At 35.6% G+C, this 57,671-nt stretch carries 49 protein-coding genes, 1 tRNA gene and 1 pseudogene; 32 read left to right on the top strand and 19 right to left on the bottom strand.

Translation table 11 applies throughout. The annotated features are described in order from the left end of the window. Positions 1 to 174: 174 nt before the first annotated feature. Both CY0110_RS16510 and CY0110_RS16505 read right to left on the bottom strand, forming a co-directional pair. A complete protein-coding gene (locus tag CY0110_RS16510) occupies positions 175 to 549 on the bottom strand; it encodes a DUF1257 domain-containing protein (RefSeq protein ID WP_008276633.1) in 375 nt (124 codons plus the stop codon). An 83-nt stretch (positions 550 to 632) separates the two neighbouring features. Beyond that, entirely contained in the window at positions 633 to 2,225 is a 1,593-nt protein-coding gene (locus tag CY0110_RS16505) for an AAA family ATPase (RefSeq protein ID WP_008276632.1), read from the bottom strand. Between the two features lie 85 nt (positions 2,226 to 2,310). Here CY0110_RS16505 and CY0110_RS16500 point away from each other — a divergent pair, with 85 nt between their 5' ends. The 10 genes from CY0110_RS16500 (at position 2,311) to CY0110_RS16455 (ending at position 12,603) form a co-directional block, all read left to right on the top strand. Continuing rightward, positions 2,311 to 2,529, top strand: a complete 219-nt coding sequence (locus CY0110_RS16500) for a DUF2997 domain-containing protein (protein WP_008276631.1) — start codon at positions 2,311 to 2,313, stop codon at positions 2,527 to 2,529. Positions 2,530 to 2,537: 8 nt separating this feature from the next. Beyond that, on the top strand, positions 2,538 to 3,062 hold the full coding sequence (locus tag CY0110_RS16495; RefSeq protein ID WP_008276630.1) for a nucleotide exchange factor GrpE: 525 nt from the start codon (positions 2,538 to 2,540) through the stop codon (positions 3,060 to 3,062). After that, positions 3,055 to 4,239: a pentapeptide repeat-containing protein gene (locus tag CY0110_RS16490; protein WP_008276629.1), complete on the top strand. Its 1,185-nt coding sequence runs from the start codon at positions 3,055 to 3,057 to the stop codon at positions 4,237 to 4,239. The genes CY0110_RS16495 and CY0110_RS16490 overlap by 8 nt, the downstream gene beginning before the upstream one ends. Before the next feature lie 133 nt (positions 4,240 to 4,372). After that, positions 4,373 to 5,725, top strand: coding sequence for a hypothetical protein (locus CY0110_RS16485; protein WP_008276628.1), 1,353 nt, complete (start codon positions 4,373 to 4,375; stop codon positions 5,723 to 5,725). 64 nt (positions 5,726 to 5,789) lie between these two features. After that, on the top strand, positions 5,790 to 7,349 hold the full coding sequence (locus tag CY0110_RS16480; RefSeq protein WP_008276627.1) for an Hsp70 family protein: 1,560 nt from the start codon (positions 5,790 to 5,792) through the stop codon (positions 7,347 to 7,349). Between the two features lie 41 nt (positions 7,350 to 7,390). Next, positions 7,391 to 8,296: a pentapeptide repeat-containing protein gene (locus CY0110_RS28000; protein ID WP_008276626.1), complete on the top strand. Its 906-nt coding sequence runs from the start codon at positions 7,391 to 7,393 to the stop codon at positions 8,294 to 8,296. A gap of 53 nt (positions 8,297 to 8,349) precedes the next feature. Next, positions 8,350 to 9,630 (top strand): hypothetical protein, encoded by a 1,281-nt coding sequence (locus CY0110_RS16470; RefSeq protein ID WP_008276625.1) that lies wholly within the window; start codon positions 8,350 to 8,352, stop codon positions 9,628 to 9,630. Positions 9,631 to 9,689: 59 nt separating this feature from the next. Beyond that, positions 9,690 to 10,547 (top strand): STM4011 family radical SAM protein, encoded by an 858-nt coding sequence (locus CY0110_RS16465; protein WP_008276624.1) that lies wholly within the window; start codon positions 9,690 to 9,692, stop codon positions 10,545 to 10,547. An 89-nt stretch (positions 10,548 to 10,636) separates the two neighbouring features. Beyond that, a complete protein-coding gene (locus tag CY0110_RS31415) occupies positions 10,637 to 12,235 on the top strand; it encodes a calcium-binding protein (RefSeq protein WP_008276623.1) in 1,599 nt (532 codons plus the stop codon). A gap of 140 nt (positions 12,236 to 12,375) precedes the next feature. Then, a complete protein-coding gene (locus CY0110_RS16455; RefSeq protein WP_008276622.1) occupies positions 12,376 to 12,603 on the top strand; it encodes a DUF4926 domain-containing protein in 228 nt (75 codons plus the stop codon). A gap of 118 nt (positions 12,604 to 12,721) precedes the next feature. Here CY0110_RS16455 and CY0110_RS16450 read toward each other — a convergent pair whose 3' ends face one another. Genes CY0110_RS16450 through CY0110_RS16440 form a run of 3 tightly spaced genes read right to left on the bottom strand, consistent with a single transcriptional unit; the run spans position 12,722 to position 15,817 of the window. After that, positions 12,722 to 14,002: a D-alanyl-D-alanine carboxypeptidase gene (locus tag CY0110_RS16450; protein ID WP_008276621.1), complete on the bottom strand. Its 1,281-nt coding sequence runs from the start codon at positions 14,000 to 14,002 to the stop codon at positions 12,722 to 12,724. A gap of 55 nt (positions 14,003 to 14,057) precedes the next feature. Then, positions 14,058 to 14,885: a carbohydrate ABC transporter permease gene (locus CY0110_RS16445; protein ID WP_008276620.1), complete on the bottom strand. Its 828-nt coding sequence runs from the start codon at positions 14,883 to 14,885 to the stop codon at positions 14,058 to 14,060. A gap of 38 nt (positions 14,886 to 14,923) precedes the next feature. Further along, positions 14,924 to 15,817, bottom strand: coding sequence for a carbohydrate ABC transporter permease (locus tag CY0110_RS16440; protein ID WP_008276619.1), 894 nt, complete (start codon positions 15,815 to 15,817; stop codon positions 14,924 to 14,926). A gap of 145 nt (positions 15,818 to 15,962) precedes the next feature. Here CY0110_RS16440 and panD point away from each other — a divergent pair, with 145 nt between their 5' ends. The 6 genes from panD to CY0110_RS16410 all read left to right on the top strand — a co-directional run bounded on the left by panD (position 15,963) and on the right by CY0110_RS16410 (position 22,660). After that, entirely contained in the window at positions 15,963 to 16,418 is a 456-nt protein-coding gene (panD, locus tag CY0110_RS16435; protein WP_008276618.1) for an aspartate 1-decarboxylase, read from the top strand. A 23-nt stretch (positions 16,419 to 16,441) separates the two neighbouring features. Next, the gene (locus CY0110_RS16430) at positions 16,442 to 17,137 is read left to right on the top strand and encodes an HAD family hydrolase (protein WP_008276617.1); all 696 of its coding nucleotides are present in this window, start codon (positions 16,442 to 16,444) and stop codon (positions 17,135 to 17,137) included. A 412-nt stretch (positions 17,138 to 17,549) separates the two neighbouring features. Then, complete coding sequence (gene cysK / locus CY0110_RS16425; protein WP_008276616.1) at positions 17,550 to 18,512, top strand: cysteine synthase A; 963 nt, start codon at positions 17,550 to 17,552, stop codon at positions 18,510 to 18,512. 40 nt (positions 18,513 to 18,552) lie between these two features. Next, a complete protein-coding gene (locus tag CY0110_RS16420) occupies positions 18,553 to 19,251 on the top strand; it encodes a J domain-containing protein (protein ID WP_008276615.1) in 699 nt (232 codons plus the stop codon). Positions 19,252 to 19,440: 189 nt separating this feature from the next. Next, a complete protein-coding gene (locus tag CY0110_RS16415; RefSeq protein WP_008276614.1) occupies positions 19,441 to 21,735 on the top strand; it encodes an alkaline phosphatase D family protein in 2,295 nt (764 codons plus the stop codon). A gap of 394 nt (positions 21,736 to 22,129) precedes the next feature. Next, a complete protein-coding gene (locus CY0110_RS16410) occupies positions 22,130 to 22,660 on the top strand; it encodes a type IV pilin-like G/H family protein (protein WP_269719987.1) in 531 nt (176 codons plus the stop codon). Positions 22,661 to 22,673: 13 nt separating this feature from the next. Here the strand turns inward: CY0110_RS16410 and CY0110_RS16405 are convergent, their stop codons facing one another. Continuing rightward, positions 22,674 to 26,345, bottom strand: coding sequence for a CHAT domain-containing protein (locus CY0110_RS16405; RefSeq protein WP_008276612.1), 3,672 nt, complete (start codon positions 26,343 to 26,345; stop codon positions 22,674 to 22,676). Between the two features lie 394 nt (positions 26,346 to 26,739). On the opposite strand from CY0110_RS16405, the gene CY0110_RS28675 reads away from it, so the two are divergent. After that, positions 26,740 to 26,934 (top strand): helix-turn-helix domain-containing protein, encoded by a 195-nt coding sequence (locus tag CY0110_RS28675; RefSeq protein ID WP_232285742.1) that lies wholly within the window; start codon positions 26,740 to 26,742, stop codon positions 26,932 to 26,934. A gap of 4 nt (positions 26,935 to 26,938) precedes the next feature. Here CY0110_RS28675 and CY0110_RS16400 read toward each other — a convergent pair whose 3' ends face one another. The 4 genes from CY0110_RS16400 to CY0110_RS16385 form a co-directional block, all read right to left on the bottom strand. Further along, positions 26,939 to 27,586, bottom strand: coding sequence for a Uma2 family endonuclease (locus tag CY0110_RS16400; protein WP_008276610.1), 648 nt, complete (start codon positions 27,584 to 27,586; stop codon positions 26,939 to 26,941). A 72-nt stretch (positions 27,587 to 27,658) separates the two neighbouring features. Then, positions 27,659 to 28,261 (bottom strand): Uma2 family endonuclease, encoded by a 603-nt coding sequence (locus tag CY0110_RS16395; RefSeq protein WP_008276609.1) that lies wholly within the window; start codon positions 28,259 to 28,261, stop codon positions 27,659 to 27,661. 60 nt (positions 28,262 to 28,321) lie between these two features. Beyond that, on the bottom strand, positions 28,322 to 28,924 hold the full coding sequence (locus CY0110_RS16390) for a Uma2 family endonuclease (RefSeq protein ID WP_008276608.1): 603 nt from the start codon (positions 28,922 to 28,924) through the stop codon (positions 28,322 to 28,324). A 288-nt stretch (positions 28,925 to 29,212) separates the two neighbouring features. Next, positions 29,213 to 29,608 (bottom strand): hypothetical protein, encoded by a 396-nt coding sequence (locus CY0110_RS16385; protein WP_157464590.1) that lies wholly within the window; start codon positions 29,606 to 29,608, stop codon positions 29,213 to 29,215. Between the two features lie 312 nt (positions 29,609 to 29,920). Between CY0110_RS16385 and CY0110_RS16380 the strand changes: the two genes are divergently transcribed. Next, the gene (locus tag CY0110_RS16380) at positions 29,921 to 30,775 is read left to right on the top strand and encodes a transposase family protein (RefSeq protein ID WP_008276605.1); all 855 of its coding nucleotides are present in this window, start codon (positions 29,921 to 29,923) and stop codon (positions 30,773 to 30,775) included. Positions 30,776 to 30,981: 206 nt separating this feature from the next. Here the strand turns inward: CY0110_RS16380 and CY0110_RS16375 are convergent, their stop codons facing one another. After that, positions 30,982 to 34,158 carry an NACHT domain-containing protein gene (locus tag CY0110_RS16375; RefSeq protein WP_157464589.1) on the bottom strand — a complete coding sequence of 1,059 codons (3,177 nt, stop codon included), beginning with the start codon at positions 34,156 to 34,158 and terminating at the stop codon, positions 30,982 to 30,984. A gap of 246 nt (positions 34,159 to 34,404) precedes the next feature. Between CY0110_RS16375 and CY0110_RS16370 the strand changes: the two genes are divergently transcribed. Genes CY0110_RS16370 through CY0110_RS16360 form a run of 3 tightly spaced genes read left to right on the top strand, consistent with a single transcriptional unit; the run spans position 34,405 to position 37,364 of the window. Beyond that, positions 34,405 to 36,123, top strand: a complete 1,719-nt coding sequence (locus CY0110_RS16370) for a Mu transposase C-terminal domain-containing protein (RefSeq protein ID WP_008276603.1) — start codon at positions 34,405 to 34,407, stop codon at positions 36,121 to 36,123. Between the two features lie 3 nt (positions 36,124 to 36,126). Continuing rightward, positions 36,127 to 36,963: a TniB family NTP-binding protein gene (locus CY0110_RS16365; RefSeq protein ID WP_008276602.1), complete on the top strand. Its 837-nt coding sequence runs from the start codon at positions 36,127 to 36,129 to the stop codon at positions 36,961 to 36,963. Then, on the top strand, positions 36,963 to 37,364 hold the full coding sequence (locus CY0110_RS16360) for a hypothetical protein (RefSeq protein ID WP_008276601.1): 402 nt from the start codon (positions 36,963 to 36,965) through the stop codon (positions 37,362 to 37,364). Before CY0110_RS16365 ends, CY0110_RS16360 begins: the two co-directional genes overlap by 1 nt. Before the next feature lie 131 nt (positions 37,365 to 37,495). Here CY0110_RS16360 and CY0110_RS16355 read toward each other — a convergent pair whose 3' ends face one another. Further along, on the bottom strand, positions 37,496 to 38,014 hold the full coding sequence (locus CY0110_RS16355) for a MerR family transcriptional regulator (RefSeq protein WP_008276600.1): 519 nt from the start codon (positions 38,012 to 38,014) through the stop codon (positions 37,496 to 37,498). 145 nt (positions 38,015 to 38,159) lie between these two features. Here CY0110_RS16355 and CY0110_RS16350 point away from each other — a divergent pair, with 145 nt between their 5' ends. Continuing rightward, positions 38,160 to 41,261 carry an HsdM family class I SAM-dependent methyltransferase gene (locus CY0110_RS16350; RefSeq protein ID WP_008276599.1) on the top strand — a complete coding sequence of 1,034 codons (3,102 nt, stop codon included), beginning with the start codon at positions 38,160 to 38,162 and terminating at the stop codon, positions 41,259 to 41,261. A 10-nt stretch (positions 41,262 to 41,271) separates the two neighbouring features. Further along, the gene (locus tag CY0110_RS16345) at positions 41,272 to 41,955 is read left to right on the top strand and encodes a hypothetical protein (RefSeq protein ID WP_008276598.1); all 684 of its coding nucleotides are present in this window, start codon (positions 41,272 to 41,274) and stop codon (positions 41,953 to 41,955) included. A gap of 24 nt (positions 41,956 to 41,979) precedes the next feature. Here CY0110_RS16345 and CY0110_RS16340 read toward each other — a convergent pair whose 3' ends face one another. Further along, entirely contained in the window at positions 41,980 to 42,399 is a 420-nt protein-coding gene (locus CY0110_RS16340) for a MerR family transcriptional regulator (RefSeq protein ID WP_008276597.1), read from the bottom strand. 68 nt (positions 42,400 to 42,467) lie between these two features. Here CY0110_RS16340 and cas12k point away from each other — a divergent pair, with 68 nt between their 5' ends. Further along, positions 42,468 to 44,306: a type V CRISPR-associated protein Cas12k gene (gene cas12k, locus CY0110_RS16335; protein ID WP_008276596.1), complete on the top strand. Its 1,839-nt coding sequence runs from the start codon at positions 42,468 to 42,470 to the stop codon at positions 44,304 to 44,306. Between the two features lie 1,194 nt (positions 44,307 to 45,500). Here the strand turns inward: cas12k and CY0110_RS16330 are convergent. After that, positions 45,501 to 45,574 (bottom strand) — tRNA-Val (locus CY0110_RS16330). 140 nt (positions 45,575 to 45,714) lie between these two features. On the opposite strand from CY0110_RS16330, the gene CY0110_RS16325 reads away from it, so the two are divergent. From CY0110_RS16325 to CY0110_RS16315, 3 genes are all read left to right on the top strand, one after another. Then, positions 45,715 to 47,142 (top strand): NADP-dependent isocitrate dehydrogenase, encoded by a 1,428-nt coding sequence (locus CY0110_RS16325; RefSeq protein ID WP_008276595.1) that lies wholly within the window; start codon positions 45,715 to 45,717, stop codon positions 47,140 to 47,142. A 157-nt stretch (positions 47,143 to 47,299) separates the two neighbouring features. Continuing rightward, entirely contained in the window at positions 47,300 to 48,976 is a 1,677-nt protein-coding gene (locus CY0110_RS16320) for an alpha/beta hydrolase (RefSeq protein ID WP_232285741.1), read from the top strand. Between the two features lie 65 nt (positions 48,977 to 49,041). After that, the gene (locus CY0110_RS16315; RefSeq protein WP_083794087.1) at positions 49,042 to 49,689 is read left to right on the top strand and encodes a Uma2 family endonuclease; all 648 of its coding nucleotides are present in this window, start codon (positions 49,042 to 49,044) and stop codon (positions 49,687 to 49,689) included. On the opposite strand, the gene dtd is transcribed toward CY0110_RS16315, so the two are convergent. Beyond that, the gene (gene dtd / locus CY0110_RS16310) at positions 49,686 to 50,141 is read right to left on the bottom strand and encodes a D-aminoacyl-tRNA deacylase (protein ID WP_008276592.1); all 456 of its coding nucleotides are present in this window, start codon (positions 50,139 to 50,141) and stop codon (positions 49,686 to 49,688) included. The two genes, CY0110_RS16315 and dtd, sit on opposite strands and share 4 nt — an antisense overlap. 301 nt (positions 50,142 to 50,442) lie before the next feature. Between dtd and CY0110_RS16305 the strand changes: the two genes are divergently transcribed. The 5 genes from CY0110_RS16305 (at position 50,443) to CY0110_RS16285 (ending at position 54,347) form a co-directional block, all read left to right on the top strand. Beyond that, on the top strand, positions 50,443 to 50,898 hold the full coding sequence (locus CY0110_RS16305; protein ID WP_008276591.1) for a DUF1816 domain-containing protein: 456 nt from the start codon (positions 50,443 to 50,445) through the stop codon (positions 50,896 to 50,898). A gap of 13 nt (positions 50,899 to 50,911) precedes the next feature. Beyond that, complete coding sequence (locus CY0110_RS16300) at positions 50,912 to 51,505, top strand: phycobiliprotein lyase (protein WP_008276590.1); 594 nt, start codon at positions 50,912 to 50,914, stop codon at positions 51,503 to 51,505. Positions 51,506 to 51,714: 209 nt separating this feature from the next. Then, positions 51,715 to 52,803, top strand: a complete 1,089-nt coding sequence (locus tag CY0110_RS16295) for a DNA cytosine methyltransferase (RefSeq protein WP_035799692.1) — start codon at positions 51,715 to 51,717, stop codon at positions 52,801 to 52,803. 98 nt (positions 52,804 to 52,901) lie between these two features. Beyond that, positions 52,902 to 53,330: a hypothetical protein gene (locus tag CY0110_RS16290; RefSeq protein ID WP_008276588.1), complete on the top strand. Its 429-nt coding sequence runs from the start codon at positions 52,902 to 52,904 to the stop codon at positions 53,328 to 53,330. A gap of 264 nt (positions 53,331 to 53,594) precedes the next feature. Beyond that, positions 53,595 to 54,347 (top strand): phycobilisome rod-core linker polypeptide, encoded by a 753-nt coding sequence (locus CY0110_RS16285; RefSeq protein WP_035799690.1) that lies wholly within the window; start codon positions 53,595 to 53,597, stop codon positions 54,345 to 54,347. A 126-nt stretch (positions 54,348 to 54,473) separates the two neighbouring features. Here the strand turns inward: CY0110_RS16285 and CY0110_RS16280 are convergent, their stop codons facing one another. From CY0110_RS16280 to CY0110_RS16265, 4 genes and pseudogenes are all read right to left on the bottom strand, one after another. After that, positions 54,474 to 55,157: a hypothetical protein gene (locus tag CY0110_RS16280; RefSeq protein ID WP_008276586.1), complete on the bottom strand. Its 684-nt coding sequence runs from the start codon at positions 55,155 to 55,157 to the stop codon at positions 54,474 to 54,476. Between the two features lie 5 nt (positions 55,158 to 55,162). Then, complete coding sequence (locus CY0110_RS16275; protein ID WP_008276585.1) at positions 55,163 to 55,789, bottom strand: hypothetical protein; 627 nt, start codon at positions 55,787 to 55,789, stop codon at positions 55,163 to 55,165. Between the two features lie 47 nt (positions 55,790 to 55,836). Beyond that, positions 55,837 to 56,397, bottom strand: coding sequence for a CHAT domain-containing protein (locus CY0110_RS28670; RefSeq protein WP_071943857.1), 561 nt, complete (start codon positions 56,395 to 56,397; stop codon positions 55,837 to 55,839). Positions 56,398 to 56,403: 6 nt separating this feature from the next. After that, positions 56,404 to 57,671: pseudogene (locus CY0110_RS16265) on the bottom strand (hypothetical protein); the annotation flags it as partial.

Below are 57,671 nucleotides of genomic sequence, written 5' to 3'. Positions count from 1 at the left end.
GAGATCATATTCTTGAGGTTTTCTGTTTTTATCCATCATTTTAAATTGATAATTTGCGTACTTGACTTATTGTTCAACTATTATACCGATACATATTTACATTTCCCCACCACTTGCTAATGATTAAGGAAAAAACTAAATTGTCTCAATATTACGCTGGCGATCGCTATTTGTCTAAACCCATTTTCCTACAACCACCCTAACTGTACCGTCTTCTAAAACTTCCTCTTCTTCAATATCAAAACCTTGCTCATTTACTGAATTCATTAAGGTTTTATGAGCATACTTTTGGTTAATGCTATTTACAAATTCTTTCTGGTTAATCTTTGCACCCCAAAAGTCGGATATTATTTCGTAGATATCGCCACTGCGACGAAAACCGAGATCGTAACCATTATTTTGTCTAATTACATATTCAGCTTGGGTAGTATTTCCTTGATAACCTCTGACTGTAGTATTGCACTCGACTTGATAGCCTAATTCTTGCAAAACTTCCTGTAAGATTTCGCTGTTTTTAATTTGAATTTTGATAGTAGTAAAGTGAGACATAATTTTGAATGATGAATGATAAGTTTGTAGATTTTCCCCCTAAATCCCCCAATGCTGGGGGATTTAGGGGGCTATCCATAATTTTAATCGACTTCTAAAGGACTAATCGTTTGTTGTAAGTTGTATTCCTTCAACTCTTGTACCAATTCAACATTATCCGAAGCTGTACGCGCCCCTGCTTCGGCTGCCCATTGTTTTAAGTCTTCAATTTGTTGATGGGCGATCGCAGCTAATGGTACTGTTTCATGAATGCCCTGTAAAATATCTTCCGTGGTAAAATCTCTTCTTTCCCCAAACCCCCGATACATTCCGTCGACAACTACCTGTTCAATTTCCGCACCGCTAAAGTTATTAGCAGCAGCAGCAAGTTTAGTTAAGTTGAAATCTCTCAAGCGACTAGGGCGCAACCGTTGAATATGAACTTTAAAGATTTCTTCTCTTTCTTTAGCTGTGGGTAAGTTGAGAAAAAATATCTCGTCAAAACGCCCTTTGCGTAACAACTCCGCAGGGAGAATTTTAACGTTGTTAGCAGTAGCGACAATAAACACAGGACTGGTTTTTTCCTGCATCCATGTGATTAAGGAACCGAATACCCGACGAGATGTACCAGAATCACCATCCACACCGCTACTAATATTACCAAACGCCTTATCAATCTCATCGATCCATAATACACAAGGAGCGATCGCTTCGGCTATTTGGATCATCTGTCTGACTCGGCTTTCACTTTCCCCGACAATACCCCCAAATAACCGCCCCGTATCCAACCGTAATAGGGGTAAACGCCATTCATGGGCAATGGTTTTTGCTGAGAGAGATTTACCCGTACCTTGGATACCTGCGAGTAAGACACCCTTGGGGTTGGGGATACCATAACTTCTAGCTTCTTCGGTAAAAGCATCCTGACGAATCTTTACCCACTGTTTGAGATTTTCTAACCCACCGACATTTTTAAGAGACTCTGAGGTAGTAAAAAATTCTAAAATACCCGTCTGACGAATGGTTTGTTTTTTCTCTTCGAGTACCCCATCGATATCCGCTTCGTTTACCTGCTGTTTGGCTGCTAAGGCTTTAGCTAATACCCTTTGAATTCTCGCCCGACTCAATCCCTGACAGGCTTTTACCAGTTGTTCTCGCGCCAAACCCAATACTTTAAGCTTTTCTGGTACAACTAACTGAGTAATTAGGTAATCGATTTCTTTGGCATCGGGTAAAGGAAAATCAATGACGGTAACTTCTTCGGCAAATTCTTCGGGTATTTCCAACGTATGACTGGTAAGAATCAATGTCTTACGACTGCGTTTTAATTCCTTGGTTAAATTCTTAATTTCCCGAATTACAGGGGCATTGCGATCGCTTTGAGGATTCTTTAGGATAAAATGCAAGTCTCGCAAGACAAAGATCGTATTATCGTTACTATCTGCTTTCGCCACTTTCCCCAAAGCAGCCATTACCGAACCCTTATCCCCACCGTTACTATCCCATCCCCGTACAATATCCCAAGTAGTAATCTTGCGTTGAGGTTGAGATAAATTCGTAACTAAATTAAGCACTTCATCAATAGGTTCTTCTTCGACAGAAACAATATATAGAAGGGGATAACGCGCCCTTAGCATTAAATCTAATTCTCGAACTACATTATGATGGGGTTTTTGGGAATTATAATCTTGTACCATTGTTAATTGACTCAATTGCGATCGCTTTTTTTATCTCTTCTTTATCATTCCCTAATTCATCATTCAACACTCATTTTTTAACAACATGGCTGAATATCAAAAAATCGAATACCGTATCGGAAAAGACGGCAAAATTACCGAAACAGTAATTAATGCTTCGGGAGAAAGCTGTACTGAAACCACTGCACCCTTAGAAGATGCTTTAGGAACAGTAGAATCACAAGAATTGTTACCCGAATACTATCAAGGGGAAGAAAATATTACTAATTCTGAAACTCAATATTTAGATAATCAGGAGTCATAATCAAAATTATGAATTACTTGTTATTAGCTATATTTTTTGTAGCGATCGCCTTTGCTATGTTATATTTTTTCTTAGATCGCCACTTTCAAAATAAATCGGCCGATCTTATTAAAGCAAAAGATGAAGAAATAGCTGAATTACAACAACAATGCGCTAGATTAAGAGTCGAATTAGATGAGCGATCGCAACAAACAACCAAAGATTTAAAACAAGAGTTTTTCACTAAGTTGCAAACCCTTTTAGCTAATTATCCTTCTGCTATAAAAATGGCACAACACAAACCAGATTTGCCAGCTAAAAACTTAGTCGCCTTATTTACTCCTCTAGGTAATTTACTATCAGATTGGGGCTATGAAACCATTGGCGAACCTTGGCAAGAAGTAGAATACAATCCTCAACTTCATCAAGCAGATTCCGATGATATTAAAGAAGGTGATACTGTTTATATTCGCTTTATTGGCTATCGCTTTGACGATAATATTGTATGTCCTAGTAAAGTAAGTCGCACATTACCAGTTAAGAAAGATGAGTGATGAATTGAATGAAGAAAAACAACCTAAAGAATACGATTTAGTTTTAGGTGGGAATAATCCACCTCCTACTGATGGTTTAGTTTTAGGTGGTATTGAAGGTTTAAAACTACAATTTAATAATGCTAATTCCGAAGAAAAGAAAATAGCTATATTACAAAAAGCTCTTGCTTATGGCGAAACGGGAGAAGCTTGGTTACTCGATCTTATTGCTACAGAAAATGATAAAATTCAATGGCTGGCTGCTGTTTTACTTTCAAACACTAAAAATAAGATTTACAAGGAACTATTACTAGAATATTTTGCTGATTTTATCCCTAAGAATGTAGATAGTTGGAATGAATATAAACAAACATTGCCTAATTTTGAAATTAATTTATCAGCAATTAATATAGGATACAACAAAGAATTACATCAAGTAGATTTTAGTAAAGTTAATCTAAAGAAAGCTAATTTAAGTAACTTATTATTATACGAGATTAATTTTTTTCAAACAAACTTAAGTCAAATAAATTTGAAGAATACCACCGTTGTCAGTTCAAATATAAAACAATCAAATTTAGAAAATGCTAATTTGACTAAAGCACTATTTTATGGAGCAGAATTAGATGAAGTTAATTTAAGTAATGCTATTTTTGTGGATACTGATTTTTGCAATAATGCTTGCATTCAAAATATGCTTATTGATCACAGCTATTCTTTTTCTAACACCTCATTTTCAGATATAATCTTTAAAAATGTAACTTTTAAAAATGTAAATCTTCAAAATATTTATTTTTATGGTTCATCTTTTGAAAATGTTGTTTTTGATAACTGTAATTTAATAAGTGCTGATTTCCGTATTGATTGTATCGCTAATTTAATTTTTAAAGACTCTAATTTAGAAAACATTAGATTGATGTTATCTAATCTTAAAGGAGTTAAATTCGATTGTGTTAACTTAAGGGGGGCAGATTTTAGATGGTCGGATTTGACAGGAGTAAATTTTACTGGTTTGGATGTGAGAGGTGCAAATTTTACTCGCTGTACTTTTGGTAATAATAATCTCGATAAAGCAAATACTAAAGGAGCAAAATTTAGCAGTATTAACAGTCCTAGGTTTCCTCCTAATTTAAAAACTTCTAATTTAAAAGGTGCGTTATTTGACGACCAGCATTATTATGAGCCAGGATATGAATAATAAATTGACGAATTTAAAAATCGATCGCACTTGATACTTTTTTTGTTTGTTGCAACTTTCATTTATATTTGGGAATAATAAGTAAGCATTGCTTATATCTCAATGTGTAAATTGTAAATAAATTACTGTAAAGATGAATGATCAATCGAAGCAACCACAACCATCCGATCTTGTTCTAGGTGGTAATAATCCATCTCCTACTGATGGTTTAGTATTAGGTGGTATTGAAGGAGTCAAAAAACGTTTAGCAAGTGATGATGTTAAGGTAAGAATTGCTGCATTATCTGATGCTATTAAATATGGTGATGAAGGTTTAGATTTAGTAATTAAGGCTTTAGAAGATGAATCAGATCGAGTAAGAATAAATGCTTATCTAATATTACGATCTAGAAAAGAACCTAGAGTAAAAGATGCAATACTAAATTTTAATCCCTATCGCTTTTTTGAATGTATTTATGACGTGAAAATACCAGATAGAACTGGTGGTTTTATTATTTTTAATCAAACAAAGCTATTATATTGCGTTTCTGATTTTGAGTTTGTCTCAGGAGAAAATGTGATTAGATATGTAGAATGGAATTTAAGTCAATCGCAAATAACAAAGTTACCAGAACTAGAATTATTATCAGAACAATACTTTATTTCAAATGTTCCTGATCGTATTGCTTCTTTATATATACACCCAGAAACTAACACTTTAATTGTTACTGGTACGCCAAAAGATAATTTTTGCTGCAATCAAATTGAAATAATCGATTTATCTACTGGAATTAGCAGAAAAGAAGTTGATACTTTGTATGATGATTCAAAAATCGACTATGTAAGTAAAAAGCAAATTATTCGTACCTTATATGGACATTCCAACTTTGGAACAGTGAGAGTTAATACTGCTATTAGTAAAGATCGAAAAATCTTAGCTACTAGCAGTCAAACCATGATTGAACCAAATCAAAAAGATAATTCAATAATACTCTGGGATTTAAAAACAGGTAAAAAGCTACACATATTGAAAGGAAATACTAAAAAAGTTACTTCTCTAGCAATTGATAATGATAGTAGTATTTTAGCTACAGCTAGTGAAGATGGAACAATTCAAGAATGGGATATCAAAACTGGAGAAAATATTGTTTGTACTAAGAGTGATTATAATATTGTGACTAATAGTAGCTTGCCGAATAATAATGGTCTAATACAATTAAAAGCTAGTGATCCTTCAGATTTCTTTAGTGTTAATTCAGATGGAAGTATTCTAGCTTGTGCAAAATACGAGCCATATCCACAATATATAAACGAGATAAAAATCTTTAACACTAAAACAGAGCGACATTTAGCTACTTTAAACCACGAGAAAATATGTGGAATTGCAATAAGTCCAGATGGTAATACTATTGTTACCAAAGGAGTTGATATAATAACAACCCGCAGCGGAAATTTGACCCTTCATAACACTATACCTAATCTAAAACTCTGGCAAGTTAAATTATAATCTTTCATCGCTTTAGGGAACAATAAGATTAAAGTTTGATCATTCCTAACTTATCCTTTCCCCAATGACTATTATCGCAATCGACTTTGGCACAAGTAATACCGTAGTTAGTATTATAGACCCGACACAAAGCAGCACACTATTAGATTATCGGAATTCTCGTTATTACTATAGTATACACGGAAAAACTAAACGATCGCTGTACGCTACTCTCGTTTTTATCAAAGAAGCTAACCAATTAATGTTAGGAGAAAAAGTCCGAGGACAGCGTTTAGGACTAGCTCAACCCGAGCGCTTATTCAAAGCCTTTAAACGGGATTTAGCAGCCGATTTTCAAGCACCACCAAAACAATTAGATAATCAAAGCTATACAGCAAAATTAGTATCCGAACTATTTATTAAACAAATATGGCAACAGATCAAACAACAAAATATAGAGCCATCAAAAGTTATTTTTAGTGTTCCTATTGGTGCATTTGAAAGATATCTAGATTGGTTTCGAGACTTAGGTAATAGCTTAGAAACAGAAGTACAATTAATCGATGAATCTACTGCTGCTGCTTTAGGCTATGCTATTCAAAAACCTGGTTCTTTAGTATTAACCTTAGATTTTGGTGGCGGTACGCTCGATTTAAGTTTGGTTCGTACTGTCTTTAATGCTTCAGAAACCGAGACTTTAAAAGCAGAAGTAATTGCTAAATCTGATGCTTATGTGGGAGGAGAAGATATCGATACCTGGATAGTGGAAGATTATTTACGTTCTATTAATACATCAAGAGAATCAGTCGGTAAAATTGGCTGGCAAAATTTATTAGAAATAGCAGAAAAGCTAAAAATTCGTCTTTCTAAAGAGGAAAAAGCGAAAGAAAGCTGGTTTGATGATGAAAACTTTATGTCTTATGACTTAGAATTAGACCGAGATAAACTAGAAGAAATATTAGAACAACAGCAATTATTAGAACAGTTACGCAATGCTTTAGATGAAATAGTTGCGATCGCCTTAGGTAAAGGTATTAATAAAGGCGATATCGAACAGGTTCTATTAGTAGGTGGTAGCTCATTAATTCCTGCAGTACAGCAATTAGTTATTTCTTATTTTGGCAAGAAAAAAGTTAGGTTAGATAAACCTTTTGAAGCTGTTTGTCATGGTGCATTAGCTTTAAGTCAAATTACTGAAATAGACGATTATCTACGTCACAGTTACGCTATTCGTCTCTGGGAACCTCAAACTAAAAGTTATACTTACGTTAATATCTTCGATGCTGGTATTAAATATCCCTGTACTACCGATAAACCTTTAACCCTTCAAGTTGCGACAGAAGGACAAACAGAAATCCGTCTCGATATTGGGGAAGTAGCGCAAGTATCGCAAGCTGAGGTTAGTTTTGATACCGAAGGAAGAATGACAAGTGGTGAGTTACGCTCCTCAAACCAGTATAGCTCTTTAGAAGGCGATCGCAATTCTATTTGTCTAGCGCATCTCGATCCCCCTGGAGAAGTGGGAATAGATCGCATTGCGGTTGATTTTGCTGTCGATAACAATCGGGTACTTTTAGCAACGGTAAAGGATTTATTAACGGGAAGGGTATTAGTGGAAAGAGGAGTGATTGCTAATTTAAAATAAAAAATTGGGAATAATAAATTATCAATGATGAGGAATACATTATGAGTCAGGAAAAGCAACCCAGAGAATATGATTTGGTATTAGGGGGGAATAATCCGCCTCCTGTTGATGGTTTGGTATTGGGTGGTATTGAGGGAGTTAAACGTCGTTTAGCTAGCGATAAGGAAGAAGTTGTAATTGCTGCGATTAAAGATGCAATTAATTATGGAAAAGAGGGAGAAAATTTATTATTTGAAATTATTGAAACTAGATCGGGTAATGTACTTTGGGAAACATTTAATTTACTTTGGAATACATTTATCTCGGCAAGACAAAAAGAATTACTAAAATATTTACCGTATTTGCTTAAAGATAGCGTCTACAGATGGGAAAAATGGCGATCTGAAAATCCTAACTTACAAATTGATTTTCAAGGAGTGGATTTTAGCCAAGCAGATTTTACTGGAATTGAATTGGAAGGGTTAAATTTTAGTGAAGCTAATCTTGAAGAAGCGAATTTTGAAGAAGCAAAATTAAAAAATATAAATTTCTCAAAAGCTAATCTTAAAAATGCAAATTTTTCTAATGCAAAACTCCAGAATATAGATTTTAGTGAGGCAAATTTATATGAAGTAAAATTTAATGGCTCGGATTTATACAAAATAGATTTTAGAGACAAAAATCTTACAGGTGGAGATTTTTCTGGTGCAGATTTTTGGAATGTAAATCTAGATAATGCCAACTTAACTGATACTAATTTTTCTGATGCTAATCTTAAAGTGATAAATCTCAAAAATGCTAATTTAACTAATGCCGATCTAAGTGTAGCTAATCTCGCTCATGCCAAATTAGAAGGAGCTATTTTAGATGGGGCTAATCTTGAAGGTGCTGCTATAAGAGGTACTGTACTTTGCGATTACGATCCCTATCATGAAGGAGATAGCTATTATGAAGGTAGCTGGGAATAAAAAATAAAATGCGATCGCTTATAAAATAAATACAATCAGATGGGTAATGAAAGATGAATGAAAAAAATCAACCTAAAAAGTACGATTTAGTTTTAGGTGGAAATAATCCACCTCCTGTTAATGGTTTAGTATTGGGAGGAATAACAGGAGTTAAAAGACGATTAGAGAGCAATAATATTGAGGTAATTAAATCTGCGTTAAGTGATGCGATCGCTTATAAAGATGAAGGATTAGATTTAGTTATTCATGCTTTATCTAATCCTTCTCAAGAAACAAGAAAACACGCTGTTAATATTCTCAGAAATCATAAAACAGTAAAAGCAGAACAAGCATTATTAAATTACGATCTAAGTTCTCTTTTTGTTCAATTTAGCGACTGGAATTTGAAAGATTTTAATTTAGAATTTTATTTAGACGATCCTGTTGACACTTCATATAGAATCGATTTAAGACAATTTAATAATATTATTTCTGAACTCGAAATAATAGAACCTCAAGGAAGCAAAATTGAGGCTTTATATTGTCCAATGTGGTCAGATTGGTATGATTATGATAGAGGAGAATCCTTATCTTACAAAGAATGTGTCAATTTATTACTAGATGCACATGAACAATTACCAAATCTTAAAGCCTTATTTTTAGCTGATGAGACTTCAGATGGTTATGCTTTGGGTTCTCGAAGTGACTATAAAAGATATAAAATTTGGATGGATGAAATTAGACCTCTTTTAGAAGCTTATCCCAAATTAGAGCTTTTACAACTTCAATGTCATGGTGGATTAGATTTTAGTCATATACAACACAACTGTTTAAAAAGTTTAATTGTTGAAGCTAGAAGTTTAAGCGATTATGTTTTGAAAAATATTATGCTTCTTGATTTGCCAGAATTAGAATATTTAGAATTATGGTTAGGAAAAAATCGTGATTATAGAAGGAAAAAATATCGTGGAAGAAGAAACGATATTGAATTTTTAAATGATTTATTGATGCCACTATTATTTGAAGATCATTTTCCTAATCTAAAATATTTAGGCTTATGTAGTTGTGAATGGGCTGATGATCTGATTGATTTTCTTAAAAATTCACCAATAATAAAACGTTTAAGAATGCTTAATCTTTCTAGAGGTACTTTAACAGATAAAGGTGCAGAAATATTACTAAATTGTCCTGCTATTAATAATCTTCATACGCTTAATGTTTCCATGAATTTATTATCTCCAGAAATGGTGAATAAATTATCGCAACTTAATTGTAATGTTATTGCCGAACCACAAGACATATATTATTACAATGAAAATTACGGAACAGATCGTTATTTGGCTTTATATGAATAATTTTGCCATCATTCATAATTCATCATTATTTATTGTTCATCATTCATCCTTTCCTCATAATGCACTTATCAATTCTCTATCGCGGATCACTAATTAGTTGTAACTATGGTTGTCAATATTGTCCCTTTGCCAAAAAACAACAGTCAGCCATAGAATTAGCTAAAGACAAACAGGAATTAACTAAATTTATTAATTGGATAGAGCAAAATCAACAACATGATTTTTCTATTTTATTTACTCCTTGGGGAGAAGCCTTAATACATGATTGGTATCAACAAGCATTAATTAGACTAACCAACTTACCTAATGTAAAAAAAGCAGCAATTCAAACTAACTTATCTTGCAAACTAGATTGGGTAGAAGACTGTGATAAAAATAAACTAGCACTGTGGGCAACCTTTCATCCAGAATGGGTAAAACGCGATCGCTACTTGTCTCAATGTCTAGAGTTGTATCGCCGTCAAGTATCCTTTAGTGCAGGGGTTGTTGGTTTTCCTCAGTTTAAATCAGAAATTGCAACTTTGCGCCAAGAACTACCAGATGATGTTTATCTGTGGATTAATGCGGTAAAAAAAGAATTACCTAACATGAGTAAAGCTGACTTAGAATTTTTTGAAGCGATCGATCCTTTGTTTCCTCTCAACACCCATCATTATCCTTCTCGCGATCGCTCTTGTAAAGCAGGTAAATCTGTTATTTCTGTAGATGGCGATGGAAATATGCGTCGCTGTCATTTTATCAAACAACCCATTGGTAATATCTATCATTCCAACTGGGAAAGTGTTTTAGGCGATCGTCTTTGCACGAATGAAACCTGTCACTGTCATATTGGTTACGTTCACTTAGATTATTTAGAATTAGACAAAGTATTCGGAGAGAGAATTTTAGAGAGAATACCTGTTAGGAATGAGGAATAAAGTGCAAAACTTTTTCCAAAGTCCCCCCATTTTGCCTGAAGGTGATTATTATGATAAGAATCTAATCTTTCTCAGGGCAGTTTATCCGTATGCTATTAATTAACGAAGACTCCGATGTGGATAGCTTATTACCTTCAGGACTAGAAGAAGAGCCAATTCTTCCCCCTGATGAGCCAACCAGCTTACCTACCATTATAGGAACTGAAGGCAATGATACTATTCCTGGTACGATTTTTGATGAGATCATTTATGGTCGAGGGGGTAATGATACTATCTACAGTAATGGTGGTGTTGACGAAATTTATGGAGAAGAAGGGAATGATGTCATTTACACCCAATTCGGATATGCTAATGGCGGTTCAGGTATTGATACTTTAGTTGCAGATTACACTAATTATCATACAGGTATCCAACTAACCCATAGAAGTTTTGTTAGTGACATTGTAACTCGCTCAGGCGCAGTTGAAGTTCTCACAGGTCTTAATTTTGAACGTTTCAACATTACGGGTACACAGTTCGATGACATTTTAAACGGGAGAGGAGATACTGATATTATTAATGGCGGTGCTGGTAACGATATCATTTCTAATGGTAGTTATCTTGATCCTGTACCCAATGGTGGTGGTTACGATATTCTCGATGGTGGAATAGGTTACGATCGCCTCAGCTTATATTTTGCATTTGTAAACACTGATGTAACCTTAAATCTTACTGTACAAAACTTTCAACTCCAAAGCAATACAACAGCCCAAGTCAGAAATTTTGAGGAATTAGATACCATTTGGTTAGGAAGTGGTAATGATACGATCATCGCCAATGGTGCCAATACATCAGGAGTCATTAAAAACATTAGAACAGGGGCTGGAAATGATACGATTAAGCTCTTTTTCACCAATAATATCTTTGATCGAGAGGTAGATGGTGAATCGGGCAATAATACTCTCATCCTAGATTATAGTAACGCGACTCATGGCAATTTTGTCAATGGCTCAGGCATTAATATGCCTAATAATTCATCAGTTATCCAGACGCTTTCGGGTAGTCAAATCATTCTCAGATATAACAATATTGCACAGTTTAATGTGATTGGTACGAGCTTTAATGATAATCTCTTCGGTAAATCAGGTAATGACACTTTGGCAGGTGGTGCAGGGAATGATACCCTCAATGGTGCTGCTGGCAATGATATCCTTACTGGTGATGCTGGTAATGATATCCTTAATGGCGGTACTGGTAATGATATCCTTAATGGCGGTGCTGGTAATGATACCCTTACTGGTGGTGCTGGTAACGACAACTTGATCTTTGGTGGTTTTTCTGGCTTTGGCGATGTCGGTATCGATACCATAACTGATTTTACCAAAGGTAGCGATCGCCTTCTTTTATCTCAAAAAACGTTTAATCAATTAACTAGAAATGGCGATTTAACCCTTAAGGCTCATGAATTTGCCACAATTAATAGTTCTAGCTCCGTTGAGGCGAGTTTAGCTGGTAGTAGCAATGCTTTGATTGTTTATAATACAACAACAGGCAACCTTTTTTATAACGCTGATGGTGCGATCGCTGGCTTAGGGAGTGGAGGTCAATTTGCTACCTTGAGCAATAAAACACTGTTAGATAGTAGTGATTTCGCGATCGCCATGTTTGTGACCACCGGAGGACCCTTACCTGCTACTCCTGTAGGCTAAACTGACATCTTGCACCAGTGCATCCGACTTTTTTTTTGCTTAAAAATCTTGTAGGGTCGGCAATGCCCACCCTACTTTTTAGCTAAAAGTTTTATTTTGACATAATAATATAGTGTGATCTCGAAACTTAAATAACACTAATGACATTTCCTCTATTTTCTCAAGTCCAATTAACTGAAGATATTCCTGAGTTTAATCTTAAAAAAGGTTCTATTGGGGTAATTGTTGAACATTATCCCATGTTTCAAGGAGAAGATGGCTACAGTGTAGAAGGTTTAATTACTCAAGATATCGTAGAAGTTGCTGAGTCTCAAATCAAATTAATTAAGGTTAAACAAACACAAGAAACAGCAACATTTTTTAATTGATTTTTAATTGATGATTAATGTTAGTTTTTATATCTATCGGTATTTTATCAGCTATTTGGAAACAGGCAAAATTAGGATATACAGTTCTTTAATAGGGTGGGCAATGCCCACCTTAAACTCAACTTTCTTTGGTTAAATTTCGTTTCGGATCGCCTAATTTGACGGATTCGGTGGCTTTTACAGGAGAAACCACCGGGGTTAAGTCCCAATGGGTTGCTAACCTTTGTAAGAAGCGATCCTGTTCAACCCGAAAGCGATCAACATTCGATCCATGATTAATAATGGCAAACCATACTGGACCCCGTTCTTTGGTAGGGATCACGCCAGCTAAAGCACTAACTTGGGCTAAGGTCCCTGTTTTCACAGCAACGCCATCGGGAAGATTTCGCCATTGAACGGTTCCTGTGGTATCACGTCCCCCCATAGGAAACAAGTCAGCCACACTCAAGGGATTATCTTTTAATTTTTCTTCCATCGCTATTAACATTCCCACTGAAGCGCGAGGAGAAATTCTATTTTCTACCCCTAACCCTGATCCATTGATTAACTGGACTTCTTGGGGATCAACTTTAGCTGCTTTGGCTGCCATTTCTGAGACAACAGCAGCCCCACCCACAGACTCGGCGATCATCTCGGACATGACATTATTACTATATATATTCATTTGTTTGAGCAATTCGGCCATGGTTAACGATTGATGGGTGAGTAAGGTTTGTGCTGTCTCAGGCACATTCTTTTCAACTTTAACCGTTCCTTTGATGGTAATTTCAGGTTTAGGGGTATTGGGGGGTAAGTTTTGATATTGTTGTTTAATAAGAGGTGTCCAACGATTAGAATTAAGGGCTAATTGTAATAATTGTCCGGACGTTTGGGAATCAGATTTAAAATTCATGGCAAAATTATCAACAATAATTAAGTTGCCAGTTACTTCTTTTATTCCCAGTTCATTAAGTTCGTTACCCACTGCGATCGCTTCTTCCCAAACAAATAAGGGATCACCGCTTCCTTTGACAATTAAATCTCCTTTTAAAACGCCATTTTCTATGGTTCCAACGGTTAAAAATTCTGTCTCAAAACGATGTTCGGTTCCCCAGGTTTCCAATGCAGCTAAAGAGGTTGCAATTTTTGTTAAAGAGGCGGCCGATAACGGGGTTTTCGCTTGATGATTTCCTAAATAAGCCCAGTCTGATTGCAGCCAAATGCCTTGTTTATCGGCAGAAAACCCTAAAGAAGCTAAATTTTTCAGATAATCAGCAATAATCGATTCTACGACGGGATCAGATTGGGTGGGAACATCAAACACTTTTGCCTCTTGCCAAGCAACCACAGGAACTACCTCAATAGATGGGGGCGTTTTTCCTAATAAACTTCCTAATGTTAAAGCCAACAAATCTAACATTTTTAAACCTCCTCACATAGTCCATTTTAATACATCTTTTATACAGCAGTTTATTTTACCCTTTCACGGCTCCTGCGGTTAATCCCTCGACAATTCTTCTCTGGAAGAATAAGACTAATAAAACAAGGGGAAAAGTTCCTAAAACTGTGGCTGCTGCAATGGGACCATAGGGAATTTCAAAGATAGTTGCACCTCCTATCTGAGCCGTGGCCACGGGAATGGTTTTCATGGTTTCACGGGTAATAAAAGTGAGGGCAAAAATGTATTCATTCCAGGCAAAAATAAAGGTTAAAATTCCGGTTGTCACTAAGGCTGGAAGGGTCATCGGTAATAATATTTGTAGCAACATGGGAATCATTTTATAACCATCAATTCTGGCTGCATCTTCTAAATCTTTAGGTAGTTGTTCAAAGAAACTACGCATCACTAAAATAGTTAGAGGTAAATTAATTCCTGTGTAGGGAATAATTAAAGCTAAATAATTATTACCCAGTCCAAACAATTTGATTACTTCTAATAACCCTAAAAATAGTAAGACATAAGGAAATAAAGAAATAATCAAAACTAAGCCTAAAATGATATTTTTTCCTGGAATGTTTATTCGGGCTAATACGTAAGCAGCAGGAGAACCAACCACTAAACAAATGAAGGTAGAAACAATAGAAACTAAGGCACTATTAAAAATATAAAGTCCAAAGGGTCGTCTCCGAAACAATTCAATATAATGTTCAAAGGTTATAGTTTTAGGAATATAGACATTAGGAATTGCTGAAATGGCTTCATTGGTTTTGATAGAAGTTAAAATTTGCCAAATGATAGGAGTGATAAAGAAGATAATTACCAAAAAAACACAGAGATAAAGAATAATTTTTTTGTTATTCATAATTAATTTTCTTAAACGTTAATACTATTTTAGAGTATTTAAAATAAGCTTCCTTGTCCGCTTTTTCTCACTTGGTTTAATAAGAAAGCGATTAAAGCAACAGCAGCAATTAATAATAAAAATGTAATCACAACTAAGGCTGCACCATAACCAAAGTCTAAGTATCTCATGACTGTAGAATAAATATAAATAGAAACGGTTTCCGTTGCCCCGGCTGGTCCCCCTCCTGTCATCACTTGAACTAAGTCAAAAATACCGAAAGCTTGGGCAAATCTGAACAATAAAGCGATTAAAACTTGGGGCATAACTAAGGGTAACGTAATTTGATAAAAACTCTGCCAAGGGTTAGCCCCATCCAGGGAATGAGCCTCATATAAATCTTTAGGAATTGATTGTAACCCGGCTAATAAAATAATGCTAATAAAAGGGGTTGTTTTCCAAACATCAGCCACAATTAAAGCTATCATTGCTAAAGTGGGATCACCTAACCAATTAATTTCTGTATTAATGATTCCTAAACGTTGTAAAATATCATTAACTACCCCATATTGATCGTTAAAAATCCAAGCCCACGCTAACCCCATAATCGCAGTAGGTAACGCCCAAGGAATCATAGAAATAGTCCTAACTGCACCTCTACAAAAAAAGGCTTGGTTTAATACTAAAGCCACTATCATTCCTAACACTAATTCTAGAAAAACACTAACTCCTGTAAATACCCAAGTATTCCACATTGATTGCCAAAAACGACCATCTCCTGCCATACGAAGATAGTTAGTAAAGCCTGAAAAAACGGGTTGTAATTGAGTTCCTAAATTTTCTGTAAATAAACTTAACCAAAAAGCGCGTCCAATGGGATAAGCAAACACAAAAGCAAGTACAGCTAAAGCCGGAATTAACATAAACCAAGCTGTCTTATTTTCTTCCCTCATTCATCTTAATTTGACTGACAACAGTTGCATCTTAGCTGAATAGCTCAATTTTGACCAGGGTTATCTTAAATAATGAATAGTTAACAATTAATAATTAAGAGCAAAATGTGTCAGGATAGAAATAGAATTAGTTTAATCAACGTATATGGGAACCATTAAGTTAATGCACGCTAAGTTACATCGAGTGCAAGTGACTGAGGCAAATATTGATTATGTCGGTAGTATTACAATCGATCCGATTTTACTGGATAAAGTAGGGATGTTGCCCCTCGAAGAAGTTGATATTGTTAACTTAAATAATGGTAATCGATTTTCTACCTATGTTATCCCAGGAGAAGCAGGAAAAGGGGAAATCTGTCCCAATGGTGGGGCTGCTTTATTATGTCAACCAGGGGATTTATTAATTATTTATGCTTATGAAAATTGCGATCGCCAGGAAGTATTACAAAGGGGTCATACAGCAAGGGTTATCGTTGCTGATGAACATAACAAAATCCAAGACTTCCTCATTCAAACCTTAGTTCCCTGTGAAGATGGTAAAAAAGTGGAATTTAATAATACTTCTATGATTGATACTATACTAGAAAGCAGTCAGACTTAATTGATATGAGTGATAACAATGAGATGTTAAAAGCAGTTATTTTTGATTTTAATGGGGTTATTATTAATGATGAAGATATTCATCAAGAATTGATCAATGAAATTTTATTAGGAGAAAATTTACGTCCCGATGCTGAGGAATATCAAGATTTGTGTTTAGGAAGAAGCGATCGCGCTTGTTTATTAGATATTTTATCTCGTCGAGGAAGAATGGTATCTGATGAGTATTTGGATAATTTAATTGAAGCCAAAACTACCGCTTATCGTCAAAAAATTGAGGCTTTAAAAGAACTCCCTATTTATCCTGAATTAAAAGATTTTTTAACCCATTTACAACAGCATAATTTACGAATTGGATTAGTAACAGGAACGGTTCTATCTGAAGTTAAATTTATTTTAGAAAAAGCAGAAATCTTAAACTATTTTGAGGTAATTGTTGGCGGTGATGAAATTCCCAGAAGTAAACCAGAACCCGACGGTTATTTATTAGCAGTTCAAAGGTTTAATGAATTAGATAATAACTTACAATTAACCCCTGAAAGTTGTTTAGTGATTGAAGATACACCAGCAGGGATTGAAGCAGCAAAACAAGCTAAAATGCAAGTGGTAGGGATTGCTAATACTTATCCTTATCATTTTATGCAGCGACTGTCTAATTGGGCGATCGATTATTTTTCTGATTTAGATATAGAAAGAGTCGAAAAAAGTTTGACCTCATAATTAACTAAAATGGCGAACCCATTGACGAAAATCTCGCAGGGTTTTGGTCTTACTATCTCTTAAACTTTGTTGAACAAAGGGTAGTACTTGTGATAATTCTAACTAAGGAAATGCTAAACTATATTCAGACTTTTGATAATCTTGACTGTCATTACAACTAAAAGTTATTTATTTTTTTTGCAACTATCGCTTGTCTCAAACTGGCTTTGTGATCTACAGAGGTTCATCTAGCGACGAAAATTATGCGCGTATTTGCCAAAGATACTAGCCGAAAACAATAACTCAAAGCAAAATGACTGAATTGAAAATCCCTATGACAACAAAAATGAAGAAACCCTAAAAAATAGTGATAACTACTAAATGAGAGACTACAACCAAAGAATAAGTCATTAAGTATACTAAGACAAGATTTATGAAAATTGCTCACAATGTATCTGAGTTAATTGGCCGCACTCCTCTAGTCCAATTAAATCGTATTCCTCAAGCAGAAGATTGTAAAGCGCAAATTGTCGTTAAATTAGAAGGAATGAACCCAGCAGCATCGGTAAAAGATCGTATTGGGGTTAATATGATTAATTCAGCCGAACGAGACGGGTTAATCATTCCAGGAAAAACCCTGTTAGTTGAACCGACTTCTGGTAACACGGGTATTGCTCTGGCAATGGTAGCAGCAGCCAAAGGATATAAATTAATTTTGACCATGCCCGAAACCATGAGCCAAGAACGTCGAGCCATGTTGAAAGCGTATGGGGCGCAATTAGAATTAACCCCCGGTAGCGAAGGGATGAGTGGTTGTATTCGTCGCGCTCAAGAATTGGTAGAAACCCTGCCCAATGCTTATATGTTGCAACAATTTAATAACCCCGCTAACCCCGAAATTCACCGTTTAACCACCGCCGAAGAAATTTGGGAAGATACGGATGGACAAGTTGACATTTTAATTGCTGGTGTGGGAACTGGCGGTACCATTACCGGTGTCGCAGAGGTGATTAAACAACGAAAAGCCAGTTTTCAAGCGATCGCTGTTGAACCCACTAGCAGCCCCATTTTATCGGGAGGAAAGCCAGGAGGACACAAAATACAAGGCATTGGTGCTGGTTTTATCCCTGAAGTCTTAAAAGTTGAATTAATTGATGAGGTGGTAACAGTAACCGATGATGAGGCCATGACCTACGGACGACGGTTGGCCAAAGAAGAAGGGTTACTGTCCGGTATTTCTACAGGGGCTGCTTTATGTGCTGCCATTAAAGTTGGCCAACGGCCTGAAAATATCGGTAAACTGATCGTAATGGTTCAACCCAGTTTTGGAGAACGTTACTTAAGTACCCCTCTTTTCCAAAATGTCGAACCCCCTCAACTGGCCATGATTAATTAAGCAAAGGGTTGGTTGCTGTTCTCTGATCTTCTAGACTGTCATGACATCTACGAATCATTATCACATCCTCGAAGTTAGTCACACTGCAACTCAAAGGGAAATAAAACAGGCGTATCGTCGTTTAGCCAAGCGTTTTCACCCAGACAGTCGCCAGGAAACTGCTAATCATGAACAGATTATCCGTATTAATGCAGCTTATGAGATATTGGGAGACCCCCAAAGACGACAAAGCTACGATCAACAGTTAATCCCTAATTATCCTTCGGCCAGACGACAACAGAGGACAGCCCAAGCCCATTCTTATTATCAAAGTCGTCGCGCAACTGAAGAGGTTTCTATCGGGTTAATTGATGAATGGTTAAAGAAGGTTTATCGTCCCATTGATCGCTTAGTTTCGAGTATTTTGAACCGCTTAAATGAGCAAATTGATGAATTAGCTGCTGACCCGTTTGATGATGAATTAATGGCAGTTTTTCAAGATTATGTGCGCTGTTCTCGCCATGATTTGCAACAAGCAAAACGCATTTTTTCTTCTCAACCCAATCCCCCGAAATTGGCTAAAATAGCAGCCATTGTTTACTATTGTTTGAATCATCTTGCTGATGGCATTGAAGAGTTAGAATGGTTTTCTTGCAATTATGATGATTCTCATCTACATACGGGTCAAGAGTTATTTAGAATGTCTCATCGCTTATTAAATGAAGTGCATAGGAATGTAGAGATAATTGTTAATCGTTAGGTCTATATTATTAAGTTTTTTGATAAAAACTTTATTTTCTTTCTATGGGATTCTATCCACAATTACGTTTAAACCAATAGCCCGATAGTTATTAATTGTGGATCTCTAAAGTCAGAAATAATTTGTTATTATGGCTAATAAGCTAAAAACTGTTACTAATTTACTTTAATTTTAAAATACTTTGCAACATTGAATCTATCACAATCAGTTTTTGAATATTTACCAAAGCTCAAAAACCTACCTTTGATTTTAGCCGGTCCACTTTTACGTCGCACAGAACGAGACAGGGTTGTAGTGTGGCTGGCCTTAAAAGAACCGAGAACTATTGAGTTGGAAATATATGAAACAAAAAAACAGGGTTCCGTCATTGGGAGACCCCTATTTACAGGAAAGAGTAAAACGATCGCTTTAGGTAAAAACCTTCACATAGCTACTATCACTGCCCAAACGAAAGGAGAGAAACCGCTACAACCTGGAGAGATTTATGCCTACAATATTTATGTTAAGGGAGATGAAACGACTGCTTACCCTACAGCGCGCTACAATCTAATCGATGATATCCAAGTTAGTAATTATAGCCTGAGTTACTTTCCTCATCAGTTACCGACCTTTGCTTTATCACCAGACAACTTAAATCAACTTAAAATAGTTCATGGTTCTTGCCGTAAACCTCATGGCGGGGGCAAAGATACTTTATCTTGTTTAGATAATATCATTCAAAACTCCGCCCATTTGGCCAGTGAAAGACCCCATCAGCTATTTCTTACAGGCGACCAAATCTATGGCGATGACGTAGCCGATCCGATGTTGTGGTTAGCACAGGGAGTCAATGAGTTACTTTTGGGTTGGTCAGAAGCGTTACCGCTAATGCAAGGCACAATCTTATCTACTGCCTTACCGCCAGGTCAACGCAGTAACATGGCTCGAATAGAGGGTGGTTTGACAGCAATGGTTAAGAACAAGCCAGAAAAAGCTAAAAGTCATTTATTTAGTTTCGGTGAATATGCAGCAGTCTACTTACTAGCATGGTCGCCTATTTTAATGCCTGATCGCTTACCCCCTGGGAACCGTTTGTTTAACAATGGGAAACAAGCCAAAAAATGGGAGCAAGAAATTGAGCATACAAATAGTTTTATCAATGATTTAGCAGAGGTGAGAAGAGCTTTAGCCAATGTTCCTATCTATACAATTTGTGATGACCACGATATCAGCGATGATTGGTATCTCAATCGTGAATGGTGCGATCGCGTTTTGGGAAAACCTTTAGGCAAAAGAATCGTACAAAATGGCTTATTAGCTTATGCTTTGTTTCAAGCTTGGGGAAATACACCAGAACAGTTTGAGTCGGGGACTTCGGGAGAAAAATTATTAAAAACGGCTTCGAGATGGCTAATGTCTCAAGGGAAAGATACCTTAGCTAAGGCAGAATGCGATCGCTATCTAGGAATTCCAGAGACTGAGCAAACGACACGATTGCCTAAGCTGGAAAAAGACGAAGATGTTTTGATCTTGTCACGAGACAGTCAGGCTATTCCTTGGCACTATAGCATTAGCAGCGATAAACACGAAGTTATTGTTGTTGATACTCGTACTTGGCGTGGTTATCCCCCTGGAGAGAATAATGGACTTCAACCACCAATGCTACTTTGTCCAAAGGCGTTTAAACAGCAATTACAAGTTCCTTTAGCACAGATTAAGCCGGAAATTGAAGCGACGATTGTTGTTTTACCAACTAATTTAGTCACTTTAGGCATTATTGATCGCATTCAGCAGCTTAAATTCAATCGCGCTCATGTTTTTAGTAACGATGTGGGGGATTCATGGAACTTTCATCAAGAAGCCTTTGCTCAATTATTACTTGCGCTTTGTCAAGAGCGAAAGCGCGTTATTATTCTTTCAGGAGATATTCACTATAGTTGTGCTGTCCGTCTAACTCATTGGTTTCACGACTCTTTGGAAACGTCTGTTTTAGTTCAGTTAACCTCAAGCGCAATTAAAAATTCAGAATTAGCAACACGCTTAGCACATACTAAAATTAAATCCTTATTTCCTGAAAAAACTGAACGGTTTTTCGGATGGAACCAACCTTTTAAACTGCAAAAAATAACTCAATCAGACTATTTAGACTACCAAAAGCTTCTTCCAGATTGGCAATACCGCATTCAATGGTGTCAACGACAACCCTCACAATCATTAGCTTGGCGAAAAGTCCCTAGACATTCACCAGACCAGTCGACTAACCTAGTGTCAAAACTTATAACCTATTTCTTGTTTTGGATATGGCGCAATCGCTGGTTGCAAGAAGGTTTAGAAGTGGTTGGGCGAAATAATCTGAGCTTGGTAAAATTTCACTGGTCAACCACCAAAGCTGTCATCCAAGAAACCTATTGGTATCCTCCTTGGAAAAATACCATAACAGTCAAAAGCAGTTATGAAATTTCTTTAGAGCTAGATTCTCTACCACCTTTATCAAATACAAAGTAATTTTAGAGACTGTTCGTAGATATTTGAGCTATCGTGTAAATTATCAGAAGAAGAATTTTGAGTTCATTTTTGTTTTTTCATTATCTTTATCAACTCTGAGAAAACTTACTTTTACGGATGGGATTGCACTAATTGATTTCTTCTCCTAGACAAGCTCCTCCACCAAAAACTAACTATTGATGAAGTAGATGATATCAAAACTATTCCATCTGGGTATCTTTGCTTTACAGCACTTTGCAAGTAATTAAAGTACGTCTGACACCCGCCTCCTGCCCTCTCCATCAAGCTTTAACTTCTCTTACCATACTAAGTCGAAAACTGCTGTATGTTGATTCACTGAACTCTTCAGTAATAGATTATGATTTCCCAAGATTCAAAACTAATATTCAGATTATTGAGTGATAAATCTAATTCACAAGGATTTACCTTACTAGAATTATTAATTACTCTGATTATCGTAGGTGTACTAGCTGCTATAGCAATACCGAGTTTAGTAGGTCAAGTGGCTCGTTCTCGTGAAACAGAAGCAATTACCACATTGGGGGCTATTAACCGCGCTCAAATTGCTTACCGTTATGAATACGGAACCTTTGCATTAATTGGGGAAACTGTAGGCAGAACAGTTATACAACCCTCTCAATTAGAAGTTCCTATAACCTCAAACTATTATTCTTATCGAGATATTCACCTTCCACCAATGGATGAAGTTAGAGCTAAATACGGTGCAGCTGCTTTGACTGAATATACTGATAGCCTAAAAAACTATACAGCAGGTGTTCGATACATGGCTGGTACCAATACCTTTAACACCGTTGTTTGTCGAGGAAATAATCATACAGAAGACAATATTGATGATATTCGCCCTATCAGACCTGAAGGAATAGGACCGTGGACTTGTTTTGGCAATAGTACAGAACTTAAATAGAAAATTGATAATCTTACCAAGGACTACCGATTAAAGTAAATCCACTCCAAAAATAAGGATGTTGTAACGACTGATTCTTTAATGCTGCTAATGGGGGAGGTAAAGGGAGACGATTATCAGGGGTTACTAATTGCCCATTTTCTAAGTAAACATCTCCTTTTAATAAACTTAACTGTGCTTCGCGTATAGCTTTAGTTTTCAGGGGAATTTGATTTAATTGTTCATAAAAACGAGTCATTAATGCAAGGGTTCCCTCGTCGCTCACTTCCCAAAGACTCCCTAATACTGTTTTAACCTTCGCCAAAACCGCAGCACCAGCGAAACCTAATTCTGCTTCTCGATCGCCTAAAGCGGTACGACAAGCACTTAACACCAGCAATTCAATTTGTGGATCGCCAAAATTAAATTCTTTTAACTGATCTAAGGTCAGTTGATCTTGCCAAAATTGAATATAAGAATTGCCTAATGTTCCGGTTTCAAAATTAGCATGGGTGGCTAAATGAATAATCCCAAATTTTCCCGATTGATGAGCTTGTTGTAACTGTTGAAGCGTAAAATTTTCATTGAGAAATGAGTTCCCTTGCCATAAGCGATCGGCAATTACCGATAACTCTAAAGGAACCGCCGGTAAGGGATTTTGTTTGCTAAATTCTGATGCACCCATCGCTAAAACTCGCTGCTCAGTCATATCTTGATAGCGAGTATCACTCAAAACTAAACTAGGCATCATACCCATATTGTATTGTTCGATTAAAAATTCTGAACCATCATAAAGTGCGGACATAGGAACAGAACGTAACCCTCCCTCTACAATAAAAACAAGCGTGTCAATATTAGCTGTGTTTAATGCTGCTTTGAGGGGTTGGATAAACCATTGATACAATTGTTGCGCCGGTTGACGATAAGCACTGGGACGGCGAGGATTAGTAATGGTGCTTTGAAATTGAGCAACGGTTGAGAGAACTTGCTGACGGGTTACCCCCATTATGGGTTTGCGAATGACTTTACCTGATGCTGTCACTAACATCAATTCTAATTGATCCTCTGGAGAGGTTTGATTGTTTCGTTGTTGAGATTCTGCTGCTTGAGGAGAAGATTGAAACGTCCAGAGAGTTTGATTTTCAGGGTTTTGAATAGAGATTGATTGAGGTCGAAAAAAGATATAAATTAAGCCAGGTTTTAAGCCAGTTAAGGTTTGACCTTCTTGTAGGATAGTCTGGGTTTGTTCGAGATTTAAAGGGGATGCAGATTCAATACCTAAGTGATTAGCAAATTCTATGGTAAATCCTTGCTCAATATTTCTCAGCATAGCGCGATCGCTGTCTAAGTTGGTAGCCGAAGCATTAACATTGGGAGATTGTCCTACCTCTGAGGTTTCAGTGTAAGCATTATTTAAGTTAACGACCAATTCTACCCCAGGAGGTTCTGAATCTCTAACTTCTCTAACCATTGATGATTGAGGAGTGACGGGAGGTTCTGAGGTTACGGGAGGTTCTGGAGTTACAGGAGGTTCTGGAATTACGGGAGGTTCTGAGGTTACAGGAGGTTCTGGAGTTACGGGAGGTTCTGAGGTTACAGGAGGTTCTGGAGTTACGGGAGGTTCTGGAGTTACGGGAGGTTCTGGAGTTACGGGAGGTTCTGGAGTTACGGGAGGTTCTGGAGTTACGGGAGGTTCTGGAGTTACAACCTGAATTGTCACCCCATTAATCGTGGTGGTCGAATTACTATCGGTTCCTGCGTTATTAATAATATCTGGAGTTAACTGATCGATTTGATTGGGTTCAAAAGGAATACCACTAATGATCACCTCTCCTTTTATCTGTCCATTGGTAGCTAAGGTTTCAAGATTAATCATCCCTCCACTGCCATTGGTAGATGAAGTATTAATACTTTCGACTTCGATAATAGGAACATTATTATCCGTATTGCCTTGGGCCCTGATAGTAACTGAACCACCACCTTCGGCAAAAGAAGTGTCAATGTTACCCAAAATAATCTGACAACTGTTCATCTGAAGACAACCAGTTCCCAGTCGTTCAATGGATAAGTCTCGTCCTGGAGCAATAATGGCATCATCAGGACTCATGCTGAAACTGCCTAAAGCAAATGCATCTGTATTCGCTCGAAAAATAATACTTCCTGAACCAGGTTGAAAGGTTAAAGCATTATCCGATAAATTTTCAATGGTGATATTGTTTTCAGCTTCAAGGATTATATTTGTATCCCCTGATAACCCTTCTAATTCTGACTCAAAAATCATCGTATTATTGGGGCCGTCATCCCTTAAAATTTGTCCAATTTGACCGTTATTATTTCCAGCAAAGGTATCTATCCCATCGGTTCCACTATCCCCCTCACCGTCTTTAATAACAATATTGAGAGGATCTAATAACAGAGTACCAAACTCGCCACTAATGGCACTGGTGTCGACGGTTCCTCGAAAAATTAGCTGTTGTTTCCCCGAAACTTCTACTAACCCCCCATTTCCTGAAACATTGCCCCCTTGAGTGCTAATATTTCCATAAAATCCTGTGATCTCTTCTGACCAAACCGTGACTTGACCCCCATTACCCCAATTAATACTATCGCTGCGAAGGTTTGAACCTGAGTTAATTAGGGTACGTTGAGCGGTAGGAATCGTCTCTTGTCCTCGATAATCTCCCCCAACTCTGATCGTTCCCCCTCCGATGTTCCCTGACGCATCAATTTGAGCATCTATAGTCGCAATGCGATCGCCGATCAAGGTGACGTTACCCCCAACTCCAGTAGGAGAAGAGGTGTCTAAGGTTCCTGATGTTATCAGGGTTCCCGATGTGCTAGGAATGTTAACGTTTTCTTGGGTTAATTGAATGGTTTGATCGTTATTAGTACGAATATTTAAGTCTAAGGTTTGACTGCCTTCTGTGAGCAAAGTCGGTAAATCTTGGGGTTTAATGTTTAATAATTCCGCATTCGTTTCCCTAGGTGCAGTAATTTCTAAACTGATGAGACTTCCAGGTTGAGAAATTCTAATGCGGTTGGTTCCAGGAATCGCTGCAATGGTAATATTTCCCCCTGGTGCTTTTAGGGTTCCTGTATTAATAATGGTTTCTCCCATTAGGGTGAGGTTATGTCCCTCTGCAACGGTTAAATTACCTGTATTGATAATATTACCAGACTGCGTTAAATCAAAAGCAAATTGAGACGGATCACCGATTAACCATTGATAATTATTGGTTCCTATAGCATTAAACCAATTATTGTGATTAAATCCGATCCCTGTAGCAGTTGTGGCAGTAAAATCAGCCGGCAAATTAAGCTGAATATTTGGTCCAAAAACAATCCCCGCAGGATTCATTAAAAATAGGTTAGGGTTGCCACCAGTTATGGTGATAAGACCATTAATAATTGAAGCATCACCCCCAACTATTCGGGTTAAAATATTACGAATTTGAGGATTAGCTAAAAAGTTAGCAATTTGCTCTTTATTCAGTCCAAATTTTTCTAAACTATGGAACAGATTGGTTCCATCTCCTGATAGACTTCCCCCTTCAATATTAAATTGATTTCCTTCTTGATTAACAATGGTTCCAGTACCATCATTGGCCGGAATAATGGACTGACTTAAAATAGGATCGACGTGATTAATTTCTATCAACCCTATCAAAATAAAAATCCAATAATTTGCTATTTTTATTAATTTCATTTTTTCTTGATTCCTTGTGTAACTTTATCCATAACTTTGTGTGACTGGAACCATAATTTTGCCATTAGTTAGAGGAAGCATAACTTTGCCATAATAAGTGTACAGTAACTAATTATCTGTCGTCTTTAAAAAATAGTATCGTCGAAAATATTTAAGTCTGAAACCTTTATATGATGAACTTAATAGACTGATCATAACATCAATTTTTCATAAAAGTCATTACTCATCCTATTAACAAATTGACTGTCATTTTCCAAAAAGTTAAAAGATGAAGTGTCATTTACCCGAATGGCACTTTTTTATGGACTGAAGCAATATTAACAAATTAATTGTCTCCAAACTTCAAGTATTACCATACACTTATATTAAATAAACAATTATGTAATAATCAGACATTGAAGCAGCCGATAAACTAGGTAAATCGAAACGGACAGTACAACGGTTAGTCAAAAAATGGGAGAAAGAAGGATTGGAAGCGATCGCCCCAACTAATCCTTCAGATAAAGGTAATTTTCGTATTGAGGAGCAATTACAAGAATTTATTATCAAAACCTATCAAAAAGGAAAGGTTTCTTATTTCATATTATGATAAGTTATAAGGCTTGAAAAGTAGACATTAACCAGCGTGTAATGGTATTATCATCCTCAATTTTAGAACGCTTTAAAGCTTCTTCTACTAATGCAATGGATAACCCTACTAATACTTGAGATTCTCTAATTTGATAACTTCCTTGATTTTCCATCGTAAAGGCAATAACTGTACTTTCTGCCACATCAACCACCCAATATTCTTTGATTTCTAATTGCTCGTATAATAGGCGTTTTTTGCCGATATCATCTAAATAAGAAGATGAACCAATTTCGATAATAAGGGTAGGAGATACAACTTCATCGAGATTAATAGGAGAGTTATTACGAGGAAGGTTAGGAAGATTTTCTCCAACATAATAACTGATATCAGGTTGCACTTCTCTAATGCCTGTTTTTTGATAACTACAATTTGTCAGTTCTTTGATGGGAATGTTATTTAGAGCAGCATAGATTATAATAACTGTTGAGAGAATTGAATTATCCCTGGCGTGTGCAATTCCAATGGGTGACATTTCGATTTTCATCCATCCTTGATCATAGTAAAAGATTGCATTTTCATAGTGAGAATCTTGGGTTAATTTAAGATAGTTTTCCCAAGTTGTTTTTATCCAAGTATCGGTTAATATGGGCGTTAAGGTAGGTTGATTCATCGTTATAAACTTAAGCTGAGTTATTCAAAAGTTAAAAATTTTATATCTTTGCAACAAAACTTTATTGGTGTTTTATGCCCAAATCCGCTTTAGGCTAAGGCTAAACCTTGGTAACACTGTTTCCCCAGATAAATGACTGGGATTTTCCAACACCTCTACTGCTTGTCCCGGACGGTATATCTCGACTCGTTTATGTTTCGGGTCAATAAGCCAGCCTAACTTTGCCCCATTTTCTCTATATTCTTCCATCTTGGCTCGCAAATCTTTAAGGGTATCGTTTTTAGAACGTAATTCTACGACAAAGTCGGGACACAAGGGAATGAAGCTATCCTGTTGCTCTGGAGTAAGAGCATCCCAACGGGTTTGACTAACCCATGCTGCATCAGGGGAACGGTTGGCTCCATTGGGTAACTCGAAACCAGTAGACGAGTCGAAGGCTCTGCCAAGGGTATCATTAGCTTCAAACCAAACACTAAGTTGTCCTGTGATGCTAAGGTTACGATGGCCAGTATTACCGCCTGTGGGTGGGTTCACAATTAATTCTCCTGTTGCAGTGCGTTCTAGATGTAGCTCACGGTTCGCGGCTGCTAAAGCGGCAAACTGTTCTGGCGTAACCTGTAGAGCAAGCTGATGGGGAAGTTGAAGCCATAAGGGTTTGAGAGGAGCTTGAACCATGATTGACCTCATGCTGCAAGATAACATTACTATTGTACAAACAGAAGAATGACAACAAACTTAAGCCCAAATCCGCTTGAGACTGAGGCTAAACCCCGATAACACTGTTTCCCCAGATAAATGATTGGGATTTTCTAGCACCTCTACTGCTTGCCCCGGACGGTATATTTCCACTCGTTTATTTTTTGGGTCAATGAGCCAGCCTAACTTAGCCCCATTCTCTCGATATTCTTCCATTTTGGCTCGCAAATCCTTAAGGGTATCGTTTTTGGAACGCAACTCTACGACAAAATCGGGACACAAAGGGATGAAGCTATCTTGTTGCTCTGGAGTGAGAGCATCCCAACGGGTTTGACTAACCCATGCTGCATCAGGGGAACGGTTGGCTCCATTGGGTAACTCGAAACCAGTAGAAGAGTCAAAGGCTTCCCCCTGTTCTTGGGCATTGCGCCACCATAGATATAGTTCTCCGGCAATATTCCAATTACGTTTTCCAGTATTACCGCCTGTGGGTGGGTTCACAATTAATTCTCCTGTTGCGGTGCGTTCTAGATGTAGCTCGCGATTCGCTGCGGCTAAAGCGGCAAACTGTTCTGGCGTAACCTGTAGAGCAAGCTGATGGGGAAGTTGAAGCCATAAGGGTTGAGAAGGAGCTTGAACCATAATTGACCTCATGCTGCAAAATGACACTACTATTGTATAAACACAAGAATACCTACCTAACTTATTAACTTATTACTGACATCAATGGCAAAAAAGGCTAATTTATATTACGGGGATTGAAAGAGGGACATTAACCAGCGTGTAATGGTACTATCATCCTCATCCTTAAGATAGTAAATCACTCGATTAGTAAAAATATCTGCCTTTTCTACCGCTTGTAAATGAATTATATTAAATTAATCATCAGGTCTTTGCCAATCTTGATCTTTTAGTTCGGAACGCTTCGCTTCATCTATAATCTATTTTTATAATTACTTCCAATGCAGATACAACTAATTTAGAAGGATAATTATTCCTGTTGTCAATAAAGATCATAAAATGCTCTCGCAATTTTTTACAATCCAGTTGATTTATCATATTGCTGATTTTTAAGAAACGCTGACAAAGTTCATTCAAAAAGCGGTAAGGTAGTTTTTCAATTTTTTTAATAATCTCAGGACGTTGCCACAATAAGCATTCTTCAATCCTAAACGGTAAACTCAGCAAAGTGTGAAAAAAAACATCAATAATATTATCATTATCTAGATAATTATCAAATTCTTTCAGTAAACGTTGATGTAACTTACTTTGAGTATCCTTATCAATTGATACATCACAACATATAATGATTGCAACTAATGGCAATGCACTTTGATGATCTTTAGTTAAAAGTTCATTAACAAGCTCAGTTTTGTCAAGAATAAAAATGCACCTGCCCAAATAGGGGTAAGTGATGATAGATTTATGACTTTAGATAAAATAGATTCAGTTGTTTCTTGTGTAACTTATTCTATTGTAGCCATCCGCAAAATAGCCTCTAAACCTTCAGCATTTCCTAAATATTCAATTCCATCATTTTCTGCAACTTTCAAAGCAACATTCAATAGACATCTCCATAATTTAATAAAATCAAAAAAATAGTATAATTAAATACATAATAAATTTCTAAAAGAGGACATGAAAAGTTATACTTGGGCTTATATTCAAAAATATTCTAAACAAACAAAAAGATTATTAGGAATCGACTATCAACAACTCAAACAACTAATCGCTCTAGGAAAGCTTCTCAATCAGAACAATAAAGAAAAAATTGAAAAAACAAAAACCCGAATTAATCAATCAGGAAGTGGAAATCATCCTAAATTATCAGAAGAAGAACAAATAATTCTCATGTTAATTTATCTTCGTCATAATGTAAGCTTTCAATTCTTAGGACTTGTCTTCCAAGTGAGTGAATCAACGGCTCATAATATTTTTACATATTGGCAAAAACTTTTTGAGGGAGAGTTACCTCCAAGTTTGTTAGAACAAGTAAAAAAGTCCCAAGACGAAGAAAAACTTGTGATTGAACAATTAAAAGATTATGAATTGATTGTAGATAGTGCAGAACAGCCTATTGAAAGACCTTTAAACTACCAAGAGCAAAAAAGATACTTTTCAGGAAAGCAAAAAAGACATACTCTTAAAAGTCAGTTTATTGTATTACCAAAAGCTGAGGATATTGTTGATGTAGTTATTGGAAAACCTGGACCAATAAGTGACATAAAAATATGTAGGCAAACTTTAAATAAATTTAAGATAAATCAAACTTTTAGTGGGGACAAAGCCTACATTGGAGAAACTCAAATTACGACTCCGCATAAAAGAGCGAAAAATGGAGAATTAACAGAAAATCAAATAGAAGAAAATAAAGCTTTATCATCTAATCGAATTTTTGTAGAGCATTTAATTAGAATAGTCAAAGTATTTAAAGTAGTTCAAGAGAGGAGAGATTTCGCTTACACAAAAATAGATATAAATCGGTTTTATTAACAGTTTGCGGATTAGTCCGCTTGAGAATTAGTTCCCTAATTTTAGAAGTAATAAAATCCTGTACATCTGGAGAAATAATTGACGTTAGAATGAACCATAGTTTTATGTCTAAATTAGATTTAGTCTCTTCAAATCCTTATTAATTCGTTTTCAGGACAATTTTTTACTTCGAGTCCAATACACCTGTTTCTATTGCTGTAACTAGGTTATAGATTTTTGGAGATGTCTAATATTTTTATCAGTGGGATAGTGCCATGATGCGAAATAGTCCAACCTTGAAATAGATCAATAGGTTTTGTCGGTATTTTGAGAAGATTAGCTATGGAAGACTCTAAAAGTTGTTGATAATCCTCTTCTGTAATCAATTCTTCTTCTATGAGTAGTGGCCAGTGATTGGGATGAAAAAATAAGCTAGTCCACAGATGAGGTGAATTATCAAAATCTATACTATTAGTAAACCACTCTTGATCGTCTTTCCATAATGCCGTAAGAGTTTGTCTGAACAAGCACCAATTATCGATGGAATTAAAAGCCGTAATATCAGGACCCAACAAATTATTTGACTTCCAGAAAGGTATTAAGCGGTAACTATTAGCAATCTTTCTTTCTAAGTATCTCACTTTTTGATCAAGCTCACTATTGGTTACATCATTTGTAGTTACTATCAAACTTAGGAAATAATTAATATATATATTGTTTTTTTCTATGTTATCTGAATTTACATATGAGCTAAGTAAATCATAAAGTCTGAAAAAATCGCCAGTTAAATAATTCTTTATTTTTAGTTTTACAGAATTTCCCCCAAAGCATAATTCTGATCTACTAATAAAAGAACTATATTTTTTAATAACTTGTAAGGGCAAGAAACACAATAGAAGTTCACACAGTTTTTCAAAAGTCTGAGAAGATATCAAATCATCTAATTGGTTATTTTTTTTATTTCCAAATATTATTTTATAATTAAATTTATCAAATACTAATTTAAAATCTAATAAGTGACAGGAGGCTATATTAATCCCCAAATCATTATTCAGAGATGTCAACATAGCAATTTGTTTTGTTTGTTCTTCTTGCAGTAGTTCTTGAATTTTAGTTTCAAATTCTTTAACTTGCACAAACTTAGGATTAAGGTGATAGATTTTAGCCAAAAGCCAAAGTTCAGATTCTAAATTCCCTTCATCTTTTTCTGAAAGATCGTTGAGCCATTTCCAGATGTAAGAAAGAGCAGAACCAAAACGAGTAACCTGTAAAATATCAATTATTGATTCTTGTTCCAGCCATGTCCATCTAATTGTTTTATCAAAAATGACTCGTAAAGCAAGTTCAAGGTCTTTTTGTCTTGAAAAATTAAATTCAGGTAATACATTAAGAATAGCTCTAGATGCTGTAGTTTGGTCAATAATTTCCTCTCGATCTTGAACATCACGAAGCCAACTTTTTTGTTGATTAGGTTGAGCTTGAGCAACGTAAAATTGAAGGACATAAAACCAATAAGCACCTCGTTTGATTAATGTAGAAAAAACAAGGTCTGGATCTGCATCAGGATGATTTGTTAAATAAGATGCTGCAAAATATTCTCGGTATTGTTGTAAAAGGAAATCGATTTGACCTTGATTTTCTCCTGTGCCAGCTAATAAACAAAGACGATCTGTGGCCATTTCAATGATTTCATCCGTAGTCTTGTTTAAAGTTGAGCCTTCAAAAATTTCACCAGGACAGTCTCCTAAAATATCATAAATATAACCACGAAAATCATCATTATTAAGAGCTTGTATTTGGGGATTTTCCATTTTGCAATGTAGTTCAAATCCAACTCTTTCATGCAGTTTTAATAACTCATTTGTCCATTTATTGACAAGTGGTGTTTTATCTTTTTCCCTAGCAAAAATTACATCAACATAGGTTTTATAAAGCAAGTGTTTTTCATGGGGAATCTGAACCTTACGACGAACAATTGTTAAAATAACAGTTGCTTGTAGTAATGATTGAGCTAATCTTTGTACTGCTTCAGATTCCATTGCACCTTCGATTTTTTCTTTTGCTTCACGTTGTTCTTCAGCAGAAGGAATCCTTTGTTTTAGCCATTGATCACAATATTCATCAAACTCTGTTCTTTCAAGGTCATTTAATTTCCAAGTAACAGGCTCAAATTCACTACATTCACCAGAGTAACCATTGGGACGACTAGATAATATGACTTGTAACTTTCCATTTTCTGCGTTAACACGATTGACAAAAACTCTTAAATTTTCTATGATTTTTTGTCTAGTTTCTGGATTGGGAACTTCATCTAAACCATCAAGAATTAATAAGATTGGATTAGTTGATGCTAATCCAAAAATATCGTCCATCTCAAGACGAGAAGAAGTATTTTCATTAATTAATTTTTTAACAATATAAAGAGCTAAATGAGTTTCACCATCATTATTAAACTGCTCACTCATCCATTTTGCATAACGTCGTAATTCAATGCGAAACGGAAAAAAGAGACTAACATAAGAGTCTAAATTTTCTGTCTTTATTTCTTGAGGAAGTTTCAATCTTTTTGCCAAAGATAAAGCCAAATCAGGTTGAATAACACGCGCAGCTTGATACAAAGATAAAAACTGAGTAAGGGTACTTTTTCCTAAACCCGGACCACCTAAAAGCAACACAAATTCAGAGTCTAAAAAGAATAAAGCATTAGAGGCTCTAACTTTTGACCAATCATTAGGGTTGAAAGAAGATTTATAGTCTGGAAATAACTCAATGTCAGAATCATTTTGATTTGGGTTTATGTTTGCGAATGGTACACTTTCTTGGTAAGTTTGAGAATGTAGTTTTGATAACGTAAAGTCGATAAATACTTCTGATAGTGGTAAGTTTTGTTCATCTCCTGCGTCTTGCGCCTTTGCTGACTTTTCACAGTCTAAAACATGTTGAAGATATGTTTTAAAAGAACTTTCTCTGCGTTCATTGGTGTAATTTATATTTTGATAAAGAGCTTTAAATATATCACCTGGCAAAATAGAATCTAAATAAGAAGTACGAACATCTTGGTTGGCATCAAGCATACAAGATATATCGGCCGCACCCCACACATGAATTTCTGGAATATGCTGTTTCCATTGTTCAGTAACTTTTGTTATTTTGTCACGAGTACCAATATTTCTTACCCCAGTCAAAGGAACGTTCGTAATCATAATATAGGTATGACATGGGACTTTATGTTTATTAACAATTTTGTCTAATTCCTTTTTTAAATCCGCAACAACTTCATCACGTGCTTTCTTCCATCCAAGCTGAAAACCATCATGATATTTGACTTGAAAAACCCATTCTTTTGGTACGTCCTCAATTACATTGATAGGTGTACAGTAACTAATTGTTTGTCGTCTTAACAAAATAGTGTCGTCAAAACTTTTAACCTTCAAACTTTTATATAATCTACGTTATAGACTGATCATAACATCAATCTTTTATAAAAGTCATTATTCATCTTATTAACAAATTGACTGTCATTTACCCGAATGGCACTTTTTTTATGGACTGAAGCAATATTAACAAATTAATTGTCTCCAAACTTCAAGGATTGTGATACACTCATATTAAATAAACAATTATGTAATAATCAGACATTGTTGTTCATTATGAAAAATGCAAACTCACCACCCTCTACATCATCAGTTAATAATCCCTTAGAGAAAGAAAATAATGTTATCCCCTCTGAGTTATCTGATGAAGCACAATTAAAGCTTGAGGTTATTCAAACTTTACTTAAACCTTGCGATCGCAAAACTTATGGTCAACGACTCCAAGAAGCAGCCGAGAAACTGGGTAAATCGAAACGAACAGTACAACGGTTAGTCAAAAAATGGGAGGAAAAAGGATTACAAGCGATCGCAGCCACTGATCGTTCAGATAAGGGAAGTTTTCGTATTGAGGAGCAATTACAGGAATTTATTATTAAAACCTATAAAAATGGGAATAAAGGGAGCCGTCGGGTGACTCGTAAGCAAGTTTATCTGAAAGCCAAGGCTAAAGCCGAAGAATTAGGTATTAATCCACCTTCTCACATGACGGTCTATCGAATTTTACAGCCTTTGATTGAAAAACAGGAGAAAAAGAAAAGCATTAGAAGTCCAGGATGGCGAGGCTCTCAATTATCGGTTAAAACTCGTGCTGGACAGGATTTATCCGTTGAATATAGTAACCATGTTTGGCAATGTGACCATACTCTTGCGGATATCCTCTTGGTTGATCAATATGGTGAACTTTTAGGTCGTCCTTGGTTAACAACGGTCATTGATACCTATTCTCGTTGCATTATCGGTATTAATTTGGGTTTTAATGCTCCAAGTTCTCAAATAGTGGCGTTAGCGTTACGTCATGCCATTTTACCCAAACGTTATACCCCCGATTATCAATTAAGCGAAGAATGGGGAACTTACGGAAAACCAGAGCATTTCTACACAGACAGTGGTAAAGATTTTTCTTCTCACCATATTCAGCAGATTTCGGTTCAATTGGGGTTTGTTTGTCATTTCAGGGATCGTCCCAGTGAAGGAGGAATCGTAGAACGTCCGTTTAAAACCCTCAATTTAGAGTTTTTCTCGACACTCCCTGGATACACAGGTTCAAACGTACAGGAACGACCAGAGGATGCTGAAAAGGAAGCTTGTCTAACTTTACGTCAATTAGAGCAGAAGTTAGTTCGGTATATCGTGGATAACTATAACCAGCGAATAGATGCCAGGATGGGCGACCAAACTCGTTTTCAACGCTGGGAGTCAGGGTTAATAGCGAGTCCTGATGTTATTTCAGAAAGAGAATTGGATATTTGCTTGATGAAACAAACCCGACGCAAGGTACAACGTGGAGGCTATCTTCAATTTGAAAATTTGATGTATCGAGGAGAAAATCTGGCAGGTTATGCAGGAGAAAGTGTCATTTTACGTTTTGATCCTAGAGATGTTACCACTGTTCTTGCGTATCAACAAGAAAGCAATCAGGAGGTTTTCTTAACTCGTGCTTATGCAATAGATTTGGAGACAGAACAAATGTCGTTAGATGAGGCTAAAGCAAGTAGTAAGCGGGTGCGAGAAGCAGGAAAAACCATCAGTAATCGCTCTATCTTATCGGAAATACGCGCAGCCGAAGGCTCTGCTTACGCAGATCGCCAAATTTTCCCAAAAGCTAAGAAATCTAAAAAAGAACGCTATCAGGAAGAGCAGAAAGCAATTACCTCAAAACCCTTAGAACAAGTGGAATCAGAATTAGAGGAGACAGATGTATCTTCCTCTTCTTCAGAAACTTCACAGGTTGAAGTATTTGACTATGAAACGTTACAAGAGGATTATGGGTTTTAAATTATGACCATTCAAGAAGCACAAGCGGTTGCCCAACAGTTAGGGGATATTAAATTAACCTCAGAGAAGTTACAGGCGGAAATTCAACGATTAAACCGAAAAACCGTTGTTACGCTTTCTCATGTAGAAGCATTGCATAATTGGTTAGAAGGAAAGCGTCAGGCAAAACAATCTTGTCGGGTGGTGGGGGAGTCTCGTACCGGAAAAACCATTGCTTGTAATGCTTATCGTTTGAGACACAAACCCATTCAAACCCCTGGTAAACCGCCTATTGTCCCAGTAGTTTATATTCAAGTTACCCAAGAATGCGGTGCTAAAGACTTATTTGGGGCAATTATCGAGCATTTAAAGTATCAAATGACTAAGGGAACCGTCGCAGAAATTCGTCAACGGACGTTTAAAGTGTTGCAACGGTGTGGGGTGGAAATGCTGATTATTGATGAAGCGGATAGGTTGAAACCAAAGACGTTTGCAGAGGTGAGGGATATTTTCGATAAGTTAAATATTGCGGTCGTATTGGTGGGAACTGATCGTTTAGATGCGGTAATTAAACGAGATGAGCAGGTTTATAATCGTTTTCGGGCTTGTCATCGTTTTGGTAAGTTAGCAGGGGATGAGTTTAGTCAAACGGTGGATATTTGGGAACGTCAAGTATTAAAGTTGCCTGTAGCTTCCAATTTAAGTAGTAAACGGATGTTAAAGATTCTCGGACAAGCAACGGGGGGTTATCTTGGCTTATTAGATATGATTCTACGGGAATCTGCGATTAGAGCCTTGAAAAAGGGGTTACAGAAGATTGATTTAGAAACCTTGAAGGAAGTGACAGAGGAGTACCGATAATGGAAAGCAAAGAGATTCAACCTTGGTGGTTTTTGGTGCAACCGTTAGCAGGGGAAAGTATCAGTCATTTTTTAGGACGGTTTCGGCGAGAAAATGAATTAACGGTGACGATGATGGGAAAGTTAACGGGGTTAGGGGGTGCGATCGCTCGTTGGGAGAAGTTTCGTTTTATTCCTGCACCGACTGAGGAAGAGTTAACAGCATTGTCTGAGGTGGTGCAGGTGGAAGTGGAAAGGTTATGGCAAATGTTTCCCCCGAAAGGTGTGGGAATGAAGCATCGACCCATTCGCTTATGTGCAGCTTGTTATGATGAGGAAAGGTGTCACAAGATTGGGTGGCTAGTTGAAGACGACTCAGTTTTGCTCAAAGCATGGGTTAACATTGTTGTCGGAATGTCCTAATTGTGGCGCAAGGTTTCAGTTTCCTGCGCTTTGGGTTAATAGTTGGTGTCACAGGTGTTTTCTAAATTTTGGGGAGATGAAAAGAAACCATTAAGAAAGAAACCATTAAGAAAGTGGCTATCTTAGCTATTCTATGCAATCTTATTCTCATTGACTTTTGCTCGTTCTTTAAAACTTTCAAAATCGATTAATTCTGAGTTTTTAGCAGCTTTCCAGACTTCTTGAACAATATCTGAAAAAATAGGGATAACTAATAGCATATACTGACCAATATTAGCATTGTCTTTTCCTGCGATCTTAACAATAGTTGGTATTTTTTGTTGCAAATCTGACCAATCTTGCTGAACCCAGAAAACTTCATTATTAATAACAATTAAATGTTTATCTCTTAAACTCTCATCTACGCCACTTTTATCTAAAAATTTAATGATCTTTTTAATCATTTGACTAGAGACATTTTTTCTTCGTAAATGCTTAATGGCACGAATTTCGAGAATTTGCTCCCAACTATAAATAACAGTCGGTTTACGAGACTTACCAATGCGCTGAGGTATCACCAATTTCTGTCTTTCTAGGTACTGAAGCTGATTAGAGGTAGTATCTGTCAATGCGAGGGTTTCTTGTCTGGTAAATCCTTGTATAAGACTCATGCTAAATCCTACATCTGTTGTATTTAACGTATTATTTTTTTGTAAAAATAGAATACATTTACTGAAAAAATGCTGTTACTATCCTATAATACATTAAAGTATTAAAATTTTCTCGTAATCTTGAGGGAAATCAACTTATTCCAAGATGTCCAAGTCTAGCCTACTGGAACTCACCCACCAAAGACTGTACTGGCCACCTCCTCATCAAATTTGGCAACCGAGTGGGGCTGGCCCGATGGTTTATGCTAGATTGGCGGATGAGAAAATTGGTAATAAGATTAGAAGAGAGCTTGAAGAAGCAAAAGGAGCAAGAGTAGGTATATTAGCAGCAAATCCACTTGGAGATGCAACAGAAAGCCCTTTAGCCGTTGTTTGTGAGTTTTTTAGACCTATTTCTGACAATACGCTTAAAGAGATTTATCGACTAGCGTGGAGTTTTAGTCGAACTAGAGCATTAGTTACTGTCGAACCTCAATTATTAAGAGTGTGGTCATGCTGTGAACCGCCTGAACCTTCAAAAGTACCCAGTCCTATTGAGGAAATTAATCAAGCTTCCTTATCCGAACAAGCAGCCAATGCTTTACAGTGGGTTGAGTTAGTTTCTGGTGAATTTTTTGAAAAACATAATGACCGTTTTCAACGTAGTGGTGCAGCAGATCAAAAATTACTTGAAAACTTAAAAGAAGTCAGAAAACAACTAATTGATGAAGGATTAGATTCAGGGACAATTCATGATTTACTTGCTAGATTAATCTTTACTCAATATTTATTTCAAAAAAAGGATGTTGATGGTAATCCTGCTCTCAACAGAGAAATTATACAAGATTTAGTAAATACCAACATTTTATCAAAAGCTTATGATAACTTACCTGATATTTTAGAAAACTTTGAAGATACTTATCAACTTTTTCGCTGGTTAAATCATAAATTTAATGGAGATTTATTTCCAGGTAAAGGAAATACAGAAGAAGAAAGAGAGCAAGAATGGCAAGCAGAAATGGATAAAGTGAGAGAAAAAAATTCTTATTTCAAAAAACTTGCTGATTTTATTAGAGGCGATTTAGAGTTAAAAACAGGTCAACTATGTTTATGGCCAATGTATTCCTTTGATGTTATTCCCCTTGAATTTATTAGTAGTGTTTATGAGGAATTTGTTAGTAAAAAAGAAGGTCAAGGAGTTCATTATACACCAGAATTTATTGTTGATTTTATCTTAGATGGAGTATTACCTTGGGATGATGAAGAATGGGATCTAAAAATTCTTGATCCTGCTTGTGGTTCAGGAATATTTCTTGTTAAAGCTTATCAACGGTTAATTTATCGTTGGGAAAAAGCACATAATAAAAATATTACTTCTGATATTTTAAAATCTCTGTTAGAAAATAACTTTTTAGGGGTTGATATTGATAGAGAAGCTATTAGAGTAGCATCTTTTAGTTTCTATTTAATGATGCTAGATAATATTGATCCTAGAAACTATTGGGAAAATGAAGTTAAATTTCCTACTTTACGAAATAAGAAATTAATTGCTGCTGACTTTTTCGCAGAAGATATTGAAGGATTTAGAACAGAAGAAGATTCAGGAACCTATGATTTAGTCTTAGGTAATGCACCTTGGGGCAAAAATAGTATTACAAAAAAAGCTAAGGAATGGACTAAAAAATATAATTGGAATGATTGTATATCCTACGGAAATATTGCTCCGTTTTTTCTTAGTAAAGCAGTTAAACTGACTAAAGATAATGGTTATATTTCAATGATGCAACCAGCAGGGACTTTAATTTTTAATCAAGGTGATAAAAATCAACAACTTCGCTTTAAGCTATTCTCTGAAACAAAAGTATCTGAAATAGTAGATTTATCAGCCTTAAGATTTGGATTGTTTAAAAATGCTATTTCTCCAACCTGTATTATTACTTTGGAAAATATTGCTAGTAATAATGATTCTGTTTTGTATCTATGTCCTAAAATTCTTTACAAAAATCAGTCCAGTTATTCTCTAGTTATAGAACCTCAAAATATTCATTGGGTACAATATCATGAAATTTTACAAAGTAATAAAGTATTAATCGCTTTGACATGGGGAAATAGAAGAGATTTTCAATTAATCAAAAGATTATCTCAAGGTTTAAGCTTGAATAAACTTGAACAACAAGAAGAAGTTTTTACAAGACAAGGAATTACTAGGGGAAATAGAAAAAAAATCAATAATGATATTTTAAATAAATATATCTTACAAGAAAAAAAGTTTCCAAAAGATACATTCTTATATCTTGATCCTAAGAATTTATCAATTAATCATGATCTACGAACACACTCAAGAGACTCAACTGATTTTACTGCATTTAATTATCCACAAATGATCTTAAAACAATCATGGCAAACTAAACAAAAAAGGTTCCAGTCTGCAATAGGTAAAAAACCTATTAATGGTAATCAAGGTCTTCTTTGCTCAAAAAGTTATGTTAGTATTCATGCTAAAGCAGTCCAGATTTTAGAATCTGCTTGGCTAAGTTACAATAGTATTTTAGCAGTTTATTATTTATTATTATCAAGTGGAACTTTTGCTTCATATATTCCTAAAGTTGGTGTAGCAGATTTGCTAAAAGTTCCTATTCCTGAACCTAAAGAAAATATGTTAGAAGGAATTGAAACTTACGAAGATGTTGATCAACGCATTCGTGAATTTTTTGAATTTAAAGACAGTGAATGGACATTAATAGAAGACCTATTTAACTATACTTTACCAGATTTTAAAGGAGATACTTCATCTCCTAGTCGTCAAAGAACACAGCGAAACGATGAACCAGAATTAACTCAATATTGTGATTATTTTATCCGAGTCATTAAAGCCAGTTTTGGAGAAGATAAAGATGTTTGTGCGACAATATATCAAGAACCAGATAATCATTATTTACCTGTTCGTTTAGTTGCCATTCATCTAAATCACCCCATTCATGAGGGAATAAAAATTGAAATTATAGACTCAGAAAACTTACTAAAACGCTTAAACAAACTCAATGAAGTATTCTTAAATCAACCCAACTCAGAACAAGAAGGAATTTACTATCAACGAGTCGCTAGAGTTTATGACTCTGTTACTTGGAATGATATAAAAGTTCCCACTGTCTATTTTATTAAACCTGATAAAGTTCGTTATTGGACTCGTTCAATGGGATTAAGAGATGCAGATGAAGTCTGTGCAGATATTAGAATAGCTGGCCAGCAAATTAACTCTACTAAGTAAATTTTAGACAATGGGAAAACGGGGAATTAGAGGAACAACAATTGCAGAATTAAGATGGCCAATGGAAGACCCAGGATATGTTGATCTTGCTAAAGAATGGCCTTTAAACTTAACTACAACAGCACTAAAATTAGTTTGGCAGGGATATGAAATACTGGAAGAAGATATATTATCAAAAGTTGATTGTACAAAAGCTAATAAACAAATCGAAAAAAGTCTTTCATCTCTTCTAGAAAGAAGAATTCGTCGTAGAATGACAGGATATGAGACTTTTGATGTTCAACATGAAGTTCCTGAAACTGAAACAAGTTATTCAGATCAAGCACAACCTCCAACCTATGATATCGCATTTATTTTAAGAGAGAATGAGAGAATTATTTTACCTCTAGAAGCTAAAGTTTTAAGAACAGATAACTATTTATCAAAATACATTACAGAAATTAATGAAAACTTTTTAACTTGTCGTTATGCCCCTTTTTCTCGTGAAGGAGGAATGCTAGGCTATTTACTTAAAGGTTCACCAGATAAAGCATTTAAAAATATTGCAGAAAAGACACCTTGTACATTATCGGATAAACCCGATTTTCGTAACCGTCATCATAAAATATCAGAGCATCAACGGAGTGTTCCTGAAAGCAAACCTTATCCTTTAAATTTTCGCTGTCATCACTTGATATTACAAGTTATTAAATAACAGCTATAAGTTAACAATATTTTTTCAACTGTTATCTAATTTTTGATAAATTCCATCTAACCACACAGGAATAACAGGTAAACCTTGATCAAGAAAAGCGATCGCACTCTCTCGCTCAAAATCCTTTAACTTCAGTATTCCCTCAGAACTATCAAAAACCAACATTAAACGCCGTTGACTGTTCTCTTTAGCAAAATTCGGTTCAATTTCCCTTAACTGCTGCAACACCCCAGAAGCAGACTCAAAAGTTAACCCCACCGACAGCAAATACACCATTACCGCTAACTCTACCAACTCAGAACGAGAGTAATAAACACTTCTCCCCGTTCCTGTTGCACTCACTATCGGCACAATAACCCCTTTTTCCCGCCAATACTGTAATTGGCGCAGGGTACACCCCGTAATTTTTGCAGCATCTTTTGAGGTAAAAAAAGTTTCTCCCATGACCTCTATTTTACAAAGACTTGCTATAATACAATTATGTTTGTATTAAACGCTTTTGTTTAGATGAGATGAGTCAAATCACCATCCAATGTCGTCTCGTCGCTAAAGAAGCCACCCGTCAAACTCTTTGGCAACTAATGGCTGAGTTAAACACGCCATTTATCAATGAATTACTGCAACAAGTCGCACAATATCCTGACTTTGAACAGTGGAGACAGCGAGGAAGACTAACAGCAAAGGTTATCGAACAATTAGGTAATGAATTAAAGAAAGATCCTCGTTTTTTAGGACAACCCGCAAGGTTTTACACCTCTGGTATCAGCTTAGTCGAATATATCTTTAAATCTTGGCTCAAACTTCAACAACGACTACAGCGAAAACTTGACGGAAAAAGACGCTGGTTAGAAGTCTTAAAAAGTGATGAGCAATTAATCAAAGACAGTCAAACAGATTTAGAAACAATTCGCCAAAAAGCAACCGAAATACTTCAATCTTATGAAGGAACAGAACGCCTATTTAACAGTCTATTTCAAGCCTATAGAGATGAGCAAAATATTTTAACTCAAACAGCCCTTAATTACTTACTTAAAAATCGCTGTCAACTCCCTAAAAAACCAGAAGATGCTAAGAAATTTGCTAAACGTCGTCGTAAAGTAGAAATTACAATTAAACGACTGCAAAAACAAATTAATGGTCGTCTTCCTCAAGGACGAGATTTAACCAATGATAATTGGTTAGAAACATTAAATCTTGCTTGTGATACTGATCCCAAAGATGTAGAACAATCAAGAACATGGCAAGACAAATTGTTGAAAAAATCTCAATCAATTCCTTTTCCTATTAATTACGAAACCAACGAAGATTTAACTTGGTCAAAAAATGAAAAAGGTCGTTTTTGTGTACAATTTAATGGTATAAGCGACCTAAAATTTGAAATTTACTGTGACCAAAGACAACTTAAATGGATTCAACGCTTTTACGAAGATCAACAAGTAAAGAAAGACGGTAAAGATCAACATTCTAGTGGTTTGTTTACTTTACGCTCAGGGCGTATTCTGTGGCAAGAAGGCAAAGGGAAAGGGGAACTTTGGGATATTCACCGTTTAACCCTTCAATGTACATTAGAGACTCGTTGCTGGACACACGAAGGAACCGAACAAGTTAAGCAAGAAAAAGCTGATGAAATTGCAGGAATTTTAACACGGATGAATGAAAAAGGTGACTTAACTAAAAATCAAAAAGCTTTTGTTAGGCGAAAACAATCAACCTTAAATAGACTCGAAAAACCCTTTCCTCGTCCCAGTCAACCTTTATATCAAGGAAAATCTAATATTTTAGTTGGTGTTTCAATGGAACTCAAAAAACCTGCTACCATTGCCGTTATTGATGGAGTAACAAGAAAAGTGTTAACTTACCGAAACATTAAACAATTACTTGGAAAAAATTATCCTTTACTTAACCGTCAACAAAGACAAAAACAACGTCAATCTCATCAAAGAAATATTGCACAACGAAAAGAGGCTTTTAACCAGTTTGGTGATTCTGAATTAGGGCAACATATTGACCGTTTATTGGCTAAAGCAATCATATCAATAGCTCAAAAATATCAAGCAGGAAGTATTGTTGTTCCGAAACTAGAGGATATAAGAGAAGCGACTCAAAGTGAAATCCAAGCTAAAGCTGAAGCTAAAATCCCTAATTGTATTGAAGCACAAGCTGAATATGCTAAAAAATATCGGATGCAAGTCCATGAATGGAGTTACGGTAGATTAATTGATAATATCCAAGCACAGGCTTCTAAATTAGGAATATTTATTGAAGAAAGTCAACAACCATTACAGGGAACTCCGCTACAAAAAGCTGCGGAATTAGCTTTTAAGGCTTACCGATCACGTTTGTCCGCTTAAAACTTTCATCTGAACCTTGACAATTTAATATGGTATTTTTATACTAAAGAGTATAAATTAGTCGCGCACCGTAAATTATGTTCTTAATTGAACCTCTAGATTACGGAAAAGGGTTAGTTTGACTGTCGGTAGATAGTTTTGCTTTCTGGCCCTAGTAGCTGTCCACCCTGATGCTGATTTCTACAATTTAGATTGTAGGGATAATAACCTGTAAAAAGAGATTAGCTGATAATTTCATTTTATGGGGAAGGTGCGCTCCCAGCAATAAGTGGCGTGGGTTTACCACAGCGATGGCTACTGAATCACCTCCGACCAAGGAGGAATCCACTTATTTTTTCTTACTAATGACGGGATAAGGCATGGTCAAAGATATAGTTAAATTTATAGAGTTTAAGTAGATTGAAAGCGAGTCCAGTTACGTCCTATGAGATTACATCGTTGTGGAGTTTGCTCTCAAGATGTTTGATTGTGCAAGGGCGCAGGTGCGATGCTGTAATTTTTACTAAGTCATTCTAGACTAACGTGAAATCCTTTCTCAATCTTAGTTTGAAGCGTGTAAAAGCAACTATTTTTTTGTAGTTGTCTAGCGCAAACCCCGAACCCGTTATTAGATATAGGTTATGGCATTTCTCAGTGTTCATTTTTTTAAAGGCCTGTGGCTGAAATGAACTTTTGAGTCTTGTCCAGCGCAGATAGTTAATAAAACCCTTAACACATAAGGTTTTTAGACTCCTGTCCTCGCAATCTATTTTGATTGATGAAATGGATTGAAAGCTTTGCCTCCTAATTTAAGTCCTACAGATAAAGCTCTCGCAATCTATTTTGATTGATGAAATGGATTGAAAGTCGAAGGTTTTATTTATAAAATGGATTGAAAGAAATCCGACAACCTATTTAATTCCGGCTGACGACGCTCGCAATCTATTTTGATTGATGAGATGGATTGAAAGAAAAAGAGAGTAAATTTGTCCTTAACCCCAACAGCGTCACAATCTATTTTGGTTAATGAGATGGATTGAAAGATTTTTTACCATCGTCTAGGATTAGTCTCGGTAATAGGCACACGACAAATAATATGTTCTTAATGACACCCAATTCGTTAAAGCGACAATAATTTGTTACCGATGACAAATAATCAGTTACTGTACAAAACTTTAAATTACAAGTTAATATTATACACACTATAAAAAAATATGGACGTAACTGGACTCGAACCAGTGACCCCATCGATGTCAACGATGTACTCTAACCAACTGAGCTATACGTCCGCACAAGTCTTTACTATAACACAAGATTTACCAAAAACGCAAATAAACAAACAAACTTACATAGATTTCCTTAAGAGATGGGGGAGTCGGGGTCATTGGGGAGTGTAATAAAAGGACAACCCTTGATTATTGATCATTATATGTACGAGAAACTGACACCCCCCACCACTGGTTCTAAAATCACTTTTAAAGACGGTAAACCCATTGTTCCTAATGACCCCATTGTTCCTTTCATTCGTGGGGATGGAACTGGTGTAGATATTTGGCCAGCAACGGAAAAAGTTATTGATGCTGCGGTGAAAACAGCTTACGGAGACAGCAAAAAAATCAACTGGTTTAAGGTGTATGCAGGGGATGAAGCTTGCGATAAGTATGGAACCTATCAATATTTACCCGAAGATACCTTAACCGCAATTAGAGAGTATGGTATCGCTATCAAAGGACCCCTCACAACCCCTGTAGGTGGCGGTATTAGGTCTCTTAACGTAGCATTACGACAAATTTTTGAATTATACGCTTGCGTGCGTCCCTGTCGCTATTATCCTGGAACTCCTTCTCCTCACAAGTCCCCTGAAAAATTAAATGTCATCGTCTATCGGGAAAATACTGAGGATATTTATTTGGGAATTGAATGGAAAGAAGGGACAGAACTTGCTAAAAAATTGATCAATTATTTGAACGATGAACTGATACCTGCTACCCCAGAACATGGTAAGAAAAAGATACGTTTAGACTCAGGAATTGGCGTTAAACCTATCAGTAAAACGGGTTCTCAAAGATTAGTTCGTCGTGCCATCGAACACTCTTTACGCTTACCCAAAGCAAAACAAATGGTTACTTTAGTGCATAAAGGTAACATCATGAAATACACCGAGGGATCATTTAGAGATTGGGGGTATGAGTTAGCAACCTCAGAATTTAGAGACGTTTGCGTGACTGAACGAGAATCCTGGATTTTGAGTAATAAAGAAGGAAATGCCGATATTTCTATTGAAGATAACGCACGAAAAGTTGAACCGGGTTATGATGGTTTAACCCCTGATAAAAAACAAGAAATTGCTGAAGAAGTTAAGGGAGTTTTAGACGCTATTTGGGATAGTCATGGGGATGGAAAATGGAAAGATAAAATCATGGTTAATGACCGCATTGCTGATAGTATTTTCCAACAAATTCAAACCCGTCCCGATGAATATTCTATCCTGGCAACCATGAACTTAAACGGAGATTATTTATCCGATGCGGCGGCTGCTGTTGTGGGTGGTTTAGGAATGGGACCAGGGGCAAATATTGGAGATACTTGCGCCATTTTTGAGGCAACTCATGGCACTGCACCGAAACACGCCGGACTTGATCGCATTAATCCTGGATCGGTCATTCTTTCTGGAGTGATGATGTTAGAATATATGGGTTGGCAAGAAGCTGCGGACTTGATTAAAAAAGGGATTGGTAATACGATCGCCAATCGTCAAGTCACTTATGATTTAGCTCGTTTAATGGAACCAAAAGTTGATCCGCCGTTAAAATGTTCAGAGTTTGCTCAGGCAATTATTGATCATTTTAATGATTAATAATTTCTCAGTAGGAACAATATCTGAATTGTTCCTACTACCATGAAAATATGTCAATTTTTTCCTTTTTTGTCTTATCTCTAATAGTCATAACCTCTCAGACAATATGGTAAATTAATCCCATATAATAAATTATTGGGATGAAGAGACTAAGAAAATGATGCCTAGATGGAAATTGCAAAAAAAACTGAAAACTTTACTGTTCATTAGTAGCTTATTATTGGGAACAACTCTAACTTTTAAAGTAACGGCAGCCGAAGAAATTACCTTTTATTATGGTTCTTTTGCTCAGACGGTTGATGTGGAATCTTTAAAAATTTTTGCCGAGAATGGGACAGTTAACCCCGATCTCAGAACCATTTTTAATATTGTCAAACCCAATGAAGTTGTTAAAAACAAGTTTCAACAAGCCTTAGTCACTCCCATTGACATTAATGCAAGTTTACTGTCTCGACTTCTTAATACTGATGAAGGCGATCGCATCCTTAGTGAACTGAGTACCCTGATCGAAATGCAAGGGGGAACCAGTGGAAAATCAGTTTTACGCGGTTCGATGATACAAGCTGCAGCTTCTGATGACGGTTTTACTATTCTTAATTTTCTGCAAACTTTACCCCGCAATATGCAGATCAATGTTCGTGAAACTCTACGATGGGCCCAACAAGCCAGTTTTTTGGTCAAAGCAACGGAAAACCTGGTAAAAACCACTGAAAACCTAGCTCTCAAAGTCTCTGACAGCCAACCAATAACAGATTTTAGTCAACTGGCTAACCTTGGTGAAACTGGATCAGTTTCCTTTGTACGCGATCGCTGGAATTTAACGGATAATGAACGAAAGAGAAGGTTTTATGTGGAGGTTTATCGGCCTCAACTTTCTGCTTCTGAAGAAATTCCTGTCATCGTATTTTCTCATGGACTTGGAGAAAGACCAGAAACTTACCAGAAAATGGGCGAATTATTAGCTTCCCATGGATTTTTAGTGGTTATGCCTCAACATCCTGGTAGTGACACCGAATATAAAAAAGATTTAGCCGAAGGGTTTACCAGAAATATTTTTAGTTTAAACGAATTTATCAATCGTCCTCTGGATCTTAGTTATACCCTCGATGAATTAGAAAAACGCAACGAAACAGAGTTTGATGGACAGTTAAACTTAGAGAAAGTGGGAGCGTTTGGTCATTCATTTGGGGGTTATACCGCCTTAGCGGTAGCAGGTGCTACCCTAGACTTGCAACATTTACAAAAAGACTGTGACTCTTCAGCTAGTCGCTTTAACCAAGCTATTTTATTGCAATGTCGTGCGCTTAAGCTACAACAACCCATTCCGAAGCTCAAAGATGAACGCATTAGTGCTGTGTTGGTTTATAACCCTGTTAACGCAAGTATATTTGGACCAGAGGGACTCGCTAATGTTAAAGTGCCTGTGTTTGTCGGAGCAGGAACCTATGATCTAACTACTCCCTTTGTATTTGAGCAAGTGCGCTCTTTTCCTTGGTTGGTTAATGCACCAGAAAGTTATTTACTGATACAACAAGGCGATAGTCATGTTCCTCTGGCAAAATTAGGTGCAGGCAGTTATTTTACAGCCACTTCTTTGTTGAAATTAACCTTACCTCACGATCAATTAAGACACTATTACGCTGCGCCGTCTATCGTCGCTTTTGCTCAAGTGTATTTAGCTGATCAAGAAAATTATCGTGTTTATTTGCATCCTTCTTATATAACTTATCTGAGCGAACAAGAAGAGTTTAAAGCTTTTCTCATCACAGAAGAATCTGCTCCTAGTTTAGTCGAAAGCTTTCAACAACAGGTAGAAGGGTTTAGAAATTTGTAAAGTCTTACTTTTGTCATGAAGTTTATAATTAAAATAATGAAAAATACGAATCTTATTAAAAACTTATGATGCTACTTACTGTAAGTGAAAATGAATTAATGTTGACCCCTGGTAATGATGTTATTTTTCCTCATCAAACTTGGGAAGATTATCAAAGATTACTTGATGTCCGTCAAGATAAAACCCTTCCTAAACTATGTTTTAATAGCCAAACCCAACAAATTCGCCTTATGTCTCCTCTACCCAGTCATGGAAATCGTGTTAATACACTCACCGACTTAGTAAAAATTCTCTTACGTCGACAAGGAAAAGATTGGCAGTGTTTTGATCCCATTACCCTGAAATTACCTAATCAAGCTGGTTTAGAACCCGATACTTGTTTTTATATTGAGAATAGACAAGCTATTTTAGGCAAAGATAAAATTGATTTAACTGTTGATCCACCCCCTGATTTAGCTATAGAAGTAGATTTTACCTCAATTACCGATGTGGGAGCTTATGAATTGCTTAAAATTCCTGAGTTATGGATTTATCGCGAAGAAAGTTTAAACATTTATCTTTTGCAAGAAAATAGTTATCAAAATAGTGAAGAAAGCCGTCTATTTCTAGATACAAATATCAAGAAAATTTTACCCTATTATATTGAATTAGGATGGAATCAAGGTTCAAGTATTTCCTTACGTAAATTTGAAAATTTAGACAATTTTAGTTAATTAGTTGCTTCTTTTTCTAACAATAAAGTGACTGGACCATCATTATTAATATTAACCTCCATCATCGCCCCAAAAATTCCAGTTTCTACTTTTAAACCACTCTTATTTAACTCATCAACAAATAAATTATATAATTTTTCAGCTTCATTGGGTGGTGCAGAATTACTAAAAGAAGGACGACGGCCTTTACGACAATCACCATATAAAGTAAACTGACTAATAACTAATAATTCCCCTTGAATATCTTGTATTGATTGTGTCCATTTACCTTGGTTAGATTCATCTGGAAATAGTCGTAATTCTAAACATTTTCGCACCATCCAATTAATTTCAGCGATGGTATCATTAGCAGCAATTCCCACTAATAAATTTAATCCTTTTCCTATCTTCCCGATAACTTTTCCATCAACCGTTACTTGAGACTGAGTGACTCTTTGAATAATTACACGCATAAGCAATTTATCATTATTTAATTAATCCAATTAATAATTAATCGAGCATACAATTTCAAAATAATCAATTAAGTTTTTATACCTAATTAGCAAGACAGATAATTAATCAATATCACAGCTTATTTCTCCAATTTTATACAAGAAAAAACCCAAACTATGATAGGCTAAAGAAAAGCAATTAATTGTACTACTTAATGACTTTTTTACAAAAATTTACACAAAGTAACTTAATTGGCCAACAAAAATTAACGTAAATAAGTGTCAATTTTGTATCAAGATGTATCCTGCTATTTGAATTAATATGGCTGCTAAAAATGATAAAAACCATAGTATATTTCTTTATGAAGTAGTAATTAACCCCAAAATGGGTAGACTGAATCAAATTGACGGTTTATTTCAACGTCGGGGAAAATTTTATCTAAGAGTGCCTTCTGGACGGATGAGACGAGAGATGCAGAGGATTAGCCGTTTAGGTGGAAAAATTGTTAATATTATTCCGATTAATACTTTAGATGAGCTTTCAATTGAAGAGAAAAAGTTACCCTGGTGGGTAGAAATTACCACAACACGTCCTCACTGTATTTATTATTTTGGACCGTTTGATGACTTTGTGGAAGCCTATGAATATCATGGAGGCTATGTAGAAGATTTGCAAGAAGAAGGAGCGATAGGAATTATGATAGAAATAAAACAATGTCAACCTTTAGTATTGACTCAAGAATTAGAAGAAGAAGCAGTACCCATATACAACTATTAGGAGTAATCGAAAGATGGATGCACTAAAATTTTTTCAAAATAGTTCAGGAAAATGGCGATCGCAACGGACAACCCACCATTTAGCTTTTAGACGGGCTGAAATCGGCAATTCTGAAATTTATGTTGAGGCTTTAGAATCGGATAATCCCAAAATTGTTGAAATTTGTCAAATGCACGAAGTTGACCCTAGTTTAGCCATTGGGGGTGCTTTTGTTAGTTGGGATGGTTCCATGGCCTGGGACAAAGAAGACGAAAACCATAGTGGAAACACCATTTTTGCCCTTATTCCCGAACAAGATAACCCCAGAGAAGGGGTTTTACTCCGAGAGCGAGGTTATGCTGAAATTGTCCCCATTGCCGGTCGTTACTATATTGATGCGGATGATGCACTGGTATTAATTACCGAATATGACACCATGAGTACCATTGAGCGGTTTTGGTTTGTTAACCCTAACCTGCGGTTAAGAACCAGTACCGTGCAGAGGTTTGGAGGTTTCAATACCGCTACATTTTGCGCTGAAATGCGTCAAGCTGATCATTCTGAGTCAAACAAAGAAACCAACAATATTGCGCCCCTCAGTGTGGGTTATTCTATTACTGGGTGGTAAGTTATCGGTTGATTGATTGAACTATCAATTTATTTAGGATGGGTTAGACAACAATACGTTTTGAATGGTAATAAACATTATTGCTTCGTGCTAACCCATTACGATTTTCAGCAAGTCAATGATTTTTTAGCTGTTTAAGATAATAAAGCTGATATAATATAAAAAAATAAAACGATTAAAATGGTTGAGTTTTTATCTATCAAAACTCAATGGAAAATATAATAAATGTTGTTTCTTTGTTTAGTGGATGCGGAGGAATGGATCTGGGTTTTGTCAATGCAGGATACAAGATTATATGGGCTAATGATATTGATTCTGATGCTTGTCAAACCTATAAAAATAATATAGGGAATCATATAGTTAAGTCTGATATTGCTAATATTAACCTTAAAGACATTCCTAAATGTGATATAATTATTGGTGGTTTTCCCTGTCAAGATTTCTCTTTAATTTGGAAAAGAAAAGGATTATCTACTGAAAGGGGTAACTTATACAAATACTTTGTTAAAGTAGTTCAAGATAAAAATCCTAAAGTCTTTATTGCTGAAAATGTTAAAGGTTTAATGACTGCTAATAAAGGCAAAGCAATTATGCAAATTAAAGAAGACTTTGAGAACTGTGGACTGTATGGATATGATTTAGATATCGATATTTATAATTTTGCGGATTATGGAGTTCCTCAATTGAGAGAACGAGTTTTAATCATAGGAATTAGAAAGGATATAAACTTCAAATATAGAAAGCCATTTCCAACACATAAACCTGACGAATATGTAACATCAGAAGAAGCTTTACAAGGAGTAAAAAAGATCCCATATAACAATGAACATCAAAATATAAAAAAGAAAACCATTGAAATGCTGAAGTTAATTCCTGAAGGAGAAAACTTTACAGCTATTCCTAGAAATTCACCTTATTATGTTAAAGGAATGATTAGCCATGTTTATAGACGACTTCATAGAAATAGACCTTCAACCACTATTATTGCTGCTGGTGGGGGTGGTACTTGGGGATATCATTATTTAGAACCTAGACCATTAACTAATAGAGAAAGAGCGAGGCTTTTCGGATATCCTGATGATTTTATTTTTTATGGTTCTATCGCAAGTGTTAGAAAACAAATAGGAAATTCAGTTCCACCACCAGCTATCAAAATAATAGCTGATTATTTAAAAGAAGTTTTTGCATATAAAGTCTATGAAACTTTATCAAAAAACTCTATATCTTATCAACAGTTATCACTTTCTCTTAATTTAGATAATAGTCAAGAAGTAAATGGAGGTTCTGAAAAGAATTAACAGGTGTTATTTTTCCTGTAGATTATAGTGCAATTAATGATAATGACAGTGAAGAAGCGGAATATCAAAAAAGAGATTCTGGTGATTTTACACAAATTGTGACTAATAATCAGTTTATCGAACTTCCAGAAGAATTAACAATATCATTAAAGTCAACTAATGGCCATTTTTTAGCTGTTCCTGAGAATGAAGTGGAATGGGAAGGTAACTGGTACTTTTTAGTGAAATTACATATCAAAGAAACTTTTTTATATAGAGCGATTAAAGCAGGTATAGAATTAGATACTTTAAATCTTAAAGATAAGCTAGGTTGCTTAGAAATCAGAGGCTATACAACTAAATCTGAATTATTAGATTCCTATAAATCAGTTTATTTACCTATCACGAACAGTAACTTAAAGAGTAGAACTGAGCTTAGTCAACCTAATTTCATTAAAGCCCCAGTTCAGCTTAGAAAAGATATGAATTTTTTTAAACAAGGCTTTACACAATTTCTTTCTTCCTGTGAGTTTTTAGATAGAAGTTAACTCTTATAAAATTGTATAATTTTTTCTTTTTTTCTTGTTCAAATTAGTTTTTTAAAGATTTTCCGTCCAGATTTTGAATTGAGACAGTGAACTCAGCCAACAGAATCCAAAGCTGACAACATTTTTCTTAATGCTTCCTCTGTATGTTAAACCATTTCTATCTTTCTTGTAACAATTGTTAATATTTGACGACCTAGTGTCCCCAACTCGCTTATGATTAGGATTACAGTTTTTAAGACTTTGTAAAATAACGGAGGTTCAAACTTGGCTCTTCCTCTTATAAATTACGCGCCTAAATCTCAAAATGCGCGAGTTGAAGGATACATCGTACCAGGAGACGAGCAACCGGTCATCTTTACTACCGAGAATGTTCTCTCTCCTGGGGACATGGGTGTTTTAATCGAAGCAGCTTATCGTCAAATCTTTTTCCATGCGTTTAAATGGGATCGTGAACCCTTTTTAGAGTCCCAACTCCGTAACGGACAAATTACTGTACGGGACTTTATTCGTGGGTTACTACTCTCTAATACCTTTGTAACCAGTTTCTACGAGAAAAACAGTAACTATCGTTATGTTGAACAATGTGTTCAACGGGTATTAGGACGAGACGTTTACAGCGAACAGGAAAAAATCGCTTGGTCTATCGTTGTTGCGACCAAAGGATATGGCGGTTTCATCGATGAGTTACTCAATAGCGAAGAGTATCTAGAAAACTTCGGTTATGATACCGTACCCTATCAGCGTCGTCGTAACCTTCCTGGACGGGATGAAGGAGAATTACCCTTTAACATTAAATCTCCTCGTTATGATGGCTACTATCGCGGTATTTTAGGCTTCCCTCAAATTGTATGGCAAAACGAAATCCGTCGTTTTGTTCCTCAAGACAAAAAGGCCAAAGCTGGCGATCCTGCCAACTTCTTAAATACAGCTCGTAGTCTTTCAAGCGCTCAAGGAAAATCAACCCCCAGAGTTTCTACTGGAAACCTTGATTATTTATCTAAGGTTCCCCGCCGTTAATTTTAAACCCTGTTTAATTTAACAGCAAGATTCGGGAAAGTTGCGGATCAATAGAATGATTAAGTCTTCTAGATGAGGTTATTTTATAGTTCTGTGACTTTCCCTAGTTTTTGGGCTAAATTTTTTTTACTTAAAATAGCGGTCAATAAAATTTTTAGATACCTTAAACTTTTTCAAAACACCCAGTAAGTCTTGACGGGGAATAATTCCTTTAAAACAAGTTGATATCAATTCTTCAGTATTTTTATTTTGAGCAATTTTTTCTAATTTTTTTTTAAAATATTGATATTTTTTCTCGTTGATTCTGTTATACTTTACGTAAAAATAGTGATTTTTAAGATGTTTGATTCCTCCTAATAAATCTGATGATTTTTCTATCTCTTCCTCTAAATCAGACCAAAAATCGCTGGTTTTTCCTGTTTGTCTTTTCGTTAGATAGTCTTCGAGTAAATTTTCAACGCAATTAATTATAATGCTTACATTACGAGGTATTATAGCTAGTTGTTCTATAACATCTAATAATGAAGGAAAACAGATTCCATAAATAACTACCATGAGAATAAATAGTACATTTATGTCTGGTTTTTCAGGAAAGATTAGGGTAATTACCCACCAATAAATCTGTCCAGGAACGTAAATTTGAATTAATAACCATATCCAAACAAGAAAACTTTTCAATGGTTTAAAAAAGACATAATTAAAATATTTTTTCTCTAATGTTATCCAAGCATTAATACCATTAATAATTCCTGGAATAAAGCCTATAATAATATAAGGAACTAAATTTAATGTAGTAGAACTTTCTCCCATTAACTTTATCGACGAGAATTGCTTAATTTACGAAGTTGAGTTTTACCAAGGGATGTTACTGTAAAATAGGTTTCTGAATCATCCTCTTGAATATCTAAGTTTCTTGGTTTAGTAATGGGAAAAACACTATACCAAATATTCCCAGAAACTTTATTTATTTTTCTGTCGTTCCATAGTTGTTTAATAAGTTTATAGACTTCCCATGATGGTAAGTCTAAACGATATTTCAAATCTCTTAGTGTTAAGGGATAAGTATCTAATTCTTGTAAAATGAACAAAGCTTTAGGATCAATTTTTTGCTTAGTTTTTTCTCTATTTTTAAAACTTCTATTGGTTAAATTGTTTCCCTCTAAAGGAATTGCTATTTTATCTCTTTCTTTGCTACTATATTGTTCTGCTAATTCTTGTCTCACTGTTTGATAAGTATCATTAAAATTATCGTTTTCTTTAACAACCTCTCTAATTTTAGAGATAACCTCATAATTATTTTGAGATAAGTCTCTTTCAATTTGTTCTATTTTTACTTTTAAATTTTCAGGAAATGTATCAACATCTACACGCTTAAGAGCAATTTTCCAAGCGTCTAAGGTTCTTTTTTGACTGGATTTTAGGGGATTAGATGGTTGACTCATGGTTTCCTCCTAACAAGTAGGATCTATTAGTTGTATATTAACACAGCTTACAATTGATGAACAATAAAGCCTAACCAATAATAAGGATTTTCATAACGTTTATTATTAGGATTTCGTTGTTTATATTTATTGATTTCATCTTGAACTAATTCGATAACATGAGGATCAATTTCTTTATGTTTAGTATCTTCCAATAGTTCAGTTAACCAAATAACTAATTTATGATTATTCACAGTTTGTAACCAATACTGTGCATTTTTTAAGGCAATTTTGGGGGTAATTCTTGAATAATATTGTTGATAAAAATAAATTATTAACCATGCGCTAGAAGTTTCGTCAACTGTCCATAGGGTACTAAGAACACAGTTTGCACCTCCTTTGATAAATGCACTCACTAACCCGACATATTCGCTGTCAATGGTTTGGTTTCCATTTAAGGCAGTTTCGCAAGCAGCAAGGGTTATTAACTTATAGGAATTAAAGTTAAGCTGATTAATTTCATAAGCAGTTAGTAAACTCTTATTTTCAAACTCTAAAGCTGATCTTTTGGGATCATCAAAATTATAATAACCATGACCGGTAAAATGAAGGTGAGTATAGTTAGGAATAACATTTTAAAAGTCCTCAATGGTAGTAACAGATGTTTCTATTGTAGCAAAGTATGTATTAATGATCGCTGATTCAATTTCAGAAAAAACTAAATCTTTTCTGGGGTTTTCTATGCTTAATAATGATTCTGTTTGACTCTTATTTAATTGTTGTTGTTTTTGTTGTAATTTTAAACCAATTTGTAAACTAGGAAGATAAGAAATAGTCAAATCTTTTTGAGTAAACAGGGAATGCAAGGGTAAGCGATGTAAATCTTGATGAGGAATTAAAATTAATTCTTCAATGTCTTGTAAGTCGTTTTCTATCTCGGATATTCCTAAAATTTCTTTTAAACTTTCTAGGCGATCGCTTAAATTAAGTCTCCAAGAATGTTCTTGTTTATCTTCTATTTCAGTATCTTTTTTGCTGCGGTAGTCTTGATAATCTTCGTCCCATGCTTTTATCCATTGTTCTATCGTAGAATTGCCTTGAGAAGTAGAATAGTTTAACTTATAAATCGGTTGCTGTAATCCTTGTTTGATAATAAAGGTAATTAGTCCCATCGGACTGTTAAACCAGTAAACTATCGCTTGATTGGGAGTTAATAGGGTTTGAATTTGTTCGTAACTGGGATAAATATTAGAAGTTTCTTGTAGTTTATTTTCCGTTTGGTATCCTTCTAAAATATGGGTTAACCGTCGATTTTTTTCTAACTCTGCGTTACGTAATGCTTCGATAATTTCTCCCTTTTCCAAAAGAACATTAACCGTCAGTTGACGAAACGTTAAAAATTTCGCCTCCAGTCTTAATCTTTGGTTTTCATCTTCAATAGAAACCTTATCTAATAATTCATTGAGTAGGTTTAATCCTTGTAATAAATAATCATCAGCATTGTCTTTATCTCTCACTGCTAAATAAACTTTAACTAAGTCTTGAATCACTTCTAAGCGTAATTGGGGAAACTGTTCAACGGTTAAGGTTTCTAAAGCACAATAATAACTATTAATGGCGTTATCATATTCTTGGTGTTTATATTGCGCTACCCCAATTTTATGATGTAAAAATCCCCATCCTTCGGGGTGAGTGTCTTTAAAGATATATTTGTTTAATGGGTAGCGATAACTAATTAATTCTCCTTCGTATCCCCGTTTATTTAACTCAGGGTTCAACCGAGAAATTGACTGTAATTGAGATTGATAAAGAAATTGTATTAACTTGTCTGAATTGGGTTGTTGTAAGAAAGAAATGAGATGACGAAAATCTCCTGTTTCTAAGGATTGAAAATAGTTTATTA

Origin of the sequence: Crocosphaera chwakensis CCY0110, from assembly GCF_000169335.1 — a bacterium.
In the GTDB taxonomy this organism is placed as follows: domain Bacteria; phylum Cyanobacteriota; class Cyanobacteriia; order Cyanobacteriales; family Microcystaceae; genus Crocosphaera; species Crocosphaera chwakensis.
This window is presented reverse-complemented; position numbering and strand designations above follow the sequence as displayed.

Excerpts from the sequence above, each read along its gene's own strand:
- CY0110_RS16510 (WP_008276633.1), bottom strand. The coding sequence starts at position 549 with ATGTCTCACTTTACTACTATCAAAATTCAAATTAAAAACAGCGAAATC.
- CY0110_RS16505 (WP_008276632.1), bottom strand. The coding sequence starts at position 2,225 with ATGGTACAAGATTATAATTCCCAAAAACCCCATCATAATGTAGTTCGA.
- CY0110_RS16500 (WP_008276631.1), top strand. The coding sequence starts at position 2,311 with ATGGCTGAATATCAAAAAATCGAATACCGTATCGGAAAAGACGGCAAA.
- CY0110_RS16495 (WP_008276630.1), top strand. The coding sequence starts at position 2,538 with ATGAATTACTTGTTATTAGCTATATTTTTTGTAGCGATCGCCTTTGCT.
- CY0110_RS16490 (WP_008276629.1), top strand. The coding sequence starts at position 3,055 with ATGAGTGATGAATTGAATGAAGAAAAACAACCTAAAGAATACGATTTA.
- CY0110_RS16485 (WP_008276628.1), top strand. The coding sequence starts at position 4,373 with ATGAATGATCAATCGAAGCAACCACAACCATCCGATCTTGTTCTAGGT.
- CY0110_RS16480 (WP_008276627.1), top strand. The coding sequence starts at position 5,790 with ATGACTATTATCGCAATCGACTTTGGCACAAGTAATACCGTAGTTAGT.
- CY0110_RS28000 (WP_008276626.1), top strand. The coding sequence starts at position 7,391 with ATGAGTCAGGAAAAGCAACCCAGAGAATATGATTTGGTATTAGGGGGG.
- CY0110_RS16470 (WP_008276625.1), top strand. The coding sequence starts at position 8,350 with ATGAATGAAAAAAATCAACCTAAAAAGTACGATTTAGTTTTAGGTGGA.
- CY0110_RS16465 (WP_008276624.1), top strand. The coding sequence starts at position 9,690 with ATGCACTTATCAATTCTCTATCGCGGATCACTAATTAGTTGTAACTAT.
- CY0110_RS31415 (WP_008276623.1), top strand. The coding sequence starts at position 10,637 with ATGCTATTAATTAACGAAGACTCCGATGTGGATAGCTTATTACCTTCA.
- CY0110_RS16455 (WP_008276622.1), top strand. The coding sequence starts at position 12,376 with ATGACATTTCCTCTATTTTCTCAAGTCCAATTAACTGAAGATATTCCT.
- CY0110_RS16450 (WP_008276621.1), bottom strand. The coding sequence starts at position 14,002 with ATGTTAGATTTGTTGGCTTTAACATTAGGAAGTTTATTAGGAAAAACG.
- CY0110_RS16445 (WP_008276620.1), bottom strand. The coding sequence starts at position 14,885 with ATGAATAACAAAAAAATTATTCTTTATCTCTGTGTTTTTTTGGTAATT.
- CY0110_RS16440 (WP_008276619.1), bottom strand. The coding sequence starts at position 15,817 with ATGAGGGAAGAAAATAAGACAGCTTGGTTTATGTTAATTCCGGCTTTA.
- panD (WP_008276618.1), top strand. The coding sequence starts at position 15,963 with ATGGGAACCATTAAGTTAATGCACGCTAAGTTACATCGAGTGCAAGTG.
- CY0110_RS16430 (WP_008276617.1), top strand. The coding sequence starts at position 16,442 with ATGTTAAAAGCAGTTATTTTTGATTTTAATGGGGTTATTATTAATGAT.
- cysK (WP_008276616.1), top strand. The coding sequence starts at position 17,550 with ATGAAAATTGCTCACAATGTATCTGAGTTAATTGGCCGCACTCCTCTA.
- CY0110_RS16420 (WP_008276615.1), top strand. The coding sequence starts at position 18,553 with ATGACATCTACGAATCATTATCACATCCTCGAAGTTAGTCACACTGCA.
- CY0110_RS16405 (WP_008276612.1), bottom strand. The coding sequence starts at position 26,345 with ATGAAATTAATAAAAATAGCAAATTATTGGATTTTTATTTTGATAGGG.
- CY0110_RS16400 (WP_008276610.1), bottom strand. The coding sequence starts at position 27,586 with ATGAATCAACCTACCTTAACGCCCATATTAACCGATACTTGGATAAAA.
- CY0110_RS16395 (WP_008276609.1), bottom strand. The coding sequence starts at position 28,261 with ATGGTTCAAGCTCCTCTCAAACCCTTATGGCTTCAACTTCCCCATCAG.
- CY0110_RS16390 (WP_008276608.1), bottom strand. The coding sequence starts at position 28,924 with ATGGTTCAAGCTCCTTCTCAACCCTTATGGCTTCAACTTCCCCATCAG.
- CY0110_RS16380 (WP_008276605.1), top strand. The coding sequence starts at position 29,921 with ATGAAAAGTTATACTTGGGCTTATATTCAAAAATATTCTAAACAAACA.
- CY0110_RS16370 (WP_008276603.1), top strand. The coding sequence starts at position 34,405 with ATGAAAAATGCAAACTCACCACCCTCTACATCATCAGTTAATAATCCC.
- CY0110_RS16365 (WP_008276602.1), top strand. The coding sequence starts at position 36,127 with ATGACCATTCAAGAAGCACAAGCGGTTGCCCAACAGTTAGGGGATATT.
- CY0110_RS16360 (WP_008276601.1), top strand. The coding sequence starts at position 36,963 with ATGGAAAGCAAAGAGATTCAACCTTGGTGGTTTTTGGTGCAACCGTTA.
- CY0110_RS16355 (WP_008276600.1), bottom strand. The coding sequence starts at position 38,014 with ATGAGTCTTATACAAGGATTTACCAGACAAGAAACCCTCGCATTGACA.
- CY0110_RS16350 (WP_008276599.1), top strand. The coding sequence starts at position 38,160 with ATGTCCAAGTCTAGCCTACTGGAACTCACCCACCAAAGACTGTACTGG.
- CY0110_RS16345 (WP_008276598.1), top strand. The coding sequence starts at position 41,272 with ATGGGAAAACGGGGAATTAGAGGAACAACAATTGCAGAATTAAGATGG.
- CY0110_RS16340 (WP_008276597.1), bottom strand. The coding sequence starts at position 42,399 with ATGGGAGAAACTTTTTTTACCTCAAAAGATGCTGCAAAAATTACGGGG.
- cas12k (WP_008276596.1), top strand. The coding sequence starts at position 42,468 with ATGAGTCAAATCACCATCCAATGTCGTCTCGTCGCTAAAGAAGCCACC.
- CY0110_RS16325 (WP_008276595.1), top strand. The coding sequence starts at position 45,715 with ATGTACGAGAAACTGACACCCCCCACCACTGGTTCTAAAATCACTTTT.
- CY0110_RS16320 (WP_232285741.1), top strand. The coding sequence starts at position 47,300 with ATGATGCCTAGATGGAAATTGCAAAAAAAACTGAAAACTTTACTGTTC.
- CY0110_RS16315 (WP_083794087.1), top strand. The coding sequence starts at position 49,042 with ATGATGCTACTTACTGTAAGTGAAAATGAATTAATGTTGACCCCTGGT.
- dtd (WP_008276592.1), bottom strand. The coding sequence starts at position 50,141 with ATGCGTGTAATTATTCAAAGAGTCACTCAGTCTCAAGTAACGGTTGAT.
- CY0110_RS16305 (WP_008276591.1), top strand. The coding sequence starts at position 50,443 with ATGGCTGCTAAAAATGATAAAAACCATAGTATATTTCTTTATGAAGTA.
- CY0110_RS16300 (WP_008276590.1), top strand. The coding sequence starts at position 50,912 with ATGGATGCACTAAAATTTTTTCAAAATAGTTCAGGAAAATGGCGATCG.
- CY0110_RS16295 (WP_035799692.1), top strand. The coding sequence starts at position 51,715 with ATGGAAAATATAATAAATGTTGTTTCTTTGTTTAGTGGATGCGGAGGA.
- CY0110_RS16280 (WP_008276586.1), bottom strand. The coding sequence starts at position 55,157 with ATGGGAGAAAGTTCTACTACATTAAATTTAGTTCCTTATATTATTATA.
- CY0110_RS16275 (WP_008276585.1), bottom strand. The coding sequence starts at position 55,789 with ATGAGTCAACCATCTAATCCCCTAAAATCCAGTCAAAAAAGAACCTTA.